Genomic DNA, 45,299 nt, shown 5'->3' on the forward strand with positions numbered 1-45,299 from the left:
GTCCCTTGCGGCTACCCGGCCTGGCTTCTGGCTCTGTCACAGTGATGTCCATCAAATCGAAAATGATGGGCACCACTTTGATGTCGGTTCTCGCCGTCGTCTACGACGGTCGTCGTGAGGCGCTTACTCTTATCCGATTGTTCGCGTCGCATAAGTGAGGTCGCATTTGGAAACGTCTTTACCTCTATCTGGCGCAACGAGCGGCAACAGCGTCAATACGCATCTCGAACGATCCGTCGCGAAAGCCTGTCCGCTTTTGCCACATACCGATCGCCTTATCCGGAAGAATCAACTTGAGCAATGTACCTGTCGGTTGGAAGTGCTTGGGCTCTCTTGTCACGCTCGCCGCAACCTTGTGTCCGTGCACGCCCTCGGTCAATGCCGAACCTACTCCATACCCTAAGCCGCTCCAAAGCATCATCGACCGAGGCGTTTCAGTCATGCGGAGCTTCCCGGCGGCCGGTGGGCTGACGGGCTGGGTGATCAAGCGCGACAACCGGCAAGCGATCGTTTACACGACTTCTGACAAGCACAATCTCGTAGTCGGTGATTTGCTCGATGAGTCGGGACATGACCTGACGGCGCGCTACGCCTCAATGTATGTGTCGAAGCCAGACATTGACTCGCTCTACAAACAATTGGATGGGACCCGTTACATTTCCGACGGAGCGGCGTCAGCGAAGTCGTTGATCTATGTCTTCATGGACCCGAACTGCGTGTTTTGCCACTTCGCCTGGCTTGCTCTTCGACCCTATGTAAAGGCCGGCGTGCAGGTGAGATGGATACCCGTCAGCCTCGTGAAGTCATCGTCCGCGCCACGCGCCGCGGCAATCCTGACCGCGCAGTCGCCAGTCAAGGCCCTCGAGTACAACGAAAGCCATTTCGTGCTGTCGAGCGAAGACGGCGGCGTCAGCCCCGCACTTAAAGTCGATCCAACGATCATCGATTCCCTCAAAGCGAACCGGGCGCTGATGGACGCGTTCGGCGTCAACGGAACGCCCGCGTTCGTGTGGAAGAGCGCGGACGGAAAAGTGCAGGCGAAGGCAGGCATGCCTCCTCTTTCCGAGCTACCGGCTATCACCTCGCTACCCGAGCAGCCTGAGCCCGATCATGAATTGGATCGTTTCCGCTAGCTCGCTGCTGGCATGCAAAACCGTCGTTTGCTTTACCCCTGCAGTGCTCACAAACCAGGTGTCCATCTAAGGTATCCCGCCATGAAATATGTTTCTTTTCTGTCGCTGAAAGGCGCTCGCGTGCGCGCAGTCGCTTGCGCGGTCGGCGTGACAGGAGTCGGCATCGCGGTGCTCGCCGGTTGCGGTTCGGGCTCGAGCGGTGCGTCGCCCCAGGCGTCCAGTAATCAACTACTCCAGTGTGACGACTCCCTGAAGACCGCGTTCAAACCCGACGCAAACACTACCGTGACGCTCGTCAAATCGTTCAAGAAAGGCGACGATCTGAACCTGAGCGGAACGGCGTCCGGGCAAGTCGCGCAAAACGACATGTGCGTCGTCAAGCTGAACGTAGGGCCCGGTAACGCAGGGCCGGCAAGCGCGCCGTCGACTTCATCCGGCATCGGCATTGAAATTTGGTTGCCGTCAAAGACCAACTGGAATGGGCGCATCCACGTCTTGGGCGGGGGCGGGTACGCGGGTGCCCCGTCTGTCAGCTCCCTGACCGCCCTGGCGGGCGCTACCAGCACCTTGACGAGCGGCGAGGGGCCCGCCGCGGATATCGCGGGCGTCGAAGGAGCGGTAAGTGCGCTCACCGATACAGGCCACGTATCGCAGCAAGGCGACTTGGGCGGCGTCTTCGATGGGAGCTGGGCGATGAATCCCGACGGCACGATTAACAGAACGTTGTGGACAGACTTCGCAAGCCGGGCTATCCACGAGATGGCTGTTGAAACAAAAGCGCTGACCGCCGCGTACTACGGCCAACAACCCAAACATGCGTACTGGGACGGGTGTTCGACCGGCGGCCGACAGGGGCTAATGGAGGCGCAGGCGAATCCGAACGATTTCGACGGTATCCTCGCCGGAGCAGCTGCGATCAACTGGACACGAATGCAAACCGGCGGACTGTATCCGCAAATTGTCATGCAACGCGATCTCGGCGGTATACCGCTAACGTCCGCTCAACTCAACCTCGTATCCGCGGCCGCAGTCACCGCATGTGACTCGTCTCTGACGGGCCAGCACGATGGTTTCGTGAGCGATCCCACGTCATGCAGGTATGATCCGACCCAGGACGCGACAGCCCTATGCACCGCCAGTGGCGGCAGCAATGGCACACCTGCTTGTCTCACCACGGCGCAAGCTCAGGCCGTGAACAAAATGTGGTATGGCGAAACAACCGACGGCACCGTCGCTTCGCCTGCGGTCGCGAACGGCTATTCGGACTCGTTGCAGGCGAACCAACTGTGGTTTGGATTCCCGCGCGGCAGCAATCTGGGAATCTTCGCAGCAGCGTCAGCGAATGGTGTGGGCGTGGCAACCGGTTTGACCGCTACACCGGTTGCACTTGAACTGCAAAATCCGAGCATCGCGGTGCCGTCGTTCACGAATGCGACCGGCAATGGACAGAACGGATGGATGAACCTTTCCTACTCCGACCTGGCGAACGCGTTCGCTCAAGGTCTCGCGCTGCAGCCTTCCTTTGCCAACATCAATACCGACGATCCTGACCTCTCCGCCTTCCGAGCCAGGAACGGAAAGATCATCACGTACCACGGCATGGCAGATCCGATCATCATGCCTCAAGGTTCGATCCACTATTACACAAGCGTGGCGAACACAATGGGTGGATTCTCCTCCGTGCAACAGTTCTATCGCTTCTTCGAAATTCCGGCGATGGGACACTGCGGCGGCATCGGTTCGGTGAACGGGACCGCAGGCGTCAGCCCGACCGCAAACCCGCCGTTGCCCGCCCCTAACCAGTTGTATAACGCACTCGTGAATTGGGTGGAGGGCGGCGTGGCGCCCGATAAGATCCCGCTCCAGAACCAAGGCGCCACGATGGCTCGGCCTATCTGCATGTATCCGTCGAAGCTGACTTACCAGGGCGGGAACACGAACGCCGCTTCCAGCTATACCTGCAGTTGAGCAAGACCTTGGCGTCGTAAGAATGGGCGTTTTCGGTGCGCGCAAGTAAAAGCACGCCCATTCGACGGCGCCACGGAGCACCCAAGACGTAGAACACGGGGCGATCCGCAGTGCTCAGCGCGACATCGAAAGCGCCGGGCAATCGCCACGCTGATTGCCGACTCCGCGGAAAAAGTGGATGCGGGCAGCAAGATTGTAGAATCGGCAAGAGATAAGATGCAGCATGCTGTACAGGCAGTTCGAGAAGTGAGCGCCCTGATCGCTGAAATCGACACAGCAGCATCGGAGCCGAGCATCGGCATATCGCAAATCAGACAAGCGCTCGATGACATCGAGGAGTTGACGCAACAAAACACCTCGCTCGTCAGCCACCTTGCACGCTCGGCTAGCACGCTGGCGAGCAATGCCGATACCGTCGCGGGGACCATGGCGATGTTCCGCACCTGAAGGGTACTCGCTGCTCGCGCTTGTTCGTATCCAGAAGAAGGCCCGCGCGATGTCCGAACTCGATCTAAACCTCATTCCCTATCTGGTCGCGCTAGAAGAGACACGCAACGTGAGTCGTGCCGGCGCGCGCCTGGGCGTCAGTCAGCCGCGCGTGAGCGCTGCCCTGGCCAAACTGCGCGATTATTTCGGCGACCCACTGTTCGTGCGCACCTCGCGTGGTATGGAACCGACCCCACGTGCGCTCGCGGTCATTCCCGCCGCCCGGGACGCGCTCGCACAGATTGAGCGGGGGCTCGCCGCGGCGCTCGACTTCGATCCAGTGACGAGCACCCACACTTTTTCGATCGCACTGTCGGACGTCGGTGAAATCGTATTTCTTCCCCGCCTGTTACAGGAATTCGCCGTTCGAGCGCCGAACGCCAATCTGCGCTCTGTCTCATTGCCGCATGCGGACGTAGAGCGTGGACTGGAAGGAGGCAGCGTCGACTTGGCGTTGGGATATTTCCCCGACTTGAGGGGTACGAATTTTTTTCAGCAGCGGCTCTTCACGCATCGATTCGTCTGCCTGATGCGACGCAGCCATCCACTCGCCGCGCAACCGCTCACGCTCGATCAGTTTCTATCGTGCGGTCACGCCGTCGTGCGCGCGGAGGGGCGCAGCCAAGAAGTGCTGGAAAAGTATCTGGCGGAAGCACGACTTTGCCGGCGGGCAGTGCTCGAGACACCACATTTCATGAGCTTGCCCTTCATCTTGAGCCGCACGGATCTGATAGCGACAGTGCCGCACGCCATCGGTTATGCGTACGCCGCGGAACATGCGTTTATCGTGCTGGCCGAGCCACCACTGCCACTGCCTCGGTTCACGCTGCGGCAGCACTGGCACCGTAAATTCCACAACGACGCCCGAACTGTCTGGCTCCGCTCGCTCGTCGCCGAGTTGTTCAATGATGCACTCGACGAGTGGCCCAAATAAAGCCAATTGCGAACGCACCACTGTCACGGTTATCGCGCCAACCCTTCAACGATACAAGCCCGGATCCTGGCAGCAGCTAGCGGACTTGCGAAAGGCGCTCGAAGGACAACAAAAAACCCGCGGAGCCAATAGCCACGCGGGTTTCTGGGTGCTACAGCAAGTCACTATGGAACTGCCTTAAAGCGAGTCGCGAAACGGAAAATGGTGGGTGCTGAGAGGCTCGAACTCCCGACCTACGCCTTGTAAGGGCGCCGCTCTACCAACTGAGCTAAGCACCCGTTCGCGCTACCTCCGTCGACTGGCAGCCGTACAATTCAACGTTTGCCAGCCAACGAGCCCGCTAGTTTAGCGCATCTTTCAACGCTTTGCCAGGCTTGAATTTCGGAACCTTCGCTGCCTTGATTTTGATGGCTGCGCCCGTGCGCGGGTTGCGGCCCGTGCGCGCCGTGCGCTTGCCGACGGCGAACGTGCCAAAACCGACCAACGTCACCGAGCCGCCCTTTTTCAACACGCTTTTGACACCGCCGATCACGGCCTCGAGCGCCCGTCCGGCCGCCGCCTTCGACAGGTCTGCTTGTTCTGCAATGTGGTCGATCAATTCCGTCTTGTTCATCCGAATCCCCGATGATGATTGTTGGGCTGCAGTTGTGAGAGCACCGTAAAGCGCTCGAAAGAAAGCACAGGCGATGCTGCGCTGGCCCATTAAAGATGGCCGAAACTGGAGTGTCAACCAGGGTTGCGCCGGATGCGGAAGGCCTTCCTAGCCGCACGACAGCGGTGTTTGCGTGTCAATTTCAGGGTTGTCCACAAAGGAAAGCGGCTTGCCTCGCGGCATCACGCATTGATCGCCCTGAAAAATGTGCCAGGCGAAAAATGGAATAACTTGCGTCTGAGAAGCGAAAGGCGCGGTGTCATATCCCTCGTAGGCAGCGGTATAGGAATCTCCATTTTGAAATTCAAATTGAAGCGCGCCAATGTGTCTTTCCGGGCCATTCGGTGCTCTCTGAAAACGCAGCGATTTGATGCCCTAGCAGGAATGAGAAGATAACAAGACGAGAAACGCTCAAAGGTTCTCACCTCCAGATTGATGCGCTCTACCGGGCGCAAAAAAAACCGCGAGAAGCGCATTGCACGCCTCTCGCGGCTTTTTGACAGCCGCTCATTTGCGGCCGTCGTCTTCAGTGCTTGACGACTTCCGTCGTAGCCGCATCCTTCGCCGCTTCGGCAACGGGCTCGGCCTTCGGCTCTTCTTCCGGCAGCGCCTCAGGCACCCGCTCGAGCGCAAGCTCCAACACCTTGTCGATCCACCTGACCGGCACGATCTCGATCGAGTTCTTCACGTTGTCGGGAATCTCCGTCAGATCCTTGACGTTTTCCTCGGGGATCAACACGAGCTTGATGCCGCCGCGGTGTGCAGCCAGCAACTTCTCCTTGAGCCCCCCGATCGGCAGTACTTCGCCACGCAGCGTGATCTCACCCGTCATCGCGACATCGGCCCGCACGGGGATACCCGTGAGCACCGACACCAGCGCCGTCGTCATCGCGATACCGGCGGACGGACCGTCCTTCGGTGTCGCGCCTTCCGGCACGTGGATGTGGATGTCCTGCTTCTCGAACGCCTCGTCCTTGACTCCAAGACGCCGCGAGCGGGAGCGGACCACCGAACGTGCAGCCTCGACCGACTCCTTCATCACGTCGCCGAGCGAACCCGTGCGAATGACGTTGCCCTTGCCGGGCATGACGGCGGCTTCGATCGTCAGCAGATCGCCACCGACTTCCGTCCAAGCCAAACCCGTCACCTGGCCGGTCTGATTCTGCTTGGCCGCCAAACCGAAGTCGTACTTGCGCACGCCGAGGAACGTATCGAGGTTGCTGCTCTCGACCTTGACCGCACCCTCCGCTTTTTTCAGCAGCAACATCTTCACCACTTTGCGGCAGATCTTCGAGATCTCGCGCTCGAGCGAACGCACGCCCGCTTCGCGCGTGTAGTAACGAATGATGTCGCGAATGGCATGCTCCGCAACCTCGATCTCGCCTTCCTTCAAGCCGTTGTTCTTCTTCTGCTTCGGCAGCAGATAACGCTGAGCGATGCTGACCTTTTCGTCCTCGGTGTAACCCGACAAGCGGATCACTTCCATCCGGTCGAGCAACGGAGGCGGGATATTGAGCGAGTTCGATGTCGCCACGAACATCACATCCGACAGATCGAAGTCCACTTCGACATAGTGATCGGCGAACGTGTGGTTCTGCTCGGGATCGAGCACTTCCAGCAACGCCGACGACGGATCGCCGCGGAAATCCATGCCCATCTTGTCGACTTCGTCGAGCAGGAAGAGCGGATTGCGCACGCCGACCTTCGTCAAGCTCTGCAGGATCTTGCCCGGCATCGAACCGATATAGGTACGGCGATGGCCGCGGATCTCGGCTTCGTCGCGCACCCCGCCCAGCGCCATGCGCACGAACTTGCGGTTCGTCGCACGCGCGATCGACTGACCGAGCGAAGTCTTACCGACCCCCGGCGGCCCCACGAGGCACAGAATCGGCGCTTTCACCTTGTCGACGCGCTGTTGGACCGCGAGATACTCGAGAATCCGCTCTTTGACCTTTTCAAGGCCGAAGTGATCTTCATCGAGCACGCGCTCCGCGTTCGAGAGGTCATTGTTGACCTTGCTCTTCTTGCGCCACGGCAGCCCGATGAGCGTATCGATGTAGTTGCGCACGACCGTCGCTTCGGCCGACATCGGTGACATCAGCTTGAGCTTCTTGAGTTCCGAATCGGCCTTCTTCTTGGCTTCCTTCGGCATGCGTGCGGCTTCGATGCGCTTTTCGAGCTCTTCGAGATCGGCACCCTCTTCGCCTTCGCCAAGTTCCTTCTGGATCGCCTTGACCTGTTCGTTCAGGTAGTACTCGCGCTGGCTCTTCTCCATCTGACGCTTGACGCGCCCACGGATGCGCTTTTCGACCTGAAGGATATCGATTTCAGCTTCGAGCTGGGCAAGCAGATGCTCGAGCCGCTCGACGACCGGGAACATCTCCAGAATGTGCTGCTTTTGATCGAGCTTGAGCGGCAGGTGCGCGGCAATCGTATCGGCCAGACGCCCCGCTTCATCGATACCGGCCAGCGACGTGAGAATCTCGGGCGGAATCTTCTTGTTGAGTTTCACGTACTGGTCGAACTGCGACACGATCGCACGGCGCAGCGCCTCGGTCTCGGCGCTGTCCGCATGGTCGGGTTCGAGCGGCATGACTTCGCAGGAAAACTGCGTCTCCTGCTCTTCGATCGTCAGCGTCTTGGCACGCTGCAAACCCTCCACGAGCACTTTTACGGTGCCGTCGGGCAGTTTGAGCATTTGCAGGATGTTTGCGATACACCCTACTTCGTACATGTCCTTTTCGGTCGGCTCATCCTTGGCCGCCGTTTTTTGTGCGACAAGCATGATGTGCTTGCCACCCTCCATCGCCACTTCGAGCGCCTTGATCGATTTCGGGCGCCCCACGAAAAGGGGGATCACCATATGTGGGAAAACAACCACATCTCGCAAAGGCAACAGCGGGAGCGTCGTGCGCTCAGAAGGGAGGAGTTGGGTTCCTGACATTTCATTTCCCCATTAGTGGATTCAGAACATTCGGTAGTTGAGGCCCGCTACATCGATTGCAAGCCTTCGCGCGTGGGAAAAAGTTCAGTGAAAGTGTCGAAGTCGTCAGTGCTAACCCACAAGATAAACGAAAAAAGCCGTTCACGTCGCCATGAACGGCCTATGTCAAAGAAAACCCTAGGCCCAGCAGGTCCATCGCTCAGTTCGAACCCGCTACCTTCGGGGCTTCTTCGTAAATCAGCAGGGGCTTTCCGTCGCCCTCGATTACGTTGTCGTCGATGATCACCTTGCTGACCCCTTTCATTGCCGGCAATTCGTACATCACGTCGAGCAACGCCTGTTCCAAAATCGAGCGAAGGCCACGCGCGCCGGTTTTGCGGCGAATCGCCTTGCGCGCCACGGCCTGCAACGCGGCGGGACGAATCTCGAGTTCGACACGTTCCATCGCGAAAAGCTTGTTGTACTGCTTGACGAGCGCATTCTTCGGTTCGACGAGAATCTTCATCAGTGCGGTTTCGTCGAGTTTGCCGAGCGTCGCCACGACGGGCAGACGGCCGATCAACTCCGGAATCAGGCCGAATTTGATCAGATCCTCGGGTTCGACTTCGCGCAGCACCTCGCCGGCATCGCGCTCCTGCTTGCTCTTGACCGTCGCGCCAAAACCGATACCGGTCTTTTCGGTCCGATCCGTGATGACTTTCTCGAGTCCGTCGAAAGCGCCGCCGCAGACGAACAGGATGTTGGTCGTATCGACCTGGATGAAATCCTGGTTCGGGTGCTTGCGGCCGCCCTGCGGCGGCACCGACGCCATCGTGCCCTCGACGAGCTTGAGCAATGCCTGCTGCACGCCCTCGCCAGACACGTCGCGCGTGATCGACGGGTTGTCGGACTTGCGGCTGATCTTGTCGATTTCGTCGATATAAACGATGCCGCGCTGAGCCTTCTCGACTTCGTAGTTGCAGTTTTGCAGCAACTTTTGAATGATGTTCTCGACATCCTCGCCGACGTAGCCCGCTTCGGTCAGTGTCGTGGCGTCCGCAATGACGAACGGTACGTTCAGCAGCCGCGCGAGCGTCTGGGCCAGCAACGTCTTGCCCGAGCCCGTGGGCCCGATCAGCAGGATATTGCTCTTCGAGAGCTCGATGTCGTCTTTCTTGTCGAGATGCTTGAGCCGCTTGTAGTGGTTGTACACCGCCACGGCCAGGATCTTTTTCGCCCGTTCCTGACCAATCACGTATTGATCCAGAATGTCGCGAATTTCTTGCGGACTCGGCAGGTCGGATTTGGACAAGCCTGCGTCCGTGCCTGCGCCCGCGGCTTCGTCGCGAATGATCTCGTTGCACAGGTCGATGCACTCATCGCAGATGAACACCGACGGGCCCGCGATGAGCTTTTTCACCTCATGCTGGCTTTTGCCGCAAAACGAGCAATACAACAGCTTTTCGCTGTTCGAACCTTTTTTGTCCGCCATGGATATACGAGCCTCCGGACACTCGAAAAACTAGGTACGCTGTTCGTCGGCTTTCGACTTTAGGGTCGGATTCGACTGACGAAACATAGGGCGGCGTCTCCGCCGTCGACGCCCTGAACTTTATTATCGACCATTTATAGCATCGCTTGAGCCGGCATCCGCACCTACGAGCGAAAGAATGCCGGCTGCCGCGAGATGGTCCGTCACGATTAAGGGCGCTTTTGCAGCACCTGGTCGACGAGGCCGTAAGCCTGGGCGTCCTCCCCCGACATGAAATTGTCGCGGTCGGTATCGCGCGCGATACGTTCCACGGGCTGGCCGGTGTGGTGCGCGAGCAAGTGGTTCAACCGGTCTTTCAGGTAAAGAATTTCGCGTGCCTGGATTTCGATATCGGACGCCTGGCCGCGCGCGCCGCCGAGCGGCTGATGGATCATCACCCGAGCGTTCGGCAGCGCGAAGCGCTTGCCCTTGGCACCGGAGGCCAGCAGGAATGCGCCCATGCTCGCTGCAAGACCCATGCACAGCGTCGAAACGTCCGGCTTGATGAACTGCATCGTATCGTAGATCGCCATGCCGGCCGACACCGACCCACCCGGACTGTTGATGTAGAGGCTGATGTCCTTATCGGGGTTTTCGCTTTCGAGGAACAGCAGCTGTGCGACCACCAGATTCGCCGTCTGATCGTTGACTTCGCCGACCATGAAGACGACACGCTCCTTCAGCAACCGCGAATAGATGTCGTACGAACGCTCGCCCCGGCCGCTCGTTTCCACGACGATCGGGACGAGGCCGAGCGCCTGCGTCTCGAGATCCCGCGGCGCGTTCGAGGCCAAGGTGTCCAGCAATTGAGCGCGAAAGGTCATGCAATGGTTCCTTTTCGGAATGGGTCTTGGATGGCAACGGCACAGGGAACGCGCACCCGTCAGCAAAAACGGCGTGCGGCCGTCGCTCCGACAGCCCGCACGCCGTTCGCGGCGAGACCTTACGCTTGCGCCGAGGCGCTTGCCAGTGCTTCGAAGCTGACTTCCTTGTCTGTCACCTGCGCCTTGCCGAGTACGAATTCGACGACGTTGCTTTCCACGACGTACGCTTCCATTTCGGCCAGACGCTGCTGGTTCGAATAATACCAGCGGATGACTTCTTTCGGGTCCTCGTAGCTCTTGGCGAATTCCTCGACCTCGGCGCGGATCTGCTCGGGCTTCGCCTCGAGGCCGTTGGCCTTCACGAGTTCCGCCAGCACGAGGCCCAGCTTGACGCGGCGCTCGGCCTGCTCCTTGAACATTTCCGCCGGGATCGGGGCATTCGCCGCATTCGGCACGCCGCGCTGCGTCAAGTCCTGGCGCGCCATCTCGACAAGCCGCTCCTGATCCTGTTCGATCAGCGCCTTCGGAACCTCGAGCTCTGAAATGGCGAGCAGCGCGTCCATCACCTGGTTCTTGACGATGGCCTGCGTCCGGCGCTTGGCCTCGCGCTCGAGGTTCTCCTTGATCTCGGCGCGCATCTTCGTCAAATCGCCGTCGGCAATGCCGAGCGATTTGGCGAATTCCCCGTCGACTTCCGGCAGATGCGGCCATTCGACCTTCTTCATCGTGATCGTGAACTGCGCCGTCTTGCCGGCCACTTCCTTGCCGTGATAGTCGTCCGGGAATTTCAAGTCGAATTCGCGCGTATCGCCGACTTTCAAGCCCGTTGCGGCCTGCTCGAATTCGGGCAGCATGCGGCCCTCGCCCAGCACGAACGCGAAGTCTTCGGCGCTGCCGCCCTGGAACGGCTCGCCATCGAGCTTGCCGACGAAATCGACGGTCACCCGATCGCCGCTCTGGGCAGCTTGATCGCCTCCGCCGTCACCATGCTCGCCCGCCTCGCCGCGCGCATGGTAGTGCACGCGCTGCTTGCGCAGAATATCGAGCGTGCGGTCGACTTCCGCGTCCGCGATCGTCGTGACCGAGCGTTCGACCTTCGCGGTCGACAAATCGCCGAGCTTCACTTCCGGGTAGACCTCGAACGTCGCATCGAACGCGTAGGCGTCCTCGCCCGTGCCCTCTTTCGGGCTGAAGCTCGGCTGGCCCGCCACGCGCAGATTCTCGGAACGGCTGATGTCGAAGAACTGCTTGCCGACCTTGTCGCTCAACACTTCCGCCTCGACCTGCCCCGCATACTGCTGCGTCACCATCTTGAGCGGCACCTTGCCGGGGCGAAAGCCCGGCATGCGCACGTTCTTCGCAATCTGACGGATACGCGACTCGATTTCCTTTTGCACCGCTTCCTTCGGCAGGGAAATGGTCACGCGGCGTTCCAGCTTGCCGAGGTTTTCAACAACGTTAGCCATGGCTTCAATCGTCCTAAATTGATCTAGCGAATCGGGTTACCTTCTCCGTGCCAGGGGCGGCGCGTCTCTCGCAAAAAGGCGCCGCATCACCTTTTTTCGGCCCGACGCGCGCGTCGCCCTGCTCCGTGCCCGCATGCCTGCAGGGCGGCGGCGGCACGGGTTGGATCGGAAGAATCGAGCATTCTAGCAAATTATTGGTCCGGCAAGCCCCGAATCGCGGTTTTTCAAGGCATATTTCAGGACATATCGCGTCTGTCTCGCGCGCGCCGCTTCGAATGCCCCGCATCCGCCGTCGGCTATCCGTCGGCTATCCGTCGGCTATCCGTCGGCGCCGGCGCGCTGATATGCTGTCGACCGACGCCGGCGGGCCACCCGCGGCACATCACAAAAATTGACAGGAGACGTCATGCCCAACCTCTCGCCCGCCCCGGTCGTCGTCATCGCGCCCGATTCGTTCAAAGGATCCCTGAGCGCGCAGGCCGTGGCCGCCGCTATCGCCGCCGGCATCAAGCGCGCACGGCCCGACGCCGTCGTTCGTCTCGCGCCGATGGCCGATGGCGGTGAAGGCACGCTCGACGCCATGCTCGCTCACGGCGGCGAGCGCCGCGTCGTGCAAGTGAGGGGCGCCGCCGGCGCAGCGCGCGAGGCAGCGCTCGGGCTCTTGCCCGACGGCAGCGCGATCGTCGAGACCGCGGAGATCGTCGGCATCACCGATGCCGTCGCGATGCGCACGCCCGTCGAGGCGCGCAGCACGCGTGGCATGGGCGAGGCGATTCGTTCGCTGCTCGATCTGGGCGTGCGCCGCTTTTTCGTCGCGCTCGGCGGCAGCAGCACCAACGACGCCGGCGCAGGCCTGCTCGTGGGCCTTGGGCTCCTACTGCTCGACGCCGAGGGGCGCGAGCTCGAGCCGACGCCCGAATCGCTCGCTCGCCTCGCGCGCATCGATGTTGCCGGGCTCGATGCGCGGCTTCGCGAGGTCTCGTTCGTCGCCATGTCCGACGTCGACAATCCGCTCACGGGCGAGCAAGGCGCCACGGCCGTCTTCGGTCCGCAAAAAGGCGTCGCGCCGGATCAGGTGGCACCGCTCGATGCCGTGCTCGAACGCTTCGCGACGATGCTCGAGACGGCTCTGGGCCGGACCGCGCGCGCGCTGCCCGGCGCCGGTGCGGCAGGCGGCCTCGGCTTCGCGCTGCATATGCTCGGCGCACAATTCCAACCCGGTGCGGAAGTCGTGGCGGCTCAACAGGGACTCGATGCCGCGCTCAACGGGGCGAACTGGCTCATTACCGGCGAAGGCCGCTCCGATACGCAAACGCTGCGGGGCAAAGCGCCGTTCATCGCCTGCCAGCACGCGCGCGCCGCGGGGGTGCCTGCCTCGCTGCTGTCGGGCGCCGTCGATCCGTCGGCGCTCGCGCATTTGTCCGCGCATTTCGATGGCTGCTTCTCGCCGGCGCCCGGCCCGATCACGCTGCAAGCTGCGATCCGCGATGCCGCAATGTTGCTCGCCAACGCGGCCGAGCAGCTGACGCGCATAAAATACGGCGCATGAGCCTTGCGCGCGGTGCCCGTGCGGGCTTCGCCACTGTGCCAATAACCATAAGGACCGCTATGAAGGCCGCCGCCAAACTCGGGCTCGAGCAGTTTTTGACCTACCGCATGCACGTGCTCAACAAACTGTCCGATCGCGGCATCAGCGAACGCTACCATGCCAAGCTCGATATCACGCTGCCCGAGGCGCGCGTCATCGCGGCGGTCGGCTCCTTCGGTCCGTTTTCGATCATGGACCTCGGGCGGCGCGCCAATCTCGACAAAAGCCAGGCAAGCCGCGCCGCGGAAGCGCTGATCCAGCGCGGACTCGTTCGGCGGGAGGCCAGCAGCGAAGACGGGCGCGTCGTGCTCGTTTCGCTGACGAGCGAAGGCCGGGCGTTGTATCGCAAGGTCATGCCGATTGCGCGCAAATGGAACGCGGACCTCTTCGCATGTCTCGACGAAGCGGAAAAAGCCAGCCTCGGCCGTATGCTCGACAAGGTGATCGCGAATGCGCTCGCCGGGCGTGAATGACCGCGGCGAACGTCGGGGACGGAAACGTCAGAGGCCGCTCGATGCGGCGCGCTGACGCAGCAAGCCGAGCACGGCATCGCAAAACGGCGTGGGCACGCCGAGCTTGCGGCCCAGCTCGGGAAACACCCCTAGAATCGGGCCGATCTCGAGCGGCCTGCCCGCCTCCATATCCTGCAACATCGAAGTCTTGAATGCGCCGAGCTCGCGTGTGACGGCGAGACGCGCGTCGATCGTCATGCCGGTCGGCAAGCCCAATCTACCGCCGATCGCCGCGGCTTCCTCCATCATGCGCACGATGAGCGCGTGCGTATAGGGATCGTCGAGCAGACGATCGGCCGTCGAGCCGGTCAACGCGCTCAACGGGTTCATATTCATGTTGCCCCAGAGTTTCGCCCAGATGTCGCCGCGGATTGCATCGGTGCATTCGACGTCGAACCCGCCTTCGCGCAGCGCTTGCGCGAAGGCAGCCGCCCTCGGGCCGAGCGCCGCATGAGCGGCACCGACGACGAGACGGTTGCCTTTGCCGCGCCGGACGATGCCGGGCGCGTCGGTCGAAGCCGAGAGGTGGACGACGCAGCCGATCGAGCGTGCCGCGGGCAAGGTGCGACCGATGCAACCATCGGGATCGACGGCTTCCAGGCGGCTGTCGGCAAGCGGCGTGTCCATGCCGTCGAGAAACCACCACGGCAATCCGTTGGTCGCACTCACGACGGCCGTGCGCGCGCCAACGAGCGGCGCAAGCGCCTCCGCCACGGCAGGCAATGCCTGAGCTTTGAGCGCGATGACGACGAAATCCTGCTCGCCGAGCTCGCTCGGGTCGTCGCTCGCGTGAACTGTTGCGGCCCGGCCGGTGTCGCTCGCTGTGGCGGCCTCCACCATGCGAATGCCATGTTGGCGAATAGCCGCCAGCGTCGCACCGCGCGCAAGCACGCTGACCGCGTGCCCCGCCTGGGCCAGTGCGATCGCAAGGGCTGCGCCGATCGCGCCGGCACCGACGATAGCCGTGCGTACGGGCCGATCCGTGCCGTTCGTCGTGTCGTGGATGGTGTTCATGTCTCGCCGAGTGAAGCCGTCGAGCCGAGGCCGGGTGCCTGTGGCGAAAGCCTGGCCGGGGAACGAAAAAGAAGTGGTGCGAGGAAGGGGACTCGAACCCCTACACCCTTGCGGGCGTCAGGACCTAAACCTGGTGCGTCTACCAATTTCGCCATCCTCGCAGCCGGACGCGCGCGCGATGCGCGTTCCGATATCCGGCACGCCGCGGCATCGCACCTGTGATGTGTGCACGATGCACACTGTGCGAACGCCCCGAAGCGTAAGCGCGGGATTTTAACCGATTCGCCCGCGGATGTCTTTCCCTGCATGACGATCCATGATTCGGACGGCGACTGTTGCGCACCGTCGCGACATGCGCTGGCCACCGCGCAAGTCACACTGGGACGGCGCGCCCGCGGCGCTCGTCAACTGTCGGCAAGATTGGCCGGCGCGCTGTGCCGCGGGTTGCGCGCGGCTTCGGTCCGCTCGTTCCGCGCATCGGGGGGTGGCACCGGCGAGCCCACGGGCAGCGGCTCTGCGTCGATACGCGCGATCAGTTCGCGCGCCTGTTCCACTTGCGTCGACGAGCAAGGATCGAAAGAAAACACGAGCGCATGATCGATATTGCCGAACGAACGCAGGCTGCTGCGTGCATAGGCCGGATCGTAGTGCGCCTCGACCAGTTCGGTGAAAAGCCGCTCGCGTTCGTTCGCGTCGACGAGCGCATGCCAATGCTCGACCGTCTGACGGCTGTGGAGTCCGACGAGACGCGCGAGTTGGTCCTTGAAGTATTGCGGCGTCTCGAAGAGATGCCCGTAATCCTCCAGCAGGAATTTCACTCTGATCGGCAACGGCGTACAAACCCGCACACATCGCCCGGCATGAAACGCATCGAGTAGCGAAGTCGGCAACGTGATCTGACCGATGCGGCGGCTTTCCGCCTCGATGAACACAGGCTGCTCCGGACTCAAGCGCGAGAACGCCGCCACGAGCGCCGTATCGAACGCCTTCTGGGTTGGCTGCGCCTCGCCGGGCAGCGCACCGAGCAAAGAGCCGCGATGCCGGGCCAGGCCTTCGAGATCGAGCACCTGCGCGCCCGCCTCGGCAAGCGCATGCAGCAGCCGCGTCTTGCCCGTACCCGTGTGCCCCGTCAACGCAACATAGCGATAGCGCGACGGCCATCGTTCCAGATCGTCGAGCACACGCTGACGGTAAGCCTTGTAGCCGCCGTCGAGCTGCCGCGCCTGCCAGCCGATCAGGTTGAACCATGTCGTCATCGAGCCCGAGCGTTTGCCTCCGCGCCAGCAATAGACGAGCGGACGCCAGTTGCGCGAACGATCGGCGAACGTGGTTTCCAGATGACGGGCGATGTTGCGCGCGACCATGGCGGCGCCGAGCCGCGTCGCTTCGAATGGAGATTGTTTATACAGCGTCCCGACGATGACGCGCTCTTCATTGCTCAACACGGGCGCGCTCACTGCGCCCGGGATGTGGTCTTCGGCGAATTCGAGCGGCGTTCGCACGTCGACGATCTCGTCGAACGAAGCGAGCGCATCGATTGGGACAACGAAATTTTTCACGAGAACTGTCAGGCCGGATGAGCACGAGGAGACAGCGACGCAAAGCGTTGCGGTTGGCTCGATTGCGCGGCCCGGCTGGAAAGAGATGTGCGGCATTATCGCATGGGCGGCTCCCGAGCGCGTTTGCCGCTTGCTGACAGATCGCACGCGCTGCACGGGCTTATTGCTGCCCCAACCCGCGCGCGAAACGCTGACGCAGGAACTGCGTGAACGAGCGCACCGTGATCGAGTGCTCGCGATGCTGCGGGTAGACCGCATAGAGCGCGAGCGAAGGCGCGGCGAATTCGGAAAGCACTTCCACGAGCGCCCCGCTCGCCAGCGCCGGGGATACGATGAACTCCGGCAACAGTGCGATCCCGAGGCCTGCAATGGCCGCATCGCGAACGACTTCGCCATTGTCGGCACGCAACGGGCCGCTGACCTCGACAACGCGCTTTTCGCCGTCGACGGTCAGCGTCCACCCGGTCACCCCTTCCCGCCCATAGAGCAGACAGGCATGACGGGCGAGATCGGCGGGAGTCGCCGGCAAACGCTCGGCCGGGCGATAGCGTGGCGAGCAGCAGGCGATCATCCGTATGTCGGCAAGCTGCTGAGCGATCAGCGTCGAATCCGACAACGTGCCGATGCGCAGAGCCATATCGAAGCCGTCGCCGATCACGTCGACGGTGCGGTCGCTCAGCTCGATATCGACGCGCACATCGGGGTTCGCGCGCATGAAGTCCGCGACGAGCGGCGATAGGTGGGCCGTGCTGAACGACAGCGGCGCGCTCACGCGCAGGAGACCGCGCGGCCGCGTGCGCCCGAGCGACAGCGCCGCCTGCGCATCCGCCACTTCGGCAAGAATCCGTTTCGCGCGTTCGTACAAGTCCTGGCCGAGGTCGGTCACCGCCAGTTTGCGCGTGTTGCGCACGAGCAGCCGCACGCCGAGCGACGACTCCAGCGCCATCACCCGGCGGCTCACGAACTGCTTCGAAAGCTGCAGGCGATTCGCCGCCGAAGTGAAGTTCCGCGCATCCACGGTGGCGACAAAAATGCGGAGGTCTTCGAGTTGCATGCGAGTGTCCACCATGAAGTGACAGTGAGTCTCATTTTCACATGATTTTGCCCATTACGGTTGACCTAAACTGTCGTTACGGTGAACGGCGGCGGACTGTCCGCTGCCGGACTCACGATTTGACGGAGGTCGACATGGTTGAAATCAGAAATGCCAACGAGCGCGGACGCGCCGAACACGGATGGCTCAGCTCGCGCCACTCGTTCTCGTTCGCCGGCTATTACGATCCCGAGCAGATGGGCTTCTCGGATCTCCTCGTCATCAACGACGATCGCGTGATGCCCGGCCGGGGCTTCGGCAAGCATCCGCACCGCGATGTCGAGATCTTCTCGTATGTTCTGGAGGGCGCGCTCGAGCATCAGGATTCGCTCGGCACGGGCTCGGTCATTCGTCCCGGCGATGTGCAATTGATGAGCGCAGGTACCGGCGTGGTTCACAGCGAGTTCAATCCCTCGCCCTCGGAGCGGGTGCATTTTCTGCAGATATGGATCGCCACTGCGCGCAACGGCGCCGAGCCGCGCTATCAACAGCGCACGTTCGACCCGGCGGAAAAACGCGGCAAGCTGCGGTTGATTCTCTCGCCCGACGGCGCTCAGGAATCGCTCGAGCTACGCCAGGATACGCGTGTATACGCCGGGCTCTTCGACGGCGACGAAGCGGCGCAACTGACGTTGGACGAGCACCGCTTCGCTTACGTTCATGTCGCGCGCGGCAGCGTAACGGTCAACGGACAAGTGCTCGGCGAAGGCGACGGGATGCGTTTGCGCGATGAGCGCAATCTGAGCTTCAGCAACGGGCGCGATGCCGAAGTGCTCGTCTTCGATTTGCGCAATATCGAAATGTCGGAGTTCTGGCAGTAAGCGGTCGCGGGCAGGCGGTTTTACCCCTGCTTGCGCTGCGCCATCACGCGCTCGAGCGATGCTTTGATATGCCGTTGCATCGCTGCTTGCGCCTGTACCGGGTCGCGCGCCTCGAGCGCGTCGAGAATCTCCTTGTGTTCGCCCAGCGCCGCGCGCCATGTGCCGTCGTTTTCGAAGTGATCGCGCAATTTCGTCGAAAGCGGACTGTGCCGCTCGTCGAAGAGCGATGCAATCAGGCGAATCAGTACCTCGTTGCCGGACATTTGCGCGATTGCCGCATGAAACGCGCGATCGGGGCCGATCGGTATTTGCCCCGCCGCGACTTCGCGCGCCATGTCGTCGTAAATCGCCCGTAGCGCCTTGAGTGCTTTCGGCTTCGCGAACGGCGCCACGCTCGCGACGATCGCCCCCTCGATGAGCGAGCGAGCCGCCATGTTGTCGACGAGGCTGTCGCCGAGTTCGTCCTCGTTCGGCACGGCGCTCGTTGCTTCGCCGTGCGTTGCACATACATAGACGCCCGAGCCCATGCGAATCTCGACGCGTCCCTCGAGCTCCAGTGCGACGAGCGCCTCGCGTACCGTGGGGCGCGATACACCGAGCCGCTCGGCCAGTTCCCGCTCGGGCGGCAATCGCCCATTGCGCGCGAAATCAGGCTGCTCCATCAATGCGCGCAGCTTGTCGGCAATCTGAAGATAAAGACGACGCGTCTCGGCGGGTTTGGCTGCCACGTGCACATCCTGTCGATGAGACTCCGGCGGATCCCAGCACCCGCCAACGAGCCGCGATTGTAAATCGAAGCCGTACCTCGGCATATGCCCTCGACGGGCGCCCCAGCGCATTCGACAGACGAATCGCGTCCCGCAGAATTGGCTTGACCAATTACTCCAATTTTTATATTTTGCACGCTGGTAAGGCCAAATGTCTTTTAGCAGGTCGCCGCACAGCCCCGCCGAGTTCGGTGGCAATCCGTCCCCTAACCCTTCAGCCTTCGATGAAAACCGTCATTTGCGAACAACCGGGCAAGCTTACCGTTTCCGAGCGCCCGCGGCCCGAGGCCGGACCGGACGACGTTCTGATCCGTATCAAGCGAGTGGGCGTGTGCGGTACCGACCTGCACATCTTCACCGGCAATCAGCCTTACCTAGCCTATCCACGCGTGATGGGCCACGAATTGGCCGGCATCGTCGAGTCGGCACCCGCGAGCGCGTCGGTCAAGGCCGGCGACCAGGTCTATGTAATGCCCTATCTGTCGTGCGGCCACTGCGTCGCGTGCCGTGCAGGCAGGACCAACTGCTGCGTGAATATCCGCGTCCTCGGCGTTCATGCGGACGGCGGGATGGCCGAATACCTTGTCGTGCCCCAGGGCTTCGTCTTCAAGGCCGACGGCGTGACGCTCGATCAGGCCGCGATGCTCGAATTTCTCGCGATCGGCGCCCACGCCGCCGCGCGTGCCGAGGTGAAGCACGGACAGCGCGTGCTCGTCGTCGGTGCGGGGCCGATCGGCATGGCCGCATCGATTTTCGCCAAGCTTCGCGGCGCGCAGGTCACGGTGCTCGATGGCCGCGCGGACCGGCTCGAGGTCTGTTCGAAGGCGCTACAAGCGGACCACACGGTGCTGCTCGACACGAGCGAGGCGGCCACGGACGCAAAGGCGCTCGCCCAGATCACCGGCGATGAGTTCTTCGACGTCGTCTTCGACGCGACGGGCAATATCAAGGCAATGGAGCGCGGGCTCGAATTCGTCGCGCACGGCGGCAAGTACGTGTTGATCTCGATCGTGCGGGATCGGATTTCTTTCTCGGATCCCGAATTCCACAAGCGGGAGACGACGCTGTTGGCAAGCCGTAACGCGACGCCGGCCGATTTCGAGACCGTGCTCGACGCCATGCGCGCAGGCAAGATTCCGACGGAAGCCCTCAATACGCACCGGCTGACGCTTGCCGAACTGCCGGAGACGTTTCCGAAGCTGCTCGATCCGAACGCCGGCGTCATCAAAGCCCTCGTTGCCTGCTGAAACTCCACCGTCATCGATAATGGGTAATCCGATTCTTCAATTCGGCACGAGCCGCTTTTTGCAGGCGCATGCCGATCTGTTCATCTCCGAGGCGTTGAAAACGGGTCGTGCACTGGGTCATGTCACCGTGGTCCAGACCACGAGCAATCCCGAAAGCCGTGCACGAATCGACGCCTTGCGCGCCGCGAAGCGCTATCCCGTTCGCGTGCGCGGGCTGCAACGCGAGACCATCGTCGACACGACGATCGAATGCGATGCCGTCGACGAAGCGCTCGATGCCAATAGCGACTGGGCGACGGTTCGCGAGCGCTTCGTCCGCGATGCGCGCGTCGTGATCTCGAACACCGGCGACAGTGGCTATCGAGGCAACGACGAGGACACGGCGGCACTTCTGCACGACGAGACTCGCGTGCCGCGCGGTTTCGCAGCCAAACTCGCTGTGCTGCTTCACGCGCGCTTCGCGGCCGGAGGTGCGCCGCTCACCTTGCTGCCTTGCGAGCTCGTCAGCCAGAACGGCGATACGCTGCGCGCGCTCGTCGCCGGCCTCGCGCGTCAATGGCATGCCGATGCGGCATTCGTGCGCTATATCGAAGAGACTTGCGTCTGGGTGAATTCGCTCGTCGACCGCATCGTCTCCGAGCCGATCCGGCCCATCGGCGCCATCGCCGAGCCCTATGCCCTATGGGCGATCGAGCGGCGCGCGGGCATGGTGCTGCCGTGCGAGCACGACGCCATGATCGTCACTGACGACTTGCATCGCTATGAGAGCTTGAAGTTGTTCCTGCTGAACCTCGGGCATACCTATCTCGCCGAGCGTTGGCAAACCGATGGGCGCGCCGCCGACGAAAACACGCTGCATGCGATGCGCGACACCGCCTTGCGCGCCGATCTCGAATCCGTCTGGCGTGACGAAGTGCTGCCGGTGTTCGATGCGCAGGGCCAGGGCGAAGCGGCTCGCCGGTATCTGGAGGACGTGCGCGAGCGGTTCCTGAATCCGTTTCTGGACCACCGGCTCGCCGACATCGCCCGCAATCACGGCGAAAAGAAGGAACGGCGCTTGCGCCCCGTCGTCGTGCTGGCCGCCGAACTCGGCCTCGGGTTGGCACAGCCGCGGCTTCACGAAGCACTGCGTACGGCCACCGCAGTTTGAGTAGCCGCCGCCGTCTCGTTTCAAAGCCAGTATTCATATCACTGGGGCGGGCACAAAGCACTCGCTCCGGCAGGCAACCAGGAGACAAGTAATGAGAAAAATGCGTTGGGTCGTGATTTTGTTGTGCTTTCTAGCGATCGCCGTGAATTACATCGATCGCGCCAATCTCGCGGTCGCCGCGCCTGAAATCGAAAAGGCGCTCGGCATCGGACCGGCGCAGATGGGCCTCATTTTGAGCGGATTTTTCTGGACCTACGCATTGATGCAGATTCCGTTCGGGTGGTTCGTCGATCGCGTCGGCGCGCGCATCGCCTTGCCGCTCGCGGTCGGCTGGTGGTCGCTTTTCACCGCCGCGACGGCGGGCGTCACGAGCGTGGCCGGCATGTTCGGCTGCCGCCTGCTGCTAGGCGTCGGCGAAGCCGGCGCCTACCCTTCGTGCGCCAAACTCGTGAGCCAGTGGTTCCGACCCAGCGAGCGGGCGCTCGCCACGAGCATCTTCGATAGCGGCTCGCGCGTGGGATCGGCGCTGTCGATCCCCGTCGTCGCGCTCATCATCGGCACGCTCGGCTGGAAAGCCGCGTTCGTCATCACGGGCGCGCTCGGCGCACTCTGGATCGTGGGCTGGTTCGTCATCTACCGCAGCCCCGCGCATGCGGACATGACCGGCGAACATGACGCCGTCTACGAAGCGCCGGCTCAGACGGGCAACGAAATCACCTGGGCGTCGCTGTTCAAGCACCGCACGCTCTGGGGCATGATGCTCGGCTTTTTCTGCCTGAACTTCGTCATCTATTTCTTCATCACCTGGTTTCCGAGCTACCTCGTGCAAACGCGGGGCTTCTCGCTCAAATCGCTCGGCACGCTGGGGATGATCCCGGCGCTGATGGCGATTCCAGGCGGCTGGATCGGCGGCCTCGTGTCCGACGCGCTCTATCGCCGCGGCTGGAGCCTCACGGCGGCGCGCAAGACCTGCATGGTCGGCGGTATGCTGATGTCGTCGGTCATCACGCTTTCGACGCTGACATCGAACGTCTATCTGATGCTTGCCTTCTTCGGCATCGCATACGGCAGCCTGGCCTTCGCCGCGGCCAGTATCTGGTCCCTGCCGGCCGACGTCGCGCCGACCCCGCGACACGTCGCTTCGATCGGCGGAATCCAGAACTTCGCATCGAATCTGGCCGGCATCGTCATCACGACGTTCACAGGCGTCATGGTCGCGCTGACCAAGGGCTCGTTCACGATCCCGCTCATCGTGGCCGGCGGATTCTGCTTTCTCGGCGCATTCAGCTATCTGGTGATCGTCGGCAAGATCGAGCCGCTGCCCGTCGAACCCGACGCACGCAGCGTCGACGCCGCGCGCTCCGCGGTGTGAGCTCGCGCGCCCGTCATTCGTCATTCGTCATTCGAGGCATGCCATGTCTTCACCCGCTTCTCAGGATCACCTCGTGATCCGCCTTCATCCGAACGACGATGTCGTCATCGCCACGCGTCAGCTGATGTCTGGCACGCGCATCGCGAGCGAAGACCTCGTGGTGTCGGGGCTGATCCCGCCCGGCCACAAGATCGCGACGCGTGCCATCGCCGCGGGCGCGCCGGTCAAACGCTACAACCAGGTCATCGGCGTGGCGCGCGCGGACATCGCGCGCGGGCAGCATGTGCACGTCCATAACCTCGGCATGGCCGAATTCGCGCGCGAGCACGCATTCGGCGCCGATGTCCACCCGACCGCCTATGTGCCCGAACCCGCCAGCTTCATGGGCATTCGCCGGGACGACGGCCGCGTTGCCACGCGCAACTACATCGGCATCCTGACTAGCGTCAACTGCTCGGCCACGGTGGCCCGCGCCATCGCCGATCATTTCCGGCGCGACGTCCATCCCGAGGCATTGGCCGACTATCCCAACGTCGACGGGGTGGTCGCGCTCACGCACGGGCTCGGTTGCGGCATCGATATGCATGGCGAAGGCATCGGCATCTTGCGGCGCACCTTGGCAGGCTACGCACTGCATGCGAACTTCGCATCGGTGCTCTTCGTCGGACTCGGCTGCGAGACGAATCAGATCGAGGGCGTGCTCGAAGCCGGCGGGCTGCGCGGCGATGCGCCCAAGCTGCGCAGCTTCACGATCCAGGACAGCGGGGGCACCCGCAAGACGGTCGAACGCGGCATTGCCATGGTGCGGGAGATGCTCGCTGACGCGAATCGCGCGACGCGGGTGAGCGTGCCGGCGGCGCATCTCGTCGTCGGGCTTCAATGCGGCGGCTCGGACGGCTACTCCGGCATTTCCGCGAACCCCGCGCTGGGTGCGGCCGTCGATCGTCTCGTGCGGCATGGCGGGACAGCGATACTCTCCGAAACACCGGAGATCTACGGCGCCGAACATTTGCTGACGCGCCGCGCGGTCAGCCGCGAAGTCGGAGAAAAGCTCCTGGCCCGTATTGCGTGGTGGCAGGAGTACTGCGCGCGCAACCACGCCGCGCTCGACAACAATCCCTCGGCCGGCAACAAGGCGGGCGGATTGACGACGATTCTCGAAAAATCATTGGGCGCGGTCGCGAAAGGCGGCACAACGAACCTCGTCGAAGTCTATGAGTACGGCGAGCCGATTACGGCTAAGGGTTTCGTCTTCATGGATTCGCCCGGCTACGACCCCGTCTCGGCGACCGGGCAGGTGGCCTCGGGTGCGAACCTGATCTGCTTCACGACGGGGCGCGGCTCGGCCTACGGTTGTTCGCCCGCACCGTCGCTGAAGCTCGCGACCAACACGGCCTTGTGGGAGCGGCAGGAAGACGATATGGATATCAACTGCGGAGGCGTCGTGGATGGCACCGATGCGATCGACGCACTCGGCGAGAAGATCTTTCGCACGATGCTCGACTGCGCGTCGGGTACGCGTTCGAAGAGCGAGCTTTTGGGTTATGGGCAAAACGAATTCGTGCCCTGGCAAGTCGGCGTCATCACCTGAGCCGCATTCGCCGTTGCCACTGTGACGAGCGGAGGAACTGCCGCTCGTTTCGAAATAGCTAGGATTCCTAACCAACATGAAGATGACGTTTCGCTGGTACGGCGAGAGCGATCCCGTGCCCCTCGCCTATATTCGCCAGATTCCCGGGATGTATGGGATCGTCTCGGCGATCTACGACGTTCCGGTCGGCGATGTCTGGCCCGTCGAAAAGATTCGCGCGCTGAAAGACAGGATCGAGGCGCACGGCCTGAAGCTCGAAGTCATCGAGAGCGTGCCGGTTCACGAGGACATCAAGCTCGGCAAGCCGTCGCGCGACCGGCTCATCGATAACTACGCGCAGACGCTGCGCAACCTTGCCGCTTGCGACATCGAGGTTGTCTGTTACAACTTCATGCCCGTTTTCGACTGGACACGCACGTCGCTCGACATGCGGTTGCCCGACGGCTCCACGACGCTCGCTTTCGACACGCGGCAGATCGACGCGCTCGACATCGGGCGGGGTATCGCACTGCCGGGCTGGGATACGAGCTACCGGCCCGACGAATTGAAGGCGCTGCTGGCCGAATATGCCGCACTCGACGAGTCGGGCTTGTGGGCCAATCTCGCCTATTTCCTGCGCGTGGTCGTGCCCGTCGCGAAGGAGGCCGGCATCAAGATGGCCATCCATCCCGACGATCCTCCACGCCCGATCTTCGGTCTGCCACGCATCGTCAAGAACCGCGACGATCTCGCACGCCTGCTCGCAATCGTCGATGATCCCGCCAACGGCTTGACACTGTGTTCGGGCTCGCTCGGAGCCGACGCACGCAACGATATCCCTTCTCTGGTACGCGAGTTCGGCGCCCGGGGACGCATTCATTTCGCCCACCTGCGCAACGTCCATACGAACGCGGCCGGCGATTTTCACGAAACGTCTCACCGATCGGCCGACGGCTCGCTCGACATGGCCGAGATCGTCAAGGCGTATTTCGAAGTCGGTTTCGACGGGTATGCACGGCCCGACCATGGACGCATGATCTGGGGCGAAAGCGGGCGCGCGGGCTACGGACTTTACGATCGTGCGCTCGGAGCGGTGTATCTCAACGGCCTCTGGGAAGGCGTGCAGAAAACCAAGGAAACGACGTAGGAAACGCGGCGCGCGCCGACGAAATGAGGCTGGGGCGACTCTGCTATCATCCTGTATGGATATACAGGTCGATAGCAATACCGTGGAGTCCTCCCCCTCTTCCCCGTCGCCCCTCTACTACCTGCTGAACTTCGAGCGCGCGCTCGCGTGGGTATCGGAGCGCTACGACGATCTGCTCGATGCGACCGAGCGCGAATTCGCATCCGCATTCGCTCGCTTGCCCCTCGCCTCGCGTGCCTTGCTCGTTCGCATGCTAATGCGCAACGGCCCGCGCTTTCGCACGAGCAAGCTGAATTACCCGGAGATCGGCTGCCCCCTCGTCGCGGCCGCGCCGCTGATCGCGCTGGGCTGGATCGATCACGAGCCGCAACTTTCGATCGACGATCTCTTCTCGCTCGCGACACGCCCCGAACTGGAGCGGATATTTTCCGAAGCCGCCGCGTTACGCCGATGCAGCAAGTCGGAATTGCGCGAGCTGCTGCGCGCAGAGTACGGCGCCCAGACGCAGCCCTATCGAGCATGGGACGCCACGAGCGACGAACAAGTGTTCGAACTCGAAATCTCGCCCGTTTGCGATCGGGTGAGGCTGATGTTTTTTGGCAATCTGCATCAGAGCTGGTCGGAGTTCGTGTTGGCGGACCTTGGCGTCTATCGATACGAGGCCGTGTCGTTCGAACCTTCCGCCCGTGCATTCCAACGTCGCTCGGATGTCGACGCCTACCTCGCGCTGCAGGCATGCCGCGAAGCGCTCGACGGCATCGACGGGATCGCAGCACTGCGCGAGCTGTTCGGCGCGGTGCTTGCCATGCCGATCGACAACGCCTGGCTTGAACTGCGGCGCGCCAAACTGTTCTATCGAATCGGCTATCGCGCCGAGCAAATGCGGGATTGGGAATTCGCACTCGAAGTCTACGAGCGCAGCCAATGGCCCGAAGCCCGTCACCGGCGCATGCGTGTACTCGAACGTTGCGCACGCTTTGGCGATGCGTTCGCGCTCGTCACGCGCGCGCTCGAGGCCCCCGAGAACGAGGAGGAGTACCAGCGCGCTGCACGCATGATGCCCCGCCTTGCGCGCCGGCTTGGGCAGCCTGCCCCGCGCCCACCAGCCCCGGCCGGTTTCGCACGCTCGACGCTTACACTGACGCGCCCGGCCGTTCCCCTCGCTGTGGAGTACGTCGTCCAAGATCATCTGCATGCGCCGCAGGCGCCCGTGTTCTATGTCGAGAACACATTGATCAATTCACTGTTCGGGCTGCTGTGCTGGGAAGCCGTGTTCGAACCCGTGCCCGGCTCGTTCTTTCACCCGTTCCAGCGCGGGCCCGCCGATCTTCACGCACCCGATTTCCTGGCTCGCCGCGCCGAAACGTTCGCGCGCTGCTTCGCGCAACTCGATAGCGGCGCCTATTACGACACGATTTGGCGCCACTACGAGCGCAAAGCCGGTATGCAATCGCCGTTCGTCTTTTGGGGCGCACTGACGAGCCCACTGATGACGCTGGCACTCGACTGTCTGCCTGCCAGGCATTTGAAACTCTGGTTTGCGCGGCTTGTCAGCGATATACGAGCGAATCGGTCGGGCCTGCCCGATCTCGTTCGGTTCTGGCCCACCGAACGGCGCTACGAGTTGATAGAAGTCAAGGGCCCCGGCGACCGCCTGCAGGACAACCAGATCCGGTGGCTCGCCTATTGCGCGCAACATGGCATGCCGGCACGCGTGCTCGACGTGCGCTGGGAAGGCGAAGTCGAGATCGAGGGCGAAGTCGAGGGCGGCATCGATGGCTTGGACCGCGCCGTGGCCGACGTCACAACGCCGGGCGCCGGAGTCGCCCCGTGAGCTTCGTAGTGGCCGTTCGAGCGCTGTGCGAATTCACCGCCAAATGCGGCGACCTCGATTTGCGCTTCACGCCGGCACCGAGCGCGCTCGAAGGCATCGAAGGGCATGCCGTCGTTGCCAAACGGCGCGGCGCCGGCTACGAAGCCGAAATCGCGCTCGTCGGCACCCATCGCGAGCTGACCGTGCGCGGGCGAGCCGACGGATACGATGCCTCGCTCAATCGGCTCGAGGAAGTAAAGACCTACCGGGGCGAGCTCGATGCCATGCCTGGCAATCATCGCGCACTCCACTGGGCTCAGGCGCGCCTATACGCGCATCTGCTATGTCAGGCCCGCGGGCTCGAGCGGATCGAGGTCGCCCTCGTCTATTTCGAAATCGGCAGCCAGAAGGAGACGGTGCTGAGCGAGACGCATGACGCCTCGTCGCTCGAGGCATTTTTCAACGAGCAGTGTGAACGCTTCATGCAGTGGGCGGCACAGGAGCACGCGCATCGCACGGCCCGCGACGCGGCGCTGCGCGCGCTTGAATTTCCCCACGGCACATTTCGGAACGGGCAGCGCGAGCTGGCCGTCGCCGTCTATCGCGCAGCGCGCGATGGCGCGGTTCTGATGGCTCAGGCACCGACCGGCATCGGCAAGACACTGGCGACGATTTTTCCTGTGCTGAAGGCCTGCGCCGAGCAGCATGTCGATCGCCTGTTCTTTTTGACGGCGAAAACGCCGGGCCGCGCACTGGCATTGGACGCGATCGATGTGTTGCGCTCGAATACCGGCGTCGAAACATTACCGCTGCGCACGCTCGAGCTCGTCGCGCGCGACAAAGCGTGCGAGCATCCCGACAAAGCCTGCCACGGCGAGTCCTGTCCGCTTGCGCGCGGATTCTACGATCGCCTGCCGGCGGCACGCGGGGCCGCGCTGACCGAGCGCAGGCTGGACCGCCAGACCGTGCGCGACGTCGCGCTGGCTCACGACGTGTGCCCGTATTACCTCGCGCAGGAGCTTGCGCGATGGGTCGATATCGTCGTGGGCGACTACAACTACTACTACGACGCCAGCGCACTGCTTTATGCGCTCACACGCGCCCACGAATGGCGTGTAGCCGTACTCGTCGACGAAGCGCACAACCTGCTCGAGCGCGGCCGCAAGATGTACACGGCCTCGCTCGAGCGGCCGGCGCTGCTAGGCGCACTGAAGGTGGCACCGGACAGCCTGAAAAAACCGCTTCGGCGACTCCAACGCGAATGGAGCGCGCTCGATCGGACGCAAGAGCAGCGCTATACGGTTCATGCCGAGATCCCGCCCAAGCTGGTGTTTGCAGCGCAAAACCTCATTGGCGCAGTGACCGATCAGCTTGCCGAGGATGCCTCTGCGATCGACGACGCAATGCGTCGATTTTTCTTCGACGTGCTGCATTTCGTGACGCTGGCCGAACAGTTCGACGACCATTCGATCTTCGACAGCACGGTCTCGAACGAGGCGCACACCTCAGGGCGCTCAGGGCCCCGCGCAAGAACGACGTCGACGCTGTGCGTGCGCAACGTCGTGCCTGCCGCGTTCTTAGCGGAACGCCACGCAGCCGCGCACGCGACGGTGATGTTTTCCGGCACACTGAGCCCGACGCATTTCTATCGCGACACGTTGGGGCTGCCCGACGCAACGCGCGTGCTCGATGTCGAGGGCCCATTCCGGCCCGAGCAATTGACCGTGCGCGTATGCGCGCAAGTCTCGACCCGGTGGCGCGACCGGGAAAGATCGCTCGCACCGATCGTCGAACTCATCGCCAAACAATACGAAACATTGCCAGGCAACTATCTGGGATTCGTGAGCAGCTTCGATTATCTCGAGCGTGTCGGGGCATTGTTGCGCGCGCAACATCCTGGTCTGCCGGTCTGGATGCAATCCCCTGGAATGAACGAATCGCAACGGGACGCGTTTTTGGCCCGGTTCCGAAGCGGCGAACGCGGCGTGGGCCTCGCGGTACTGGGCGGGGCGTTTTCCGAAGGTGTGGACCTCGCGGGCGATCGCCTCATTGGCGTATTCATTGCCACGCTCGGGCTGCCCCAGGTCAACGACGTCAATGAGCAAATGCGCCTGGCGATGCAAGCCAAGTTCGGCAACGGGTACGACTATGCATACCTCTATCCGGGCCTGCAAAAAGTCGTCCAGGCCGCTGGCCGTGTCGTGCGCACCGAACAGGATATCGGCGTGCTTCATTTGATCGACGATCGGTATCGCCGGCCGGAGGTGCGGCGACTCTTGCCACGCTGGTGGCGGGTGCAATGATCGACGTCGCGGACGGGTTCTGTACCGTCGCGACGCGAGACGCGCGAGCCACGCTGGCACGGCTCGCCCTTGACCCCACGTCCGCCGATCGCACTCGAGTCAAGCGGCGAGGCCGTGTGTATCGATGCCCCAGGGGAACGATTCGACCGGCATCAGCAGCGGTTCGCGCTCGAGCGAATGATTCGCCGCCGCGGTCCGGCTGTCACGCAACTTCCACAACACGCTCGCCCAGTCGATCGGTTCTGACTCCTCATCAGGGTGCAACAAGTGAACACGTTCATCGATGCCCAGCGCCTGCGCCATTGCATTCATGGCCCGCACGATGCTTAGCGTGAAGGTCAGCATCCATGCCTCGCTGCCCAAAGCGATTTCCTCGGGCTGCTTGAGCCGGCGCAGCGTGTTTGCCGAAAACCTGAGCGCACCTTCGAAGTTGGGCGAAACCAGCGCATCCGGGAGGTAGTACCTTCCTGTGTTGAAGATGACGTTGCCGTCGCCTGCAATGTCCACCACCTCCCCCGTGTAGTTCATGAAGTCGATAGCGTGCCGCAAAAAATCGCGAATGCTGTCACGCAATGCTTTATCGGTCTCGCTGGCGTCGTAAAGCTCGCTCAACTTCGTTCCCGTGAAGCAATAATCGAAATGGTCTTTGTTGAATTTGCCCGGACGATTCAGCACCAAACTGTTGTTGATATCGGCGTAGGATTCGTCAGGGGGCGGCTCGGCGAAACGCTCGACGTAATGCAAGCTCAGGCTGAAGTGCATCGTTGCCGGATCCGATAGCTGCGGCAGAAAATTCTGATGCCTCACGAGTGCGGGCAGCCGATAGATCGCATGCGAGTTCAGCGCCGGAACCGACCGGTGCGGTTCGAGGAGCAAGCCGCCTTGCAACAGGAACTGCGCCACTACGGCACGCACGGAGATTTCGTCGATCCCGATCGATTGGCGCGGCACGACTTCCGCGGGAAATTTGAGGCGAAGCCGCCCGTCGCGCTCGATCTCCTTGCGAGCCAGTACCTGCCCGGCGGCACGAATGGATTGCGGCGTTCTCAGCTCCTCGCCACGACCGAACAGCATGAGCCACCTGATCAGACGTCCGAGCGTCTCGACACTGATTTTCGTCACTTGTCCCGGCCGGCTCGGATCGACGTAGACGGCATGATCGGTGCCGTGACCGATCAGCTTCAACGGTCCGCCGGCCAGCGGGTCCACATGCATCAACGTCCACTGATCCGCTTCATGCAGGCGATTCTCGATCCCGCCCGATAGATCGAGCCTCCCTGTCCTCCCGCCGCGCAGGTGCGCTGCGAATGCGGTTTCGTCGAATGCGTCGGGACCGATGACCTCGCGCGCCCGATCGCGCAGCGCGCCGTACGTCCCCTCGATATCGACGTGCATGCGCCTCGTCGGCAAACGCGGGGGGAGTCCGCGCAGTGCAGCGCTGCCGGCAGGCGCAGCCGTCGGCCGTGGCAAGTTCGGCTGATAGCCGAACTGACGCTCGACGGCGCACGGTGAATGCCTCGCTTCATCAGGATCGTGCCGTGAAATACGATTGCTCATCGCCTCGCCCGCCTGTCCTCTCGGCACAACAGTAAGCCGATATGCGTCATGATTGACCACTACTACGAAAATTCGACCATCGAGACGAATGCGCAACTTCAAAGTTGTCCCATAATGGGGACTGCTTTTCCGTCCCCCCGCGAGAACGGACCATCGCATGTCAATCAATGCTCTGTTCGATCCGTCGCCCGATCCGGCAGCCGGGCGCGTCTTGCTCGTCATGCTCCCGGGCGTCAACGACCGCGCCTCTTCTTTTTTTTCGAACGGGATCGTGCAGGCGCTCCGTGAGCGCCGCCTGCCCGTCGATGCACTCGGTATCGACGTCGATTTCCCCGCCTATGCCGATGGTTCGCTACTGCCTCGATTGCACGGCGAGATAGATCGGATCGCCCATCGGCGCGGCATCGAACGGCTCTGGTTCGTCGGCACGTCGCTCGGCGCGATGGGCGCCCTGATGTATTGCCGTGCGCACCCGGGCAGCACGGACGGCGTCGTCCTGCTCGCCCCCTATCTCGCCAGTCGGCGGGTGCTCGTGCAGATCGCCAAAGCGGGCGGGCTCGATGCCTGGCGGCCCGACGCCAACGAGCCGGGCGATATGGAATGGCGCGTGCTCGACTGGCTGCGCCGTGAGGTCCGGGACGCGTCCAGTGGCTTGCACGTGCATCTCGGTTATGGACGCAGCGATCCGTTCGCGCTGGGCAGCACGCTGCTGCAAGCGCTGTTGCCGGCGCAACGCAGCGTCGACACTGCCGGCAGCCACGATTGGCCCACCTGGTCCGCGCTATGGGCAAGCGTTCTCGACCGGGACCCTTTCGAGGCAAAAACCGCGCGGGCTACCTGATGCGAAGCTCGCGCCAAAACCTGCGGCGCGGCAACGCAAACGCGGGTGGCAACCCCGCCTCGGGCGGCGGAAAATGACGCCCCTCGTCGCTCAAGCGCCGATGGGCCTCGTCCCACGCCGGCAACCGCGCCACGCTGTCGTGCCAATGAACGACCGAGCTTTCGTCGCACCATCTCAGCAGATGACGCATGATCCGGCGATGAATCCCCGCATGCACGTAGGCCACCATGGCGGGCTCGTCCTGCCATACGGTTCGCGTCCAATAGGTATCGCAGCTCGCGCTGAGCACCGATACAGCGAGGTTGCCCGGTGCCGCGCGCGCCTGCCAGGCGGCCGCCATCGTCGCGGCCAGCACGAATGGGATGTGCCGCCAGGCGCGCACATGCAAGCGCGTCACCGAGATCACCGGCATGGCGACGTTGCGCGCTCGAGCGCCTGCCGTTCGACCCATGTTCCATGCGCGCCATACGGCACGCGCTGCGGCAGCTCGATCGATGCCACCTCCTCGCCGCAGAACCGCTGAGCATCGAGCACGACCAGCCGGCTGCGATCGACGCGTGCGTCATAGAGGAAACACAACACCCAGCCTTCGTCTTCGGCGCTGTCCTCCCTTGCCGGCACGAACTGCGCCTCCGACGCCGCTTCATATTCGCTGAAGCGATGATGCTCGACGGCGCCGCTCGCAAAGTCGTATTTGAAAAGGCCGCTACAGGCGAGCCAACCGTGACGAAGCACAATCTCCGTCGAATAGCCGTATCGATGCGCGCGGCCCGTCAAGCGGTCGTCGAGCCGCGGGAACTCGCCCGGCGAATCGGCGATGCAGGTGCCCGAGACGCGCCCTGCCAGTGTGTCGATCCGCCACTCATGCATCGCTAACGAAGCCGCGTGCGGCCGTGGCATACCGGTCAGGTAGTAAGGATGACTGACCACCGCGCGCAGCACGACTTGGTCACCGTCGTCGAATGCATTGAGCACATGCGAGACAAAGCAGGTATCGATCGCGAACCATTTCACCGGCACACCTTCACGGTGCAAATCGAGCAAGCCGAGACGCGAACCGTACTCGGGTGCCCAGCGAAACGGCAAGCCGCCTCCCGGGCGCGGCGGCCTCTCGAACAATAGGGGCTGGTCGACGAAAACGGCGAAGCGCTCGGAAATGGCGAAATCGTGCATGACCGTGGCGCCCGCGACGTCGACCGGTTCGGCGCGCGCCATTCGTCCATCGGGGTCCACGCGAAAGTAGGTTACGTAGGGACGCCGCGGCCAATAGCCGAAGCCATGCAGGGCGTTGGTGGCGGGATCGCGCTTGGGATGCGCGGTCATGCTACGAGCCAGGCCGCCGCCAAAATCGCAGCGCCCCACTGTGTCCAATCGTCCGTTCAGCTCATAAGGCAGCCCCGTTTCGCCCAGTGCCAACAATCGCCCCGCGTGCGCGACGACGCTGACATTGGCCGCGTTCCCGAAGCTCCAGCGACGATCGGCAGGACCGCCCGGTGGCGCGCGGTTCGCTACCTGCGCAAGGCCATCGGTCGATACCCAGCGATTGCGATACCAGAGTGCACGGCCTTGCGCGATCCTCACACCGTGCACCATGCCATCTTCGAGAAACACGTGCGGCTGCGGTGTACGACGCGACGGATGCGAATTGAAGCTGTTGCGCAGATACAAGCCGTCCAGCTCAGGCGGAATGGCGCCGCGCACGCATAGATCGGTGGCCTCGCGCTCGTCGTCGAGCGGGACGAACACGCCGTTCGCGCCGTAGCCCGCGATATCGGCGAGCGCGCGGCTCGTCGCCTCACGCAACATGCGCGGAGCGCCGTGCGGCGCGGTAGCGCTTTTTCATGCCGGCGTAGACCTCATAGAACGCGTCGACGCTCGGGATTTCGAGATCGAGCATTTTCGCGATCCGGCTCACGATATGTTCGCGGTAGCGCCGCTCGACTTCCTTCATGTCGAGGCATTTCATTTTAAGCAATGTCAAGAACACGGGATGTTGCGTGACGCCGTCGCTTGCCGGCTGCAAGAGGAACCATGCCGTGCGCAGTGCGATGAGGCGGTCCCGCTCGGGATCGTCGGATCGCTCGATCGCTTGCCGGCAGTAGTATTCGAAGCCAACCGAATGCCGCATTTCGTCGCGCGCGAGATGCTTCACGATTTCGACGAGCACCGGCTCTTCCACGGTCTTCGCGAACTGGTTGTACGCGGTGTTGGCCGCGATCTCGGAGCAGATATTGGATGTCAGCATTTCCACGCGCGAGGGGGTCATCGGCTCGATCTTCCTGCCGCGATGGATGAAATCCTGCGCGGTTGGCACGCCGAGTTTGCCGAGCCAGCGTATCAGCGCGAGCGGATGCTTGGTCTCTTCGAAGAACCACACGGAAAGCCATTGAGTGAAGTCGACATCGTCGTGCAGCAGCTTCATGAACGCTTCCGTCGCGGAGAACGTCGTCAGTTCGGCATAGGCCGCGATCTTCACATCCTCGATCAGTTCGGCGCTCACCTTGCTCTCGTCGATCTCGTCCCACGGCTGGTCGCGGAAGATCCAGCGCGCTTTTTCCGATGTCTCGAGCAGGCGGAAATAGCCGAGCTGGTTACTGAGGTCGTCGATCTGAAATGCCATCGTTTGCGCTCCATCGAAAAAATTCACTCTGGCATCGCAACGGTCATCGTGCCGCGAGCGATACGAACTGCGCCGCACACCACGGAAAACTCATAGCGTGCGGCTGTCACGCCCGTCGCAGTCAATCGCGCTCGAATGTCCAGAGGACTCCGAATCATTTCAACTTCGTCGAGCGAGCATGGGCAGAGCTCGACCGCATGCAGCGCAGCGATATACGCACGCCGCAGGGCGCGAGCCTCGCCGGTCTTGACGGTCGCGCCGGTGAGGCTCGCGTGAAGTGCCGCGGCCTGCGCCGCGTACTCGATCGCGTGCACGCTGCTCAATCGGCCGTCTTGGCGCAGCGGGTGGTCCGCCCGCGCATGCGAATGCGCAGTGCAGACAATGCCGTTCGCATCCCACTCCCGAACGGCCGCCAGCAGGCACATGGCTCCCGCATGGGGAATCCGGCGATAGATGTCTCGACCGTCAAGCCGGTTCGACATGGATGGCCACGCTCGTTCGCGCGCCTTCCGGCGCCGTTGCGAGAAAGACTCGCTCGTCGCTGTGGCATGCGAGCCGGGCGAGCAGCGGCAATGCGCGAGCGGCGGCATTACCGCTGCGCAAGCGTTCGAGCGCGTGGTCCGCCATAGCCGTATCGTCCCGCCTCCCGACATGCTCGATATGCATCGCGAAACAATCCCGGCCGACGCGCTCGCGATGAATCGTCATCGCTGCCGCGAACGGTGCGACGATGGGCAGATGCGCATCGATCGGCGCAGGCGCCGGCTGCTCGTAGCAGACGAAGAGCACGGGTGCACGCTCGGCCAGTACCAGGCAGCCGGCCTCGAGCAGACCCGCGACAAACGTTGTCTCGCCCGCACTGAGGCTCGTCGAGCCGCCGCACGCGTGCGCGCCGATAGACCAATAGCCGGCGCTCGCGTTGTGCACGATGTTGTGAAAGTGGAAGGGAGAAACAGGCACCCCCGGTCGACCCAGCGCGACGCAAACGCGATCGGTCACGTGAAGATCGCCCGCGGAAGAGGCGAACACAGAAGGCAGCGCGGCCAGATCGAGCGACGAGCGCTTCGCGAGTTGTTCGGTGACACGCAACGCAAGACGAATCGCGGCTGTCGCGCGCCGCCTTTCGTTCGGCGCCAGCATTTCCGGTTCGCCGGCCTCGAATTCGCACGGGACATAGCGCTTCTCGCCTCGCAGCGTGGCGGCAGCCTCATCCCAGCCGGACAGCCCGGGGCCCAGTACCTCGAGCGCTTCGACGAAGAGCGTCTTCATTGCACAGCCTCGAAAATGAGCGCGCAGTTGTTGCCGCCGAAGCCGAATGAATTGCTGAGCACGCGGCGCAGCGGCCTCTCCTCGTTCTCGAGCGCGACGTCTGTTCGCAGTTCCGGATCGGGATCAATCGTGTTCAGCGTCGACGGAACGAGGTTCGCGCGCATGCACAGAAACGACAGCACCGCTTCGGTGATACCGGCAGCGCCCTGGGTGTGGCCCGTCCAGCCCTTGGTCGAACTGCAGGCGCATGCGCCGCCGAACACCGAAGCGATGGCGGCATCTTCGGATCGATCGTTCGAGGGCGTTCCGCTGCCGTGAAGATTGACGTAGTCGATGTCAGCCGGAGCGAGGCCGGCGCGGCGCAACGCCTGGTCGATTGCGCCGCGCGCACCTTCGCCTTCGGGGTGCGGCGCTGTCATGTGATAGGCGTCGCTACTCTCGCCGAAGCCCGTCAACGCCACCGCGCCATGGCCGCGCGGCGCACGTTCGAGCAAAGCGAAGCCGGCTGCTTCGCCGATGCTGATACCGTCGCGGTTGCGGTCCCACGGCCGGCACGGTTGCGTCGAGAGCAAGCCCAAGGAGTGAAAACCGTAAATGAATCCTTCGTTCGCGCAATCGATGCCTGCCACGACCGCCGCATCGCACAGACCCGCCGCGATATGACGGTATGCGGTAGCGAACACTTTGGCGCTCGACGAGCACGCCGTCGAGATCGTGGCCGACGGTCCGTCGATACCGAGCACGCGCATGACGTATTCCGTTGCCGAGAATAGGTGCGCGGTATGACGCACGCGGACATCTGAGCCAAGATCGTCCGTGCTTGGGGTACGACGGACATAGCACGCTTCGAGATGTGCCAGTCCAGACGCGATCGTACCGACGAAACATCCGACACGCTCGGCGCCATACCGCTCGCGGGCACCGGCCACGGCGAGCGCGAAGCCGTCGCGCTCGACGCCCCGGCCAAGCATGCGATGCGCGCGGCAATCGAATCGCGCAAACTCGCCGCCGAGCGAATCGCCGATGGCCTCGTCATCCACGAGACCGAGCCATGTCTTGCGGCCGGTGCGCAACTCGAGTTCGCGCAAGCCGCCCTGCCCCGACCGCAACGCGGCCAACGCAGCGTCGTTGCCCGCACCGAGCGCACTGGTGAGGGTATAAGCGTTCACGTAAAGCGGCGCGATCGGCGCCGATGCGTTCGTCATGCTGCATTGACCTCCGCGCGAAGCCTGCCGGACGCGAAAAGCGAACCGGCATCCTTCGCGCATTGAAAAGAGACGATGTCGTCATCGATCGAAAGCACGATCTCGAACGGCTCGCCCGGGCGCAGCACCTCCACGAATTTCACGTGCTCGATGCGCGTAATCGCAGCGCCGGCATACGATTGCGCGACGGCACGGCTGACGCGCTCGAGCAAGACGACGGCCGGCACGACCGGATGGCCGGGAAAATGGCCCGGTATCGCCGCATGGCTGGCATCCACGGTATCGCGAATCACGCATCTCGCCCCTCCCGTCACCGTCATCATGGCGCCTTCTGCCCTCGTGACGGCTGGTATCAATGAGTCTGTGCGGCCCGATGCTGCTCGACATGATGGCCGAGCGCCCTCAGCGAGCGGAATATCTCGTGATTCTTCTGGTCGCCCGGCGTGATGGTGATCTGATAGGTCGACGACAACAGCAGACCAAGCTCGAGCGCATCGATCGAATCGAGACCGAGACCCTCGCCGAAAATGGGCGCCTCGGGGTCGATGCTCTGCGGGTCGATATCCAGATCGAGCCCCTCGGTGATCAGCTTGGCCAGCTCGCGTTCGATTTCATCCATGACGTCAATGCCTCCCTCGAAGATCGGTCACCGAAACTGCATGACTTCAGGTTAGCGCGGGAACCGAGGCAGATCGACGCTACGTTTCGTAAATCCCACTTTCGCCGGAACGCATGGGCGAAACCGCCATGAGCCTTGTCGGCAAAGGCCTGCATGCGTACGCCAGCAGATGGATCGCCGCAAGAGCGACTACGGGATCTTGCAGTTCGCCGCATCGGCTGCGAATGCGTCGAGCGCCGCCAGCGAAAGATGTCTCGTAGACTTCGCGTCTTGAGCGCGGTCGAGTGCATCGCATCGTTTACGATGACTTGTCCGACTAGCGCTGGAGGACTACGCCATTGCGCGTTTGCGCTTATCGATGGTTCGCCTACACTCGGGCCTATCCATGTCACATGATTCGGTTTCAGCATGCCGACACAGACTTATTCGACGGGGAGCGTGGCGCCGCGCGAACGCTTCGAGTTCTGGCGTGAAGCGCTGTGCCTCAACTTCTACGGCATGACCGCAGAGTGGGACCCCGCGAGCCGTACCGAAGATTTCGATGCGACTCTGTCCGCGACACCGGTCATGGATCTCTCGCTCGTCGAATTCAAGGCGAGCGCGCACATGTGCCTGCGCCGCGAGCGCGAAATCGCCGAGCGGCCAGGCAACTCCATGTATCTTTATCTGCAGACGCGCGGCGCAGCCTGGTTCGACACGCCTGATGACCGCCAACCTTTCGTCACGCCGACACGCGCGATGGCCATCGGTTTTTCCGAACGCCCGATGAAAACCGGGCCCACGAATGGCGAGCGGTTCGATTTTCAGCTCGTGCGAATCCCGCTCTATCGAATCGCGCCCTTGATGGGACAGCGGATGGTCATTCGCGCGCGCGCGCTCGATGACCGCACAAGCATGGCGAGCCTCCTGCGCGGCTATTTCGACCTGCTTTTTCGCGAGGGCCCGTCGATGGATGCGGTGGCGGCGGAGGCCGCGGCGCAGACCTTCGCGCGGCTCGCCGCGGTGGCGTACGGGCTCGCCCCGGCAGAAAACGAATGGGTACGCGACGCGGTGCGCGACGCTAAACGGCAACGCGTGCTCGCTTTCGTGGAACACCATCTCGATGAGCCGGACTTGTCGCCCGCGCGGGTCTCAGAGACGCTCGGCATGTCGGTTCGCCAACTGCATGCGCTGTTCGAGCCGACAGGGACGAGCTTTACGCAGCAAGTGCGCGCCAGGCGTCTCGAGCGGGCACGAATGCTCGCGCTCTCATGCCCGGGCATGAAGATCGCGGATATCGCCTATTCCTGCGGCTTCGAAAGTGTCGGCACGTTTCACCGTAGTTTTCGGCAAGCCTACGGCGTGACGCCCGGCGAGTGGAGGGAATCGCTCAGTGCAAGCGCGCCAGCTGCGGTCCAGCCCCTTCAAAACACACTTGCGCCGCGCCCGAGCAGGTAATGCGGGTCGAATTGCCGCTTCCAGGCGGCGAATTGCTCATAGACCGCTCCATAGTGCATCTGCCAGTCCGCTTTGGAAAACGGCACGGCATCTTCGAGATAACGCGTACCGCCGATCGCGACAGCGCTCTGCCACAGCCGATAGTTGCGTGCAAGCATGCTGGCCGAATAGCTCGGATCCGGTCCTGGCAGCGTCGAATTAGTGAGGAGTCCGAATACCCAGTGCCACCCGGTGCTCGGCGGCACGCGCAATAGTGGGGCAATGGTGCCGGACTTCACCGGCACGATGACGAGAAATGTCGTCGCGCTGAGGTCTTGCGGGCCAAGCGCCGGCACGACGGATTCGACAAACGCCTGCGCGCCGGAATCCGGCAGCACTACATTGATCCACGGTTTGATGAGGCGGTCCCAGTTCGCGCTCGTTCTCAGCGCATTGACAGCCGTGTCGACGAGAAAGACGTAATCGAGGTACGGCATATCGACGAACTGACCGCCCTGCGCGAGCGCGCTGCAGCCCTGCATCAGCGTAGCCGTGGGCGGCGGCGGAGCCGACGGATCGAAGAGCGCGGCAGCCCACAGCGCGATCGGCGCAACGGGACCCGTCGAATTCACGCTCGCAACCCAGTCGAATCCGCCTTGGCGGCCCCCGCGCGCCGCGAGCGTCCGTACATCGCTAAAAAAGGTAGCGATATCGGCATAGGGGACGCGATAAAGTCGCGCCATTGTCTTCGCGGGCACCATCTCGACGGTGGCGCGCGTGATCACACCGCATTGCCCGAGGCCCGCGCGCAATGCATTGAAGAGATCGGTATTCTCGCCGGCCGAACACCGGACGATGTCGCCGTTGCCGGTGACGGCCTGCAACGCAGCGACATGGTTGACCTGCCAGACATCGCGGTTACTCGTCATTGCGTTGAGCCCGCCGATCGATAGAGTCCCTGCCACGCCGAGCTGCGTATAGCCCGTAATGGAGGCGGGCGTAACGCCTTGCGCGAACGCCGCTTTGATGAGATCCATCCAGAGGACACCGCCATCGACATCGGCATGCGTCGATGTGATCGAATGAATCGTGGCCAGCGATCGCATATTGATCATCAACCCGCCATCGACAAGCGTCTGACCAAACACACTATTCTTGCCCGTGTTCGGCGAGACGCCTATACCGAACCGGCCGCAATACCGGATCATCTTCGAGATATCGTCGACGGAGGCCGGATAAAGCACCGCGCACGGCGTGCGCCAAAGCATGTTTCCCTCGTCGTGCGCGTTGCCGGCCAACGTCGTACTGTCCATGACGAGCTTGCCGTCGAGCGGCGGTACGCGCGTGAACGACGGGCACGCCGCAGCCTGAGCCTCGTCGATCCAACTGCGTCGCGTCGGGTCGAAGCCCACGATGGTTGAGGCAACGGCGAGCGCTGCCCCGGTCATGAAACGCCTTCGGTCGATTGGCACGTTCGTCTCCGGTCGTAAAGTCCGCGATATTGCGTGGGGAGATGGGGCCTTGGACAGACAGACACGCCCGGGCGTATCGCCATGCTGCTCGATGGCGATGTAAGCGAATGTGCGAAATCCGGGCAGCTCGCCGTCGTTCACCCCTGGAAAGCGCGGCTCGCTCACGATCGACGCGGACCGCATACGCCACCAATGGTGCCGATGCACATTGCGGCTGTCGTGCCAATCCGCGCAGACTTGAGTATCAACGCGTGCAACGCGCGGTGTTCGTTCAGCCGGGGCGTAAAGGTGAACTACGGAAAATTGCGAAAACTACGAGAATCAGCGTGTCGCAATCACGACGGCAGCGCCGGCCATCATGGTCGCGCTCGCGCGATTCGAGATCTTCACGGCGCGCCGGCTCGTCAGCAGCTTGCGCGCACGGGCCGCGACGAGGACCCAGAAGGAATCGGTGCTCGCCAGCACGACGAGCATCGTCGCCACGAGTTCGAGCCATGCATGCAGGCCGACGCGAGATAGATCGACGATCGTCGGCAACAGCGCCAGATAGAAAATCATGATCTTCGGATTGCCGAGGGTGATCGTCAGGCCGGCAGCGAACATGCGAACGGGCGACCTGGCGCTCGGCAATGCATCTTCGCGAACCTGTGCCGGCGCGAACCACATCTTCCAGGCGAGAAACAGCAGATAGGCGACGCCGGCAAACTTGATGACGACGAAGACCGCCTCGAACGTGCGCGCGAGTACCGCGAGTCCCGTCACGGCGCACGTCAGCCACAACGCTTCACCGAACCACATCGCCACGAGAAACGGCAGCACGTCGCGCACGCCGTTGGTCAGCACACGCGCGACGAGTGCCGCGACGCTTGGGCCGGGCGAGCCGGCCGTCACGACCAGCGCCAGCGCGAATACGGACAAACCCGACACAGTCATCGCATCCTCCTGTTCTCCCGGTTGCCAGCCATTCTAGCGAGGCCGCGTCTGTCGCGCCGCCATGGCCGCGAAGGACCGTTCAGCGATCCGTATCCGCCGCTTCGTCTTCGAAACGGACCGCGGGTTCGACGATGATCCCGAACGTAACCGAATTCGCCAGGAAGCACATGTGGTGTGCCGCTTCGTGCAGTTCGATCGCGCGTTGCCGCGTGTGCTCGTCGATGCCGGCGGCGAGCACCACCTCCGGTGCCAATGTCACGTTCGAGAATGCCCCGGAACCGTCGGCCTTCAACGAGAGTGTGCCGGACGCAGTATCGCGATAACGGTTGACGACAAGCCCGTTGGCCGAGCACAGATGCAAATACCAGAGCATGTGGCACGCGCTCAAGCTGGCGACGAAAAGGTCCTCCGGATTATGCCGCGAGGCGTCGCCGCGAAATGCCGGATCGCTCGATCCGTCGATCGACGGCTTACCCGAAACATGGACCACGTGATCCCGGCTGTAAGACTGGTAGCTGCGCGTACCCGCACCGAGGTTTCCTGTCCATTCCACCGTCAACGCGTATCGGTGCTGACTCATCGCTGCGCCCCTCCCTCGTTGTTCTCATGCTCGGCACGTTCCCGCTCCCACGCCTCGGAAACCTCTCGTCCCGCCGCGTAGTTGTCGACCACGAGGATGAGTCGATGGTCGTGATCGCTATACATCGCTTCGATATTGACGCCGGCATCCGCCATGCGCCGGGCGATCTTGCCGAGTTGGCCCGGCACGTCCTGCTTCAGCCGCTGGACGAGCACGTCGTTGACGGCGTGCACGACGATGCCCGCCTCCCGCAGCGCATGCGCCGCGGCTGCACCATTTTCAAAGAGGAAATGTGCGGTCGCACGTCCATCGACGCTCCATACGCCTCCGCCCTCCACGCTCAGGCCTTTTGCGCCGAGCACTTCTCCCATGCGCGCCAAGGCGCCGGGCCGATGATCGAGTTCGATACACAGGTCGTTCACTGCCGTTCTCCATATCATGCTGGTTGGTCTTGACGCGACTATATCCGCGACGCTGCATTCAATGGTTCAGCAAAAGCGAAAACGTGCTCGACATCATCCGGCCTTGCCGTCCGCCCGCGGCGCGGTGAGAAACGGTGCGTACTTGATCAGATAGACGAACAGCGACAGGCACCAGCATGCGCCGGCCGCATCGATCCAGACGCCCGTCGCGCCAGGCGCGGCCAGCGGTCCAAAGACGCGCAATGCCGCTGCGGCCATCATCAGCCAATAGCTCAGCACTTCGTTACGCTGGGCCACGAGCATCCGTCCGGTATGACCGAGCGCCGTGCGCGTCACCATCGCGATGATCGCCCCGCCCATCGCGCCCACCGTCAACGCGTGGATCGCGAGCGAATGCGGCGCGCGACCGAGCGCGGAGCATGCCAGCAGCGCGAAGCCGATCGGTATCCAGAGACAAGCTGCGTGCAGGATCCAGAGTATCGGGCGCGCTCCGACGCGCCAGGAGCGCCAACCGATCATGCGGATCGCGTGGATCACTGCGGCAGCGAGTGCGACGACGAAAACCGCGACGGCCGGCGCATTCACGGCATCGAGCACGAGCGCCACGAGCGGCACCGGGTAGGCGAGCGCGTCGATCCATTTCCAACGGCGCACCGTGAACCCCGGAATGGCGTTCATCGTAAACATCGGCACGACGCGGCCCGTAATGACCGCGACGAACAGGATGATGAGCCCCGTCGCTGCATACGCCGAACGGAGTGCGAGGTCGAATCGTCCCTGCCAGGCCCACATATGAAACAGCACGTTCAAAAGCCCGAGCAGTCCCAACGCGACGGGAAGAAAAACGTTGTGCCGGTTGCCCGCACGCAGCAAGACACGCGCGAGCACGAACGCCACCAGCGGCAAAAAGACGCAGTCCACGACGGCGGCGACGAGCGGTGGTCCGGTCCAGACGAGGAGACGTCCCGCAGCCCAGAGTAGCCAAATGAGCGCGAGCGGTATGCCGCGCGGCGTTTCGCGCGAAGTCCACGCACGCACCGCGGTCAGCAAAAAGCCGACGACGATGGCCGCCACGAACCCGAAAATCATTTCGTGAACATGCCAGATCACGCCCGTCATCGTCGGCTCTCGCCCCGCGACCGGATAGCCATGCAAGCCGGCGAGCCAGAGCCCGACGGCAAGGAGACCGAAAGCGGTGCCTCCCAGGTAGAAAGGCCTGAATCCGAGCCTCAGCACCGGCCAGCCGGCCGCTCGTTGGTCAGTGATACGTTGCTCCGGTTCGCCGATCTTCATCTTGGGTTCCGTATGCCGCTTCTCGCGTGGGGTCGATCATGGTGCAACCGCAGATCACAACGGCGATATCCGCCGGGGAAACGGTGACATGCGTCCGCTTACCTCATGACGTGATATAAGCACAGTCCCGGATCGATTGTCTGAGCAGGATCAAGGTTTATACCGATTCGTCGGCAATGCGCGCCTATGGGCGAGTCGACCCCAGCCTTCCTGCACTCCCCTGCGCCGGGCCCGAACATTGCGCAGCGTTCGATATGCCGATACGACCGTTCGGCGTGCAACCCGTGCTCGACGAACGCCAATCGGCTTTTCAGCGAGGCTGCACATGTTGAATCGAGCGCTTTGCGCGGCAGCGGCCGTGGCTGCGTGCGCCAGCGCGGCGTACTGCGCTTTTCGCTGGCGGCAACTCGCGCGCGCACCCGCGATCGATGAGGTGAGCAGGCGCAGCGGCATCCGCGGTTTTTCGGTGCAGGCCGGTCCCTTCGCGATGTTCTCGCGCTTGCATCCTGGCCCCGAGGGTACCGCTGACCCGGTGCCGGTCGTGCTCGCGCACGGGCTCGTCGTTTCGAGCCGTTACATGGAGCCGCTCATGCTCGTGCTTGCCCGGTGGTACCGCGTCTATGCGCCCGACTTGCCGGGCTTCGGTGAAAGCCGCCCTCGGTGCGGCAGGCGCTCCGCGACACTGTCGGTCGAGGCGCTCGCCTACGCTTTGAAACGATGGATGGACGCTTGTGGGCTCACGCGCGCGATCTTCATCGGCAATTCGTTCGGTTGTCAGATCCTCGCCGAGTTCGCCACGCGCTTTCCCGAAGCCACCCTCTGCCTGGTCATGCAAGGTCCGACCGTGGACGCCCACGCGCGCTCGCTGCGGCAGCAGTTATGGCGAGCATGGGTCAATGGCCGGCGTGAGCAAGCACGCTCGCCCGCAGCGCTTGCGCGTATCGACTACGCGAAGGCGGGACTGCGGCGTGCCGTCGCCGCGATCCGGCTCGCCATCGCCGACCGCATCGAAGATCGTCTGCCGCATGTGGCCGTCCCTACGCTCATCGTCTACGGTTCGCACGATCCGCTCGTGCCTGTGGCGCGACAATCTGGATGAGAGACGCGCGACAAACAAGATGAGAATGTCGCGGCGAGGTTGATGATGCCGATGTTGATTGACGCTGACAAGCGTTTGTTGATTGACGCTCGGCGCATGT

40 protein-coding genes and 2 tRNA genes are annotated in these 45,299 nt (G+C 62.9%); 17 read left to right on the forward strand and 25 right to left on the reverse strand.

Annotated elements, in window-relative coordinates; all coding sequences use genetic code 11:
* Window positions 1-293 precede the first annotated feature (293 nt).
* The 4 genes from dsbG (at window position 294) to GWC77_RS21000 (ending at window position 4,521) form a co-directional block, all read left to right on the forward strand.
* Window positions 294-1,133, forward strand: a complete 840-nt coding sequence (dsbG, locus tag GWC77_RS20985) for a thiol:disulfide interchange protein DsbG (protein WP_173260083.1) — start codon at window positions 294-296, stop codon at window positions 1,131-1,133.
* Window positions 1,134-1,145: 12 nt separating this feature from the next.
* Window positions 1,146-3,101, forward strand: coding sequence for a tannase/feruloyl esterase family alpha/beta hydrolase (locus GWC77_RS20990; RefSeq protein ID WP_254367071.1), 1,956 nt, complete (start codon window positions 1,146-1,148; stop codon window positions 3,099-3,101).
* A 153-nt stretch (window positions 3,102-3,254) separates the two neighbouring features.
* Window positions 3,255-3,548: a methyl-accepting chemotaxis protein gene (locus tag GWC77_RS20995; protein ID WP_367949073.1), complete on the forward strand. Its 294-nt coding sequence runs from the start codon at window positions 3,255-3,257 to the stop codon at window positions 3,546-3,548.
* A 49-nt stretch (window positions 3,549-3,597) separates the two neighbouring features.
* Window positions 3,598-4,521: a LysR family transcriptional regulator gene (locus GWC77_RS21000; protein WP_173260085.1), complete on the forward strand. Its 924-nt coding sequence runs from the start codon at window positions 3,598-3,600 to the stop codon at window positions 4,519-4,521.
* A gap of 202 nt (window positions 4,522-4,723) precedes the next feature.
* Here GWC77_RS21000 and GWC77_RS21005 read toward each other — a convergent pair.
* From GWC77_RS21005 to tig, 6 genes are all read right to left on the reverse strand, one after another.
* A tRNA-Val gene (locus GWC77_RS21005) sits at window positions 4,724-4,799 on the reverse strand.
* Window positions 4,800-4,861: 62 nt separating this feature from the next.
* The gene (locus GWC77_RS21010) at window positions 4,862-5,134 is read right to left on the reverse strand and encodes an HU family DNA-binding protein (RefSeq protein WP_173260119.1); all 273 of its coding nucleotides are present in this window, start codon (window positions 5,132-5,134) and stop codon (window positions 4,862-4,864) included.
* Between the two features lie 565 nt (window positions 5,135-5,699).
* Window positions 5,700-8,117, reverse strand: coding sequence for an endopeptidase La (gene lon, locus GWC77_RS21015; protein WP_173260086.1), 2,418 nt, complete (start codon window positions 8,115-8,117; stop codon window positions 5,700-5,702).
* Window positions 8,118-8,316: 199 nt separating this feature from the next.
* Window positions 8,317-9,588: an ATP-dependent Clp protease ATP-binding subunit ClpX gene (clpX, locus tag GWC77_RS21020; RefSeq protein ID WP_173260087.1), complete on the reverse strand. Its 1,272-nt coding sequence runs from the start codon at window positions 9,586-9,588 to the stop codon at window positions 8,317-8,319.
* 209 nt (window positions 9,589-9,797) lie between these two features.
* Entirely contained in the window at window positions 9,798-10,451 is a 654-nt protein-coding gene (clpP, locus tag GWC77_RS21025; protein WP_173260088.1) for an ATP-dependent Clp endopeptidase proteolytic subunit ClpP, read from the reverse strand.
* 119 nt (window positions 10,452-10,570) lie between these two features.
* Complete coding sequence (gene tig, locus GWC77_RS21030) at window positions 10,571-11,917, reverse strand: trigger factor (RefSeq protein ID WP_173260089.1); 1,347 nt, start codon at window positions 11,915-11,917, stop codon at window positions 10,571-10,573.
* A gap of 406 nt (window positions 11,918-12,323) precedes the next feature.
* Between tig and GWC77_RS21035 the strand changes: the two genes are divergently transcribed.
* Entirely contained in the window at window positions 12,324-13,466 is a 1,143-nt protein-coding gene (locus tag GWC77_RS21035; RefSeq protein ID WP_173260090.1) for a glycerate kinase, read from the forward strand.
* Between the two features lie 59 nt (window positions 13,467-13,525).
* The gene (locus tag GWC77_RS21040) at window positions 13,526-13,978 is read left to right on the forward strand and encodes a MarR family winged helix-turn-helix transcriptional regulator (RefSeq protein ID WP_173260091.1); all 453 of its coding nucleotides are present in this window, start codon (window positions 13,526-13,528) and stop codon (window positions 13,976-13,978) included.
* Between the two features lie 27 nt (window positions 13,979-14,005).
* Here the strand turns inward: GWC77_RS21040 and GWC77_RS21045 are convergent, their stop codons facing one another.
* From GWC77_RS21045 to GWC77_RS21060, 4 genes are all read right to left on the reverse strand, one after another.
* Complete coding sequence (locus GWC77_RS21045) at window positions 14,006-15,022, reverse strand: 2-dehydropantoate 2-reductase (protein WP_173260120.1); 1,017 nt, start codon at window positions 15,020-15,022, stop codon at window positions 14,006-14,008.
* A gap of 83 nt (window positions 15,023-15,105) precedes the next feature.
* Window positions 15,106-15,192: transfer RNA gene (locus GWC77_RS21050), tRNA-Leu, on the reverse strand.
* Between the two features lie 243 nt (window positions 15,193-15,435).
* Window positions 15,436-16,590 (reverse strand): tRNA 2-selenouridine(34) synthase MnmH, encoded by a 1,155-nt coding sequence (mnmH, locus tag GWC77_RS21055; protein ID WP_367949072.1) that lies wholly within the window; start codon window positions 16,588-16,590, stop codon window positions 15,436-15,438.
* 160 nt (window positions 16,591-16,750) lie between these two features.
* The gene (locus GWC77_RS21060) at window positions 16,751-17,644 is read right to left on the reverse strand and encodes a LysR family transcriptional regulator (RefSeq protein WP_173260093.1); all 894 of its coding nucleotides are present in this window, start codon (window positions 17,642-17,644) and stop codon (window positions 16,751-16,753) included.
* 134 nt (window positions 17,645-17,778) lie between these two features.
* On the opposite strand from GWC77_RS21060, the gene GWC77_RS21065 reads away from it, so the two are divergent.
* Window positions 17,779-18,504 carry a pirin family protein gene (locus tag GWC77_RS21065; protein WP_173260094.1) on the forward strand — a complete coding sequence of 242 codons (726 nt, stop codon included), beginning with the start codon at window positions 17,779-17,781 and terminating at the stop codon, window positions 18,502-18,504.
* Between the two features lie 20 nt (window positions 18,505-18,524).
* Here GWC77_RS21065 and GWC77_RS21070 read toward each other — a convergent pair whose 3' ends face one another.
* Window positions 18,525-19,232 (reverse strand): FadR/GntR family transcriptional regulator, encoded by a 708-nt coding sequence (locus tag GWC77_RS21070; RefSeq protein WP_173260095.1) that lies wholly within the window; start codon window positions 19,230-19,232, stop codon window positions 18,525-18,527.
* Between the two features lie 263 nt (window positions 19,233-19,495).
* Here GWC77_RS21070 and GWC77_RS21075 point away from each other — a divergent pair, with 263 nt between their 5' ends.
* From GWC77_RS21075 to GWC77_RS21105, 7 genes are all read left to right on the forward strand, one after another.
* Entirely contained in the window at window positions 19,496-20,518 is a 1,023-nt protein-coding gene (locus GWC77_RS21075; protein ID WP_173260096.1) for a zinc-binding alcohol dehydrogenase family protein, read from the forward strand.
* Between the two features lie 19 nt (window positions 20,519-20,537).
* Window positions 20,538-21,668, forward strand: a complete 1,131-nt coding sequence (locus GWC77_RS21080; protein ID WP_173260097.1) for a mannitol dehydrogenase family protein — start codon at window positions 20,538-20,540, stop codon at window positions 21,666-21,668.
* A gap of 91 nt (window positions 21,669-21,759) precedes the next feature.
* The gene (locus tag GWC77_RS21085) at window positions 21,760-23,040 is read left to right on the forward strand and encodes an MFS transporter (RefSeq protein ID WP_173260098.1); all 1,281 of its coding nucleotides are present in this window, start codon (window positions 21,760-21,762) and stop codon (window positions 23,038-23,040) included.
* 43 nt (window positions 23,041-23,083) lie between these two features.
* Window positions 23,084-24,631, forward strand: a complete 1,548-nt coding sequence (locus GWC77_RS21090) for a UxaA family hydrolase (protein WP_173260099.1) — start codon at window positions 23,084-23,086, stop codon at window positions 24,629-24,631.
* Between the two features lie 76 nt (window positions 24,632-24,707).
* The gene (uxuA, locus tag GWC77_RS21095; protein WP_173260100.1) at window positions 24,708-25,757 is read left to right on the forward strand and encodes a mannonate dehydratase; all 1,050 of its coding nucleotides are present in this window, start codon (window positions 24,708-24,710) and stop codon (window positions 25,755-25,757) included.
* Window positions 25,758-25,812: 55 nt separating this feature from the next.
* Entirely contained in the window at window positions 25,813-27,591 is a 1,779-nt protein-coding gene (locus tag GWC77_RS21100) for a VRR-NUC domain-containing protein (RefSeq protein WP_173260101.1), read from the forward strand.
* Window positions 27,588-29,873, forward strand: a complete 2,286-nt coding sequence (locus GWC77_RS21105; protein ID WP_173260102.1) for an ATP-dependent DNA helicase — start codon at window positions 27,588-27,590, stop codon at window positions 29,871-29,873. The genes GWC77_RS21100 and GWC77_RS21105 overlap by 4 nt, the downstream gene beginning before the upstream one ends.
* A gap of 99 nt (window positions 29,874-29,972) precedes the next feature.
* Here the strand turns inward: GWC77_RS21105 and GWC77_RS21110 are convergent, their stop codons facing one another.
* Window positions 29,973-31,268 carry a hypothetical protein gene (locus tag GWC77_RS21110; protein ID WP_173260103.1) on the reverse strand — a complete coding sequence of 432 codons (1,296 nt, stop codon included), beginning with the start codon at window positions 31,266-31,268 and terminating at the stop codon, window positions 29,973-29,975.
* Window positions 31,269-31,587: 319 nt separating this feature from the next.
* On the opposite strand from GWC77_RS21110, the gene GWC77_RS21115 reads away from it, so the two are divergent.
* On the forward strand, window positions 31,588-32,271 hold the full coding sequence (locus GWC77_RS21115; RefSeq protein WP_173260104.1) for an alpha/beta fold hydrolase: 684 nt from the start codon (window positions 31,588-31,590) through the stop codon (window positions 32,269-32,271).
* Here the strand turns inward: GWC77_RS21115 and GWC77_RS21120 are convergent.
* The 8 genes from GWC77_RS21120 to GWC77_RS21155 are packed head-to-tail and all read right to left on the reverse strand — an operon-like array spanning window position 32,264 to window position 37,984.
* Window positions 32,264-32,683 carry a DUF3291 domain-containing protein gene (locus GWC77_RS21120; protein WP_173260105.1) on the reverse strand — a complete coding sequence of 140 codons (420 nt, stop codon included), beginning with the start codon at window positions 32,681-32,683 and terminating at the stop codon, window positions 32,264-32,266. The two genes, GWC77_RS21115 and GWC77_RS21120, sit on opposite strands and share 8 nt — an antisense overlap.
* Window positions 32,674-34,077 carry a carotenoid oxygenase family protein gene (locus tag GWC77_RS21125; RefSeq protein ID WP_173260106.1) on the reverse strand — a complete coding sequence of 468 codons (1,404 nt, stop codon included), beginning with the start codon at window positions 34,075-34,077 and terminating at the stop codon, window positions 32,674-32,676. The genes GWC77_RS21120 and GWC77_RS21125 overlap by 10 nt, the downstream gene beginning before the upstream one ends.
* Window positions 34,067-34,891, reverse strand: coding sequence for a ferritin-like domain-containing protein (locus tag GWC77_RS21130; RefSeq protein WP_173260107.1), 825 nt, complete (start codon window positions 34,889-34,891; stop codon window positions 34,067-34,069). The genes GWC77_RS21125 and GWC77_RS21130 overlap by 11 nt, the downstream gene beginning before the upstream one ends.
* 23 nt (window positions 34,892-34,914) lie before the next feature.
* Complete coding sequence (locus GWC77_RS21135; protein ID WP_173260108.1) at window positions 34,915-35,373, reverse strand: hydroxymyristoyl-ACP dehydratase; 459 nt, start codon at window positions 35,371-35,373, stop codon at window positions 34,915-34,917.
* Complete coding sequence (locus GWC77_RS21140; protein WP_173260109.1) at window positions 35,357-36,160, reverse strand: beta-ketoacyl synthase chain length factor; 804 nt, start codon at window positions 36,158-36,160, stop codon at window positions 35,357-35,359. Before GWC77_RS21140 ends, GWC77_RS21135 begins: the two co-directional genes overlap by 17 nt.
* Window positions 36,157-37,344: a beta-ketoacyl-ACP synthase gene (locus GWC77_RS21145; protein WP_173260121.1), complete on the reverse strand. Its 1,188-nt coding sequence runs from the start codon at window positions 37,342-37,344 to the stop codon at window positions 36,157-36,159. The genes GWC77_RS21140 and GWC77_RS21145 overlap by 4 nt, the downstream gene beginning before the upstream one ends.
* A gap of 17 nt (window positions 37,345-37,361) precedes the next feature.
* Entirely contained in the window at window positions 37,362-37,688 is a 327-nt protein-coding gene (locus GWC77_RS21150) for a hydroxymyristoyl-ACP dehydratase (RefSeq protein ID WP_173260110.1), read from the reverse strand.
* 29 nt (window positions 37,689-37,717) lie between these two features.
* Entirely contained in the window at window positions 37,718-37,984 is a 267-nt protein-coding gene (locus GWC77_RS21155; protein ID WP_217283361.1) for a phosphopantetheine-binding protein, read from the reverse strand.
* A 408-nt stretch (window positions 37,985-38,392) separates the two neighbouring features.
* On the opposite strand from GWC77_RS21155, the gene GWC77_RS21160 reads away from it, so the two are divergent.
* A complete protein-coding gene (locus GWC77_RS21160; protein WP_173260111.1) occupies window positions 38,393-39,421 on the forward strand; it encodes an AraC family transcriptional regulator in 1,029 nt (342 codons plus the stop codon).
* Here GWC77_RS21160 and GWC77_RS21165 read toward each other — a convergent pair.
* The 5 genes from GWC77_RS21165 to GWC77_RS21185 all read right to left on the reverse strand — a co-directional run bounded on the left by GWC77_RS21165 (window position 39,388) and on the right by GWC77_RS21185 (window position 44,100).
* Window positions 39,388-40,848 (reverse strand): FAD-binding protein, encoded by a 1,461-nt coding sequence (locus GWC77_RS21165; protein WP_173260112.1) that lies wholly within the window; start codon window positions 40,846-40,848, stop codon window positions 39,388-39,390. The genes GWC77_RS21160 and GWC77_RS21165 overlap by 34 nt on opposite strands.
* A 345-nt stretch (window positions 40,849-41,193) precedes the next feature.
* Window positions 41,194-41,805, reverse strand: a complete 612-nt coding sequence (locus GWC77_RS21170) for a LysE family translocator (protein WP_173260113.1) — start codon at window positions 41,803-41,805, stop codon at window positions 41,194-41,196.
* A 79-nt stretch (window positions 41,806-41,884) separates the two neighbouring features.
* The gene (locus tag GWC77_RS21175; protein ID WP_173260114.1) at window positions 41,885-42,385 is read right to left on the reverse strand and encodes an OsmC family protein; all 501 of its coding nucleotides are present in this window, start codon (window positions 42,383-42,385) and stop codon (window positions 41,885-41,887) included.
* The gene (locus tag GWC77_RS21180; protein WP_173260115.1) at window positions 42,382-42,807 is read right to left on the reverse strand and encodes an amino acid-binding ACT domain-containing protein; all 426 of its coding nucleotides are present in this window, start codon (window positions 42,805-42,807) and stop codon (window positions 42,382-42,384) included. Before GWC77_RS21180 ends, GWC77_RS21175 begins: the two co-directional genes overlap by 4 nt.
* A gap of 93 nt (window positions 42,808-42,900) precedes the next feature.
* Window positions 42,901-44,100 carry an NnrS family protein gene (locus tag GWC77_RS21185; protein WP_173260116.1) on the reverse strand — a complete coding sequence of 400 codons (1,200 nt, stop codon included), beginning with the start codon at window positions 44,098-44,100 and terminating at the stop codon, window positions 42,901-42,903.
* A gap of 325 nt (window positions 44,101-44,425) precedes the next feature.
* On the opposite strand from GWC77_RS21185, the gene GWC77_RS21190 reads away from it, so the two are divergent.
* Window positions 44,426-45,199 carry an alpha/beta fold hydrolase gene (locus tag GWC77_RS21190; protein ID WP_173260117.1) on the forward strand — a complete coding sequence of 258 codons (774 nt, stop codon included), beginning with the start codon at window positions 44,426-44,428 and terminating at the stop codon, window positions 45,197-45,199.
* The last annotated feature ends 100 nt before the right edge of the window (window positions 45,200-45,299 follow it).

This window comes from Paraburkholderia sp. NMBU_R16 (assembly GCF_013282575.1).
Lineage (GTDB): Bacteria > Pseudomonadota > Gammaproteobacteria > Burkholderiales > Burkholderiaceae > Trinickia.

What these genes read in the sequence shown, in the direction of transcription:
- GWC77_RS20990 (WP_254367071.1), top strand. Translation starts at nt 1,146, where the DNA reads ATGCAAAACCGTCGTTTGCTTTACCCCTGCAGTGCTCACAAACCAGGT.
- GWC77_RS21000 (WP_173260085.1), top strand. Translation starts at nt 3,598, where the DNA reads ATGTCCGAACTCGATCTAAACCTCATTCCCTATCTGGTCGCGCTAGAA.
- GWC77_RS21010 (WP_173260119.1), bottom strand. Translation starts at nt 5,134, where the DNA reads ATGAACAAGACGGAATTGATCGACCACATTGCAGAACAAGCAGACCTG.
- lon (WP_173260086.1), bottom strand. Translation starts at nt 8,117, where the DNA reads ATGTCAGGAACCCAACTCCTCCCTTCTGAGCGCACGACGCTCCCGCTG.
- clpX (WP_173260087.1), bottom strand. Translation starts at nt 9,588, where the DNA reads ATGGCGGACAAAAAAGGTTCGAACAGCGAAAAGCTGTTGTATTGCTCG.
- clpP (WP_173260088.1), bottom strand. Translation starts at nt 10,451, where the DNA reads ATGACCTTTCGCGCTCAATTGCTGGACACCTTGGCCTCGAACGCGCCG.
- tig (WP_173260089.1), bottom strand. Translation starts at nt 11,917, where the DNA reads ATGGCTAACGTTGTTGAAAACCTCGGCAAGCTGGAACGCCGCGTGACC.
- GWC77_RS21035 (WP_173260090.1), top strand. Translation starts at nt 12,324, where the DNA reads ATGCCCAACCTCTCGCCCGCCCCGGTCGTCGTCATCGCGCCCGATTCG.
- GWC77_RS21040 (WP_173260091.1), top strand. Translation starts at nt 13,526, where the DNA reads ATGAAGGCCGCCGCCAAACTCGGGCTCGAGCAGTTTTTGACCTACCGC.
- GWC77_RS21060 (WP_173260093.1), bottom strand. Translation starts at nt 17,644, where the DNA reads ATGCAACTCGAAGACCTCCGCATTTTTGTCGCCACCGTGGATGCGCGG.
- GWC77_RS21065 (WP_173260094.1), top strand. Translation starts at nt 17,779, where the DNA reads ATGGTTGAAATCAGAAATGCCAACGAGCGCGGACGCGCCGAACACGGA.
- GWC77_RS21075 (WP_173260096.1), top strand. Translation starts at nt 19,496, where the DNA reads ATGAAAACCGTCATTTGCGAACAACCGGGCAAGCTTACCGTTTCCGAG.
- GWC77_RS21080 (WP_173260097.1), top strand. Translation starts at nt 20,538, where the DNA reads ATGGGTAATCCGATTCTTCAATTCGGCACGAGCCGCTTTTTGCAGGCG.
- GWC77_RS21085 (WP_173260098.1), top strand. Translation starts at nt 21,760, where the DNA reads ATGAGAAAAATGCGTTGGGTCGTGATTTTGTTGTGCTTTCTAGCGATC.
- GWC77_RS21090 (WP_173260099.1), top strand. Translation starts at nt 23,084, where the DNA reads ATGTCTTCACCCGCTTCTCAGGATCACCTCGTGATCCGCCTTCATCCG.
- uxuA (WP_173260100.1), top strand. Translation starts at nt 24,708, where the DNA reads ATGAAGATGACGTTTCGCTGGTACGGCGAGAGCGATCCCGTGCCCCTC.
- GWC77_RS21100 (WP_173260101.1), top strand. Translation starts at nt 25,813, where the DNA reads ATGGATATACAGGTCGATAGCAATACCGTGGAGTCCTCCCCCTCTTCC.
- GWC77_RS21110 (WP_173260103.1), bottom strand. Translation starts at nt 31,268, where the DNA reads ATGCACGTCGATATCGAGGGGACGTACGGCGCGCTGCGCGATCGGGCG.
- GWC77_RS21115 (WP_173260104.1), top strand. Translation starts at nt 31,588, where the DNA reads ATGTCAATCAATGCTCTGTTCGATCCGTCGCCCGATCCGGCAGCCGGG.
- GWC77_RS21120 (WP_173260105.1), bottom strand. Translation starts at nt 32,683, where the DNA reads ATGCCGGTGATCTCGGTGACGCGCTTGCATGTGCGCGCCTGGCGGCAC.
- GWC77_RS21125 (WP_173260106.1), bottom strand. Translation starts at nt 34,077, where the DNA reads ATGTTGCGTGAGGCGACGAGCCGCGCGCTCGCCGATATCGCGGGCTAC.
- GWC77_RS21130 (WP_173260107.1), bottom strand. Translation starts at nt 34,891, where the DNA reads ATGGCATTTCAGATCGACGACCTCAGTAACCAGCTCGGCTATTTCCGC.
- GWC77_RS21135 (WP_173260108.1), bottom strand. Translation starts at nt 35,373, where the DNA reads ATGTCGAACCGGCTTGACGGTCGAGACATCTATCGCCGGATTCCCCAT.
- GWC77_RS21140 (WP_173260109.1), bottom strand. Translation starts at nt 36,160, where the DNA reads ATGAAGACGCTCTTCGTCGAAGCGCTCGAGGTACTGGGCCCCGGGCTG.
- GWC77_RS21150 (WP_173260110.1), bottom strand. Translation starts at nt 37,688, where the DNA reads ATGATGACGGTGACGGGAGGGGCGAGATGCGTGATTCGCGATACCGTG.
- GWC77_RS21155 (WP_217283361.1), bottom strand. Translation starts at nt 37,984, where the DNA reads ATGGATGAAATCGAACGCGAGCTGGCCAAGCTGATCACCGAGGGGCTC.
- GWC77_RS21160 (WP_173260111.1), top strand. Translation starts at nt 38,393, where the DNA reads ATGCCGACACAGACTTATTCGACGGGGAGCGTGGCGCCGCGCGAACGC.
- GWC77_RS21165 (WP_173260112.1), bottom strand. Translation starts at nt 40,848, where the DNA reads ATGACCGGGGCAGCGCTCGCCGTTGCCTCAACCATCGTGGGCTTCGAC.
- GWC77_RS21170 (WP_173260113.1), bottom strand. Translation starts at nt 41,805, where the DNA reads ATGACTGTGTCGGGTTTGTCCGTATTCGCGCTGGCGCTGGTCGTGACG.
- GWC77_RS21175 (WP_173260114.1), bottom strand. Translation starts at nt 42,385, where the DNA reads ATGAGTCAGCACCGATACGCGTTGACGGTGGAATGGACAGGAAACCTC.
- GWC77_RS21185 (WP_173260116.1), bottom strand. Translation starts at nt 44,100, where the DNA reads ATGAAGATCGGCGAACCGGAGCAACGTATCACTGACCAACGAGCGGCC.
- GWC77_RS21190 (WP_173260117.1), top strand. Translation starts at nt 44,426, where the DNA reads ATGTTGAATCGAGCGCTTTGCGCGGCAGCGGCCGTGGCTGCGTGCGCC.